Origin of the sequence: Nocardioides sp. YIM 152315 (genome assembly GCF_029210375.1) — a bacterium.
Lineage (GTDB): Bacteria > Actinomycetota > Actinomycetes > Propionibacteriales > Nocardioidaceae > Nocardioides.
On the sequence record NZ_JARGER010000007.1, the window covers coordinates 1 to 57,043 of the forward strand.

Genomic DNA, 57,043 nt, shown 5'->3' on the forward strand with positions numbered 1-57,043 from the left:
AAGCCGCCGCAGGGAATCCTTGACGGCGGGGGACGCGCGTCCATCATGGCGCCGCCGGGAGGACGCCAACAATCGCTGTCGCCGGAGCACCGCGCGCGGCTCGACGTACCCGACCACCCTCGGGTGGTTGCGAGACAGGCGCCAGGGCGCCTTCCTCAACCACCGGTGGCACCGGTGCTGGCGCGCCACCGACCGGATTCAGCCCGCGTCCGCGCGTTCGTCGTCGAACGCGACCTGGAGGGTGCCGAGGCACATCTCGTCGGTGCTGCCCTCCGCCCAGATCACGTAGCGCTCGTCCTGGCCCGCGAACGCGGGGAGCCGGTCGCGCAGCCACTGCTGGTGGGTGCAGGTGACCTTCACCTGGTCGAACGTGTCGAGGTGGACCGGTTGCTCGAGCTGCCGGGTGCCCTGGTTGTCGAAGTCCCAGATCGGGATGTCCAGGATCGTCCGGGCCTCGGGCGTGCCCGGGTTGGTCTCGATGCTGATCGTGCGGCCGAGCAGGTGCATGTGGCCGGCGACGCCGAGGACGGTCATGCCGCGGTTGATGTAGCGAGTGCACGTCGACGTGCGTGACGGCTTCGCCTCGGTGCCGCACAGCAGGTGCAGCAGGCTGTTGGTGTTGCCGGCGGTGCCGAAGCGCTCCATCACGTCGGCGACCGCCGCGTCCCGGTCGCACAGCGGCGAGTCGTCGTGGCCCGGGCGGCAGGGCAGCTCCACCGGCGAGGGCAGCAGGAACGTGTGCAGCGGCGTCAGGTGCCGCGAGGACGGCATCCAGCGCAGCTGGGCGCTGGAGACGTCGGGCTCGGCGCCCTTGAGCAGGTTGTAGTGCACCTGCATGACGATGCGGGAGCCCGCCCTGAGGCGGGCGCCGTACCCGTCGCGGACCTTGGTCTCGTCGCCGCCGGGCGCCCAGGCGGCCAGCCAGGAGGCGTCGTTGACGTTCTGGAACTCCCCCTGCAGGCCGGTGCCGCCGAAGCAGGTCCAGCCCGGGTCACCGGAGGCGGCGTCCTTCGCCTCGGCCTCGGCGACCTGCTGGGGCGTGACCCGGAAGAGGATCACGTGGTGCACGACCCGCGGGTTGCCCGGCAGCACGTGACTGCCGGTCAGCCAGACGTCCTTGTCGAGGTGGGGGTCGAGCAGGAAGCAGCGGTAGTCGTCGGTGCCCGACCCGCTGGGTGCCGACGGCGTGTACTGCTCGGGCATCGTCAGCGTCATCCGTCGCTCGCCCTTGCGCAGCGGGAGCAGCTTCCCGGCCGGCACGGCGGCGAGCTTGTCGGCCTCCACCTCCGGGGGGTCCGGCGGGTTCAGGATCTCGGTCGGCGAGCCCGTACGACGGTCCGCGCCCTCCTCGACGCACGCCGTGAGCGACAGCGCGAGCGCGACGAGCAGCGCCGGGACGAGGAGGCGCCTCATCCCGGCGGCCAGGTCATCGGGCGTCCCGCCAGCAGGTGCAGGTGGGTGTGGAACACGGTCTGCCCGACCCCCTCGCCGGTGTTGTAGACGAGGCGGTAGTCGTCGTGGCCCTCGGCGGTCGCGACCGCGGCGGCGGCCGTGACGAGCTCCGCGGACGCCTGCGGATCGCCTGCGGCCAGGTCGGCGGCGTTCGCGAAGTGCGCCTTCGGCACGACCAGCACGTGCGTGGGCGCCTGCGGGTTGATGTCGCGGAACGCCACGGTGCGCTCGGTGGTGTGCACGATGTCGCCCGGGATCTCTCCCGCGACGATCTTGCAGAACAGGCAGTCGTCCACTGGTCCTCCACGGTTCTGTTGGCCAGAGCGTAAACCGGATCGCTCCGTCGAGCGTCCCACTAGCGTGACGACCGTGACGGACCGGCCGCCCGCCTGGACGGCGGACGAGGCGCTGGAGCTGCTCTACGCCGCGCACTGGCGCCGGCTGGTGCGGCTCTCGGTGCTGCTCGTACGCGACCAGGGGGTCGCCGAGGAGGTCGTCCAGGACGCGTTCGTCGCCGTGCACGGCCGGTGGGGCAGGCTGCGCGATCCGGAGCGCGCGCTCGCCTACCTTCGGCAGAGCGTCGTCAACCGCTCGCGTTCGGCCCTGCGGCACCGGGCGGTCGTGGAGCGGCACGCGGCCCGTCGTACGCCGGCCGTCGACGAGCCGGGCTCCGACCAGGCCACCCTCGCGACCGACCGCCGGGAGACCGTGCTCGACGCGCTGCGTGCACTCCCCCAGCGGCAGCGCGAGGTGCTCGCGCTGCGCTACTACCTCGACCTCTCCGAGGGCGAGATCTCCGACACCCTCGGCATCAGCCGCGGCGCCGTGAAGAGCCACGCGTCCCGCGGCGTGGCCGCGCTCCGCTCCCTGCTGGGGTCCCTGCTCGAGGAGGACCAGTGAACCTCGCCGACCTGCTCCACGACGCGGTCGAGGACGTCGAGCCCGTCGACCGCCTCGACGATCTCCGAGCGCGTACGTCGAGCCCGGCCCACGCCGCGCGGCCCTGGTGGTGGGCGGCGGGCGGCGTCGTCGTCGCGACCGCCGCCACGGTGGCCGCGTTCGCCGTCGTCGGCGGTGGACCCGAGTCGACGGGTCCGGCTGGTCACGACCACCACGGCGCGCATGCTCAGCAGACGATGCTGGTGGCGGCGTACTTCGTCGGCGACACACCCGCCGGGCCGCGGCTCTTCCGGGAGTTCGACGAAGTGCCGTCGGGCGACGCACTGGAGGCGGCGCTCGAGCGGATCCAGCGGCCGCCGAGCGACCCGGACTACCGCACCTCGTGGACCGCGACGTCGTTCGGAGCGGTCGAGGTGCACGACGACGTCATCCACGTCGAGCTCGGCGACGCCGTCCTCGACGACGACCTCGCCGTGCAGCAGGTGGTGTACACGCTGCAGGCCGCGGCCGGCGAGCGGCTGCCCGTGCAGCTGGCGGACGCGTCCTACGTCGCGGCGCCCCAGCTCGACGTGCTGGGCCTGGTGAGCATCAGCGACCCGGCCGAGGGCACGGCGTACCAGCACGACACGGTGATGGTCGCGAACGGGCGCGCGAGCTCGTTCGAGGCCACCGTCCCGTGGGAGCTGCGCGGCGAGGACGGCGAGGTCGTGAGGCAGGGCTTCGCGACCGCCGACGGCTGGCAGGACCGGCTCCACCCGTGGCGGGCGCGGGTGGACCTCGCCGACCTGCTGCCCGGCTTCTACACGTTCGTCGCGACCACGGCGGACCCGGCCGGCGGCGCCGAGGAGAGCCTGCTCACCACCGACACGCGCACGATCATCGTCCGATAGTCGAGGAGGACCGGAATGATGGAGATCATGTCGCGCACCCGGCTGGCCGCCCTGCTGTCCCTCCCCGCGCTCGCGCTCGCCACCCTCAGCGCCTGCGGCGACGACGACGGCGACCCGACGCCGGCCGACGCCACCGTCTCGGAGGCGACCGACGAGCCCACGACGACGACGGACGAGCCGTCGGAGCCCGCGTCGGAGGAGCCGGAGACCACCACGGTGCCGGCGTACTTCGTCGGCGACACCCCGCAGGGGCCGCGGCTCTACCGCGAGTTCCGCGAGGTCGGCGCCGGCGACCCGGCCGTCGAGGCGCTGAAGCTGGTGACCGCCGGCGACGCGCTCGACCCCGACTACTCGACGCTCTATCCCGGCGACGGCAGCTTTGCGAGCGTCGACATCGGCGAGGACATGATCACCGTCGGGCTGGCCGACCGGTCGTGGACCGTCGCTCCCGACGGCATGTCCCAGGCCGAGGCGCGGCTGGCCACGCAGCAGATGGTCTACACCGTGCAGGGCATCGCCCAGGAGCGGCTGCCGGTCTCGATCACGCTCGACGGCCAGCCGGCCGACCTCTTCGGGCTGGCCGGCGAGGTGAGCAACGACCCCGAGATCGACGTACGCGCCCTGGTGAACGTGACCACCCCGGCCGAGGGCGCCACCGTGAGCGGCACCTTCACCGCCGACGGCGTCTCGAGCTCCTTCGAGGCCACCACGCCCTGGGAGATCCGCAAGGGCGGGGCCGACGGCGAGGTCGTGAAGAAGGGCTTCGCGACGGCCGAGGGCTGGATGGACAAGCTCTACCCGTGGCAGAGCGAGGTCGACGTCTCCGGCCTGGCACCGGGCGACTACACCTTCGTCGCGCTCACCGACGACCCGTCGGGCGGTGAGGGCGGCGGACCGATGGTCGACACGAAGTCGATCACGGTCCAGTGAGGCTGACGCGGCGGCGGCTCAACCGCACGCTGCTGCGTCGCCAGCACCTGCTCGAGCGCACCGCGCTCTCGGCCGCGGACGTCGCCGACCACCTGATCGGGCTCCAGGCGCAGGAGCCGGTGCCGCCGTACCTCTCCCTCGCCGCGCGGGTCGCCGACTTCGACCCGTACGCCGTCTCCCGCGGGCTCGACGACGGGAGCTGGGTCCGCCTCGGCTCCCTGCGCGGCACCCTGCACGTGCACACCGCCGCCGATGCCCTCGCGGTGCGCCCGTGGCTGCAGCCGGCGCTCGAGCAGCAGATGCGTGGTCGGGTGCCGGCCTCAGGCGAGGAGGTCGCCGAGGTCACGCACGAGCTGCTCGCCGACGGCCCGGTCGAGCACCGGGAGCTGGGCGAGCGGCTGGCCGCCCGGCTGCCGGGCAGGCCGGCGGACCTGACCGTAGTCGCCCGCACGATCGTGCCGCTCGTCCAGCTCCCGCCGCGCGGCACGTGGCACGGCAGCGGCGGGATCGTGTGGGACCACCTCGAACGTCGCACGGGCGGCACCCTCGTCGAGCCGGACACCGAGGCGATGGTGCGGCGCTACCTGCGCGCCTTCGGACCGGCGACGTCGGCGGACCTCAGCGTGTGGTCGACGGTGACGCGGTTGCGGCCGGTGCTGACGCGGATGCCCGACCTGGTGCGGCACGAGGACGTGGACGGCAAGGTCCTCTTCGACGTGGCCGACGGCCCGATCGAGGACGAGGAGACGCCCGCGCCGGTGCGGCTGCTCGGCACCTACGACAACTCCTGGCTCTCGCACGCGGCTCGCGACCGGGTCACCGAGGCGGGCACCCGGGGCAACTGGATGGGCGCCAACGGCGGCGTCGCGATGACGATCTTCGTCGACGGCTGGCTGTCGGGCCTCTGGCGGATCGCGGACGGACGGGTGCGGATCGTCGACCTCTTCCGCGACCTCACCCCCGCCGAGCGCTCCGAGCTCGACGACGAGATCGCCCGGGTCGAGTCGCTCCTCCGACGCTGACCCGCCCGGAACTTTCGGGCGGGTCAGCGCCAACGGGGGGTGCGAGAGAGGATCGCGGCGGCGGCGGCGACGCCGGCGGTCGAGGTCCGCAGCACCTCGGCGCCGAGCCGCACCGACACGGCCCCGGCGCCGACGAAGACGCCGACCTCGTCGTCGGTGAGGCCGCCCTCGGGGCCGACGACCACGACGACGCGACCCGAGGTCGGCACGGGGACCGCCGCCAACGGTGTCGCGGCCTCCTCGTGGAGCACGACCGCCAGCGCGGCGTCGGCGACCAGGTCGGCGACCGCGGCGGTCGTCGTCATCTCGGTGACCTCCGGGAACCACGGGCGCCGGGCCTGCTTGGCGGCCTCGCGCGCGGTGGCGCGCCACTTCGCCAGCGACTTCGACGCGCGCTCGCCCTTCCAGACCGCGACGCTGCGCGAGGCCGCCCACGGCACGACGCGGGCGACGCCGACCTCGGTCAGCACCTCGACGGCGAGCTCGCCGCGGTCGCCCTTCGGGATCGCCTGCACGACCACGACCTCGGGCGTCGCCGGCTCGTGGACGTCGACGGACTCGACCGTAAGCGTGAAGACCCGCTTGCCGGTCGACGCGACCGGTCCCCGCGCGGCGACACCGGCGCCGTCGGTGAGCACGACCTGCTCGCCGACGCGCAGGCGGCGTACGGCGACGGCATGGTGGGCCTCGTCGCCCTCGACGGTCACCAGGTCGCCGACGCCGACGCCCGCCAGCGTCGGGACGAGATGGACCGGGAGCGACATCGGGTCCGACCCGTCGTCAGTGCGCGTTGAACGCGTCGCGGAGCCGGCCGAACACCGACCTGTTGCCGGGGCGCACCTGACCCGACGGCTTCTCCTCGTCGCGTATCGCGGCCAGCTCGCGCAGGAGCTCCTCCTGCCGCGGGTCGAGATCGGTCGGCGTGTCCACGACGACCGTGACGACCAGGTCGCCGCGACCGCCGCGCAGGCCGGGTACGCCGCGGCCGCGGAGCACCTGCTCGGCGCCGGACTGCGTGCCGGGCCGGATGTCGAGCTCGATGCTGGTCTCGACCTCGGTCTCCGCCTCGTCGGTGACGACGTCCGCCTCGAGCGTGGGCAGCGTGATCGCGGTGCCGAGCGCCGCCGCCGTCATCGGCAGGGTGACCGTCGTGTGCAGGTCGTTGCCGTGCCGCGTGAAGACGTCGTGCGGGGCGACGTGGATCTCGACGTACAGGTCGCCGGCCGGGCCGCCGCCCGGCCCGACCTCGCCCTCGCCGGAGAGCTGCACGCGGGTGCCGGTGTCGACGCCGGCCGGGATCTTGACGGTCAGGGTGCGGCGGGCGCGGACCCGTCCGTCGCCTGAGCACTCACGGCAGGGGTCGGGGATGATCGTGCCGAAGCCGCGGCACGCCGCGCACGGACGCAGCGTCCGGATCTCGCCGAGGAAGGACCGCTGCACGTGGGCGACCTCGCCCTGGCCGTGGCAGGTCTCGCACGGCACCGCATGCGTGCCTGGTGCCGCACCCTCGCCGTGGCAGGTCGAGCAGCGCACCGCCGTGTCGACCTTCAGCTCGCGCGAGACGCCGAACGCCGCCTCCGCGAGGTCGATCTCGAGCCGGATCAGCGCGTCCTGGCCGCGACGCTGCCGCGTGCGCGGGCCCCGACCGCCGGCGCCGGTCGCGGCGCCGCCGAAGAAGGCGTCCATGATGTCGGTGAACGAGAAGCCCGGGCCCTGGCCGAAGCCTCCGGCGCCGACGAACGGGTCGCCGCCGCGGTCGTACGCCGCGCGCTTCTGCGGGTCGGACAGCACCTCGTAGGCGCGCGAGATGTCCTTGAACCGCTCCTGGGACTCCGGGTCGGGGTTGACGTCGGGGTGGTACTGGCGCGCCAGCCGACGGTAGGCCTTCTTGACGGCGTCGGCGTCCGCGTCGCGGTCGACACCGAGAAGCTCGTACAGGTCCTGACTCAAGGGTGTTCCTTCTGGGTTGCTGCGGGGTTCGTGGGGCTTCAGGCCTCGTCGAGGATCCGCGACACGTAGCGGGCCACGGCACGCACGGCGGCGATGCTGCCCGGGTAGTCCATGCGGGTGGGTCCGACGATGCCGAGTCGGGCGAACGCCTCCTCGCCGGGGCCGTAGCACGCGGCGACGACGCTGGTCGAGGCGAGCTGCTGGTAGGGGCCCTCGTGTCCGATGCGCACGGTGATCGGCTCGCCGGTGGAGGCCTCGCCGAGGAGCTTGAGCAGCACGACGTGCTCCTCGAGCGCCTCGAGCAGCGGGCGTACGGCGGAGTCGAAGCTGTCGCCGTAGCGGGCCAGGTTGGCGGCGCCGCCGACCGCGATGCGCTCGTCGGAGCGGTGGTCGGACATGGCCTCCAGCAGCGTCTCGACGACGACCTGGGTCGCCGACGACACCGGTCCGTCGGCGACGAGCTCTGCGAGCGCGGCCACGGCCTCGGCGATCAGCTGGCCGGTGGCGGCCCGGTTGACCGCGGACCGCAGGTCGGAGAGGGCTTCGTCGTCGAGGTCCATGCCGAGCTCGACGACGCGCTGCTCGACGCGGCCGGTGCTGAGGATCAGCACCAGCAGCAGCCGGTTGGGCGCGAGCGCGACCAGCTCGACGTGCCGGACCGTGGAGCGCGACAGCGTCGGGTACTGCACGATCGCGACCTGACGGGTCAGCTGCGAGAGCAGACGCACCGACCGCTGGACGACGTCGTCGAGGTCGACCGCCCCGTCGAGGATCGTGGTGATCGCGCGCTTCTCGGCGGTGCTCATCGGCTTGACCGTGGTGAGCCGGTCGACGAAGAGCCGGTAGCCCTTGTCGGTGGGGACCCGGCCGGCGCTGGTGTGCGGCTGGGTGATGTAGCCCTCGTCCTCGAGGGCGGCCATGTCGTTGCGCACCGTGGCGGGCGAGACCCCGAGACCGTGCCGCTCGACGAGAGCCTTGGAGCCGACCGGCTCCTCGGTCGTGACGTAGTCCTCGACGATCGCGCGCAGCACGGCCAGCCTGCGCTCCTCCTGCACCGTCCGCCTCCTCGTCGTCGCCTGCGCCGCTCCTTGGCACTCTGCCGGCCGGAGTGCCAAGGGTACCCGGCCGCCGGCGTGCCCACATCGCGGAAGCGCCGGTGCGGTGAGCCCGAGGTAGCAGTAGGTTAGGCTTACCTAAGTCCAACCCCCGTCAGGAAGGAGCCCCGGTGACCACGACCGAGCATCCCACCCCCGACCTCGACGCGCGCCTGGTCGCCAACGACGCGCGGAGCATCCTCGCGTGCCCCGCGAGCGTCAGCCTCGTGATCGAGGGCGAGGAGCACGCGGTGGCCGACGACGACCAGCTCGGGCTCACCGACCACCGCGGCACCCCGACCTTCCTGTGCCCGGCCGACTCCGCCGTCGCCCGCGCGGCCGCGGCCGGAGGCAGCGCGCTGCTCACCGTGACCAGCGGCCTCGGGCCGCGCGGCGGCCGCGAGCGGGGCGACACCCTGACGCTGGCGGGCCGCCTGGAGCGCACCGGGTTCGAGCGCTGCGACTGCTGCGACGAGCTGCGCCACGTGGTCGCGCTGGACCTGAACTTCGTGCTGCTGGCGCGGCCGACCGCGGAGCCCGGCGTACCCGTCAAGCAGGTGCGCGTGCCGGTGGAGGCCTATCGCAGCCGCGACCACCACCTCAACCGCGGCCACCTCCAGCGGTCGGTCGAGCACGCCAACGACTGTCACCAGGTGGAGCTGCGCCAGGCGGTCGCGCTCGGCACCGGCACCGCGCCGGCCGACCTCCTCGGAGTCCGCATCGCCCGGCTCACGCCCACCGACGTGACGATGCAGTGGGTCGACACCAGCGGGGCCCACGAGCGCGCGATCGCCTTCCCGCGCTGCGCGCGGGACCTCACCGAGCTGGGCGAGATGCTGCGCCGGGGCCTGCACGCCGGGATCTGCTGAGCCCCTAACCTGACCGGGTGGGCTTCACCGAGATCGCGGACCGGATCTGGGTCGCGCGCTACGACTGGTTCGACGTCAACGTCACGCTGGTGGGCGGCGACCGGGGTCTCCTCGTCGTCGACACCCACGCCTCCGAGTCGGCCGCGCGTGGGGTCGTCGACGACGTACGCCGTCTCGTCGCCGGCCGCTCCGCACGAACCGTGGTCGGGGTGGTCAACACCCACGAGCACTTCGACCACACCTTCGGCAACGGCGTCTTCCGGCACGAGTACGGCGAGATCCCGATCCACGCCCACGAGGTCGCGGCGGAGCGCACCGTCGTTGCCGGCGAGCGGATCAAGGACCTCTACGACACCGAGCCCCACGACCCCCACCGCGACGAGGTGCAGCGCACCACGATCGTGCCGGCCGACCGCACCTTCTCGTCGGCGATCGCGCTCGACCTCGGCGACCGGATGGTCGAGCTCGTGCACCCGGGTCGCGGCCACACGGGCGGCGACCTCGTGGTGCGGGTGCCCGACGCCGACGTGCTGCTGGCCGGCGACCTGGTCGAGGAGTCGGCGATGCGCCACGGGGTCCCGGGGTTCGGTGCGGACTGCTACCCGCTGGACTGGCCGCTGAGCCTCGACATCGTGCTCGGGCTGACCGGCGCCGCCAGCGTGGTCGTGCCCGGTCACGGCGCGCCGGTCGGACGCGACTTCGTCGAGGAGCAGCGCAACGCGATCGGCATCGTCGCGGAGACGATCCGCGACCTGGCGACCCGCGGCGTCCCGGTCGCCCAGGCGCTCGAGGCCGCCGAGTGGCCCTACCCACGCGACGAGCTCGGCCACGCCGTACGCCGTGGCTACGAGCAGGTGCCCCGCAGCCAGCGGCGGCTGCCGCTGGTCTGATTCCGGGCCGAGCGGGTACGTCCTCGACATGAGCAACCACGAGGACGAGCCCGGCATCACCGACGAGGACCTGCCCGAGGAGCTCCAGCCGACCGACGACAACCCGTTGGCCCAGCCGCTCGACGAGGACGAGGCGAAGTCCGCCGACGAGCTGGACATGCACGGCGGCAAGGGACCCGAGGAGACCCCCGAGGAGTCCGCGAAACGTGACGATGACGACGTCGCGACCGACGCGGGCTGACGGCGCGGCACCGCGGCACTGTCGGTGGCCCCGCCTAGCGTGAGGCGGGTGACCCCGGCAGACCGCTACGGCAGTGACGTTCTCTCCACCGACTGGCGCGCACCCAAGCGCGGACGCGCCGTCGAGGCGCCCGCGCAGATCGGCGCGGTCGTCGAGGAGGTCACCACCGACTGGGTCGGCGAGATCGTCGCCGTCGACCGCGATCTGCACACGGTGACCCTGGAGGACCGGCGCCACAAGCGACGCACCTTTCCTCTCGGTCCCGGCTTCCTGCTCGAGGGGCGGCCGGTGATCCTGACCGCGCCGGCCCGGCAGGCCGCGCCCGCCCCGCCGACCCACACGGCCTCGGGCTCGATCGCCGTGCACGACGCGAGGGCCCGGGTCGCGCGGGCCAGCCGGATCTTCGTCGAGGGCCGCCACGACGCCGAGCTCGTCGAGAAGGTCTGGGGCGACGACCTGCGCATCGAGGGAGTCGCGGTCGAGTACCTCGGCGGCGTCGACGACCTAGCCGCCGAGCTCCGCGACTTCCGTCCGGGTCCCGACCGCAGGGTCGGCGTGCTGGTCGACCACCTGGTGCCCGGCTCGAAGGAGAGCCGGATCGCGCAGGGCATCGCCAGGTCGCCGATCGGCGAGCACGTGCTCATCGTCGGACACCCCTTCATCGACATCTGGGCCGCGGTCAAGCCCGACCGGATCGGGCTCCAGCGGTGGCCCGACGTGCCGCGCCACATCGAGTGGAAGAAGGGCGTGTGCCAGCAGCTCGGCTGGCCCCACCGCGACCAGGCCGACACCGCCCGCGCGTGGAAGCAGATCCTCGGTCGGGTCTCCTCCTACCAGGACCTCGACCCCGCGCTGCTCGGCCGCGTCGAGGAGCTGATCGACTTCGTCACCGCCAGCTCGGACTGAGCCTGCGAAGGACGAGCGTCAGGCGGGGAGGTTGAGGAGGCTCGGCTCGGTCAGGGGCGCAACGGGTAGCCGTTCACGTCCTTGCTGTCCGTCGCGAGGATGATGATGCCGTCGATCAGGCCCCACAGCGACGCGAGGCCGCAGGTGAGGACCGTCGCGACGATCTGCCACACGCCGATCTTGGTGTCGCCGATATAGAAGCGGCCGATCCCGAAGCCGCCGAGGAAGATCTGGAGCAGGCCGGCGACCAGCTTCTGCTTGTCGGAGTAGGGCAGGCCGGTCTTGGGGTCCACGCCGTACGGCGCCTGCGGGCTCGCGCCCCAGGGGCCGGCCGGGTAGCCCTGCTGGGGATAGCCCGGTGCGTAGCCCGGCTGCGGGGGCGGCGCGCCGTACGGCGGGGGCGCGGGCTGGTCCTGCGGCGGCGGGGTCTGGTCCTGGTCGTCGGGGCCCTGGGTCATGCCGTCACCCTAGTGGCGCCCCGGCCTACGGAAGCAGGTCCCGCACCACGGCATCGGCGAGCAGCCGGCCCTGCCGGGTCGGCACCAGTCGCTCCGCGTGCCGGGTCAGCAGTCCCTCGTCGATGAGCCGGGCGACGGCCGACCGGCCGGTCTCGTCGAGGACCTGCACCGGCAGCCCGTCGCGCAGGCGCACCTCGAGCAGCACCCGCTCGACGCGGCGGCTCTCGCCGTCGAGGACCTCGCGGGCGTGGGCCGGGCTCGCGCCGCGGGCGATCCGGTCGGCGTACGCCGCGGGGTGCTTGACGTTCCACCACCGCACGCCGCCCACGTGGGAGTGGGCGCCGGGGCCGACGCCCCACCAGTCGCCGCCGGTCCAGTAGAGGAGGTTGTGGCGACAGCGGCTGGCCTCGTCCATGGCCCAATTGGAGACCTCGTACCACTCGAGCCCCGCCGCCGCCAGCCGCTCGTCGACCAGGAGGTACTTGTCGGCGAGATCGTCCTCGTCGGGCATCGGCAGCTCGCCGCGCTTGACCCGACGGGCCAGGGCGGTGCCCTCCTCGACGATCAGCGAGTAAGCCGACACGTGGTCGGGCCGACAGGCGAGCGCGGCCTCGACGCTGGTCTCCCAGTCGGCCAGCGACTCCCCCGGCGTGCCGTAGATGAGGTCGAGGCTGATGCTCCCCCCGTCGGCAGGGGCGAATCCGGCCGCCCGCGCCCACTCGACCACCGCGGGCACGCGGAGCGGGTCGTGGGTGCGCTCGAGCACCTTCAGCACGTGGTCGATCGCGGACTGCATGCCGAAGGAGACCCGGTTGAACCCGACGCCGCGCAGCTCCTCGAGGTCCCACGACGCGACGCTGTCGGGGTTGGCCTCGGTGGTGACCTCGACGTCCTCGGCCAGCCCGAACTCCCCCGCGATCGACGCGACGATCGCGCCGAGGTCGGCCGGGCTCAGCAGCGTCGGCGTCCCGCCGCCGAAGAAGATCGTGCTCACCGGCACGTCGGCGTCGCCCAGCACCCGGCGCGCCCGGCGCACCTCGGCGATCGCGGCCTCGGCGTACGTCGCTCGGCTCGCACCCGGCGCCCCGCCGACCGGCCCGAGCTCCTCGGCCGTGTAGGTGTTGAAGTCGCAGTAGCCGCAGCGGACCGTGCAGAACGGCACGTGGACGTAGATCCCGAACGGACGCTCGCCGAGCCCCTCGAGCGCGCTCGCCGGCAGTGCCCCGTCCTCGGGCACCGGGTCACCCGCGGGCAAGACTGACGGCACCCCCCCATCCTCCCACCCCGTTGAATCGGGAGTTCTCGACGGTCGAGTCGGGACTTCTGACCAATGGTCTGTCCAGAACTCCCGACTCAACTGTCGGAAAGTCCCGACTCAACGTCAGACGGGGAGGTTGAGGGAGATCGCGTAGCCGTCGTCGACCGACCCGCTGACCTTGGCCATCTGGAGCGAGTGGCCGTCGGAGAAGACCATGTCGCCGTCGAGGCTGACCGACGCGAGGTTGGCGACCGAGGCCTCGTAGCCCGACGTGGCGTAGACGGTCTCGCAGACGTCCTGCGGCAGGGCGAGCTGGGAGGTGCGCAGCTTGTGGGCGTACGTCGTGGCGTCGGCCAGGGACTGGTAGACCTCGAAGTGCATGTGCGGCCAGCGGCCGTCGTAGCAGGCCGGGAAGATGCTGGTGAAGGTCACCCGGCCGGAGGCGTCGGTCTCCTGGACGCCGCGCAGGTAGTTCTCGTCCTTGATCTCGTCGTCGTACATCGAGTAGCGGCCCTCGCGGTCGCAGTGCCACAGGTAGACCGCGGCTCCGGAGAGCGCGGCGACGTCGTCGCCGTCGAGGTCGTAGACCTTCAGCCGGATGGTCACCGGCACGCCCACGGCGACCCCGGACGCGGAGCCGAACGACGTCGTGAGGTTGCTGCGCACGACGCCGGACTCGGTGAGCACGTTGACGCCGTTGGACCCGTCGCCGGGATAGGGGCCGGCCGTCTCCTCGGGGATCTCACCCTCGGCGACTTCGACCGACGACTCGGCACCGCCGCCCGGGCCGCCACCCGGCGGCGGTTGCGGCTGCGTCGCCGTGGACGCCGGCTCGTCGCTGCCGCACCCCACGGCGACGGCCGCGATGCCGGCGGCGCCGAGGACGCCGAGAAGGCCGCGGCGGCCCAGGATCCGCGGGAGGTCGTGGCAGAGCCCGAGGTCGTGTTCGTCTGTCATGGCACCATCTGAGCGCGGCTTGCTGTGCGTGCCCTGTGCGGCGTCAGTGGAAGTCGCGTGAGCGGTGCCGAGCCCGCAGCGCCCGCCCGGCCGACGGGTGCACCTCCTCGAGCGGGGCGAGCCGGTCGGCGACCAGGTTGGTGACCCCGTCCTGCCGCTCCAGCACCCCACGGATCACCATGCCCCCCGAGCTCGCGGCGACCTGCCGGTGACGCCGCCACAGCCCGACCGTGCAGATCACGTTGAGCATCCCGGTCTCGTCCTCGAGGTTGAGGAAGGTGACGCCGCCGGCGGTGCCCGGCCGCTGTCGGTGGGTGATCAGCCCGGCGACGTGGATCCGGCGGCCGGGCTCGGCGGTCGCGGTGTCGGCGACCGACCTGATCCCCGCCGCGCGCAGGGCCTCGCGCAGCAGCCCGACCGGGTGGTCGTCGGGCGTGATCCCGGTGGCCCACAGATCGGCCATCGTCGTCTCGACGACGTCCATGTCGGGCAGCATCGGGGCCTGCGCGGTCACCCGCACCCCGGGCAGGTGCTCCTCACCCTCGGTCCAGCCGGCGTTCCACAGCGCCTGCCTGCGGGTCGTCCCGAACGCCTCGTCGAACACCCCCGCCGTCGCCAGCGCCTCCAGCTGCCGGGCGTCCAGACCCGCGCGCCGGGACAGGTCGGCCTGGTCGGTGAACGGCCGCTCCGCCCGCGCCGCCACGATCCGCTCGGCCACGGCCGTACCGATGCCGCGCACCGAGTCGAGACCCAGGCGCACGGCGTATGCCGTGTCGCGCCGGTGCGCGGGCGTCGGGTCGGGCGTGCCCGGCACCCAGTCGGTGCGCTCGCCGTCGTGTCGGCAGGAGTCGAGTCCCGTCGGTCCGCTCCCATGCTGGGCAGAGACCTCCAGGTCGGCCTGCGCACCGGAGCGCGCCAGATCGGGACGCCGCACCTCGACGCCGTGCCGTCGTGCGTCGTGGACCAGCGACTGCGGTGAGTAGAACCCCATCGGCTGGTTGCGCAGCAGCGCCGCCAGGAACGCGCCCGGGTAGTGCAGCTTGCACCACGAGCTCGCGTAGACGAGCTTGGCGAAGGAGAGCGCGTGGCTCTCGGCGAAGCCGAAGTTCGCGAAGGACAGGATCTTCAGGTAGATCGCGTCGGCCTCGTCGCCCACCAGTCCCTTGTCCTCCATGCCGGCGTAGAGCTTCTCCTTGATCGACTCGATCCGCTCGACGCCGCGCTTGGACCCCATCGCCCGGCGCAACAGGTCGGCCTCGTCGCGCGAGCAGTCGCCGAGCACCCGCGCCATGTCCATCAGCTGCTCCTGGAAGAGGGGCACTCCGAGCGTCCGCGCGAGCACCGGCTTCAGGGACTCGTGGGCGTAGGACACCTCCTCGCGTCCGGTCGCGCGGCGTACGTAGGGGTGCACGGCCCCGCCCTGGATCGGGCCGGGCCGGATCAGCGCGATCTCGATCGCGAGGTCGTAGAACGCGCGTGGCTGCAGCCGCGGCAGCGTGCCGATCTGCGCGCGGCTCTCGACCTGGAACACCCCGACCGAGTCGGCACGGCACAGCATGTCGTAGACCGCGGGCTCCTCCTTGGGGATCGTCTCGAGCTCCCAGCGCTCACCCAGGTGCTCCTCGACGATGCGCATCATGTGGTCGAGCGCGCCGAGCATGCCGAGCCCGAGGAGGTCGAACTTCACCAGCCCCATGAACTCGCAGGCGTCCTTGTCCCACTGCAGCACCGTGCGCTTCTCCATCCGCGCGCGCTCGATCGGCACCACCTCGCCGATCGGGCGCTCGGTGAGCACCATGCCGCCGGAGTGGATGCCGAGGTGGCGGGGTGCCCCGAGGAACTGGTTGGCGAGGTCCACCACCGGAGCGGGCACGCCGTGCTCGCCGTCCGCGGCGACCTGGGTCCAGCTGGTGATCTGCTTGGACCACGCGTCCTGCTGGCCCGGTGAGTGACCCAGCGCCTTGGCAGCGTCGCGGACCGCCATCTTGGGGCGGTAGCCGACGACGTTCGCGACCTGCGCGGCGTTGTGGCGGCCGTAGCGGTCGTAGACCCACTGGATCACCTCCTCGCGGCGGTCGGAGTCGAAGTCGACGTCGATGTCGGGCTCCTCGTCGCGATGCTCGGAGATGAACCGTTCGAAGGGCAGCCGATAGAAGACCGGGTCGATCGCGGTGATGCCGAGCGCGTAGCAGACCGCCGAGCTTGCCGCCGATCCCCTGCCCTGGCAGAGGATCCGCTGCGACCGCGCGAACTCCACGATGTCGTGGACGATCACGAAGTAACCGGCGAAGTCCTTCTCCTCGATCACCTTCAGCTCGTGGTCGACCTTGGCCCGCGCCTCCTCCTCGAGGTCGGTGCCGGCGTAGCGCTGCGCGAAGCCGCGCTCGGTCAGCTCCCTCAGCCAGCTGATCTGGGTGTGGCCGGGAGGGACGGACTTGGGCAGCCGGGGCGTCGCCTTCTGCAGGTCGAACGCCACCTGGTCGGCGAGCTCGACCGACCGCTCGACCGCACCCGGGTAGCGGGCGAACCGCCGCGCCATCTCCTCCCCCGACCGCAGGCAGGCACCGCCGGACGCCGGCAGCCAGCCGTCCATCTCGGCCAGGCTGCGCCGCGCCCGCACCGCCGCCATCGCGCCGGCAAGCCGGTGCCGGTCGGGGGTGGCGTGGTGGACGTTGTTGGTCGCCACCACCGGCAGTCCGCGCTCCACGGCGATCGCCGCGAGCAGGTCGTTGTGCCGGCTGTCGGTCGGGTGACCGTGGTCGGTCAGCTCCACCACGACGTGGTCGCGACCGAAGAGTCCGACGAGCCGGTCGAGCTCCGCGGCGGCGTACGCCGGGCCGTGCGACGTCAAGGCCTGCCGGACCGCGCCCTTGCGGCAGCCGGTGAGCACCAGCCAGTGCCCGTCTGCTCGCTCGGCGAGCTCGCGCTCGTCGTAGAGAGGGCGCCCCTTCTCGTCCCCGCGCAGCTGCGCGTCGGTGATCGCCCCCGCCAGGCGGTGGTAGCCCTCCACGCCGCGGGCGAGCACCAGCAGGTGGCTGCCCTCGGGGTCGGGAGCGCCGTTCTGCGGCCTGGTCAGCCCGAGCGAGAGCTCGGAGCCGTAGATGGTGTCGATGCCGCCGTGCAGCTGCGCGGTCTCCGCGAAGAGCGGCGCCCCGTAGAACCCGTCGTGGTCGGTGAGCGCCAGCGCGTGCAGGCCGAGGCGGAGCGCCTCCAGCACCAGGTGGTCGGGGCCGCTCGCGCCGTCGAGGAAGCTGAAGTTGGAGTGGCAGTGCAGCTCGGCGTACGGCGTGACCGGTCCGGTCGGTCGCTCCACCTCGACCAACTCGTTCTTGCGCTTGCGCTGCGAGATCGGCGCCTCGGGGTCCTGGGGCGTGGTGGTGCGGCCGGAGAGCCGCTTCTCCAGCTCGCCCCAGGAGATATTCGGGTTGCTCCAGCCCATCTATCGGCCCATCAGTCGTACGCGGCTTCCGTCCACCAGGTGCCGGGGCTCTCCCAGGTCATCAGCCAGGCGCGACCGTCGACGCCGACCACCTGGAAGCGCGCCACGCGCCGACCGCCGGGCTCCCACCACAGCTCCTCGACCGGCCACGGGCCGGCCCAGGCGGCGACCGGCATCCAATCGCCGGGCTCCGGGCGGAAGCGCGCCGGCTCACCGAGCACCGCGCCTCGCGCGTCGACCGAGACCGGGCGGCCACCGGTGCCGACGACCTCGGCAGGCCACGGCGTCGCCAGCACCCGGGAGGGAGCGGGAGGCGGGATCGAGCCCGGCCACGGGTGGGCGGCGGGCCTCAGCCCGGTCGGCTTCTCGCCCCACGGCACCAGCGCCTGACGCTCGCGCGGGGCACGACCGCCCTGGAGCACCGGCTGGACGACCGCCTCGTGGCCGAGCATCCCCTGCACCCGGGCGATGCCGCGCTGCACCCGCTCGTCGGTGCCGCCCCACAGCCCGTCGGCGTGCACCGCGTCGGGCACGACCGTCACGGGCGTGAACAGCACCCGGCTCACCGGGGCGCGGACCTCGCCGGCCTTGAACCCCCCTTGGAGCTGCCAGTGCAGCCGGTCGACCAGGTCGGCGGCGGTGAACCAGCGCGGGTGCAGCCAGTGGCGTGACGACACGACGTCGTCCGAGCCCTCGACGTAGGCGTCGATGCGCACCTCCGTGCACACCAGCTGCTGGGCGGCCAGCCCGGCGACGACCCGGTCGGCGGTCTGACGGGCGCTGAACGTGATCGTCTCGGCGTTGTCGAGCGGCGGCTCGAAGTCGACGTGACGGGCGAGCTCGGGTGGTGGCGTGCGGGTGGAGAGGGGTACGGCGCCCGCGCCGCCCACGACCCGGTGCACCCACGCGACCCGCGGACCGAACCGGTCGCGGACCGCGGCCGCCGGCAGGTCGGCCAGCTCGCCGAGCGTGCGCAGGCCGAGGCGGCGCAACAGGCTGACCGCGTCCCCACCGTCGGCAGCGTCGTCGATCGACTCCACCGGCAGCTCGCGCAGGAACGGCACCGACTCTCCCGGCGCGATCACGCGGCAGTCCTGCGAGGACGCCTGCCGGGCGGCCTGCTCGGCGGTGAACAGCTCGTCGGCGACGCCCAGCCGCGGGTCCCAGACCCCGAGCTCGACCAGGCGCTCGGCGAGCAGCGCCGCCGCGGCCGTCTCGCCGCCCCGGACCCGCCGTGGCGAGCGCAGCGCCGCGAGCCCGGGACGCAGCGGCGCGACCCCCGGGTGCTGCTCCTCGACCGCGGCGAGCACCGTCTCGAAGGTCCGGGAGTCCCGCTCCGGCGTGGCCCGGTAGACCTTCAGCTCCGGGCAGCGCGACTGCGCGTCGCGGCGCCGCATGCCACGGCGTACGCCGAAGGAGCGGGCGGCCGCGTTGCCCGACTGCACCAGGTTGGCGTGGAAGACCGCCGCCGGGAGATGGCTGGGCAGCCCCTCGTCGGCCAGTGCGGCGACCACCGGCCAGTCCGGGCACCAGACGACCATCACGCGCACCTCAGGCAACTCCCTCCACGGGAGCGGCGACCGGGACGGCCCGCTCGGGGCGGTAGGTCTGGTCCTCGCCCGGGAGCCACAGCGCCCCGCGCCTCGGCGGCGCCGAGCCGCGATGGGCCTCGACGACGAGGCGCCGGGAGCTGAGGTGGCCGTCGCCCTGCCCGACCCCGCGCCACGACGGCTCGCGGGTGGTCAGCCGCACCTCGCAGCGCGGCCACTCCCCCCACGCCACCAGCGCGGCGCCACGCTTGCGGAGCCGGGCGGCGAGCTTCTCGGCGGCCTGGGGAGCCACCCGGCCGGTGGTCCGGACGAGCACGACTGCCGCGACGTCGACCAGGGCGGCGGTGACCTCCAGCCACTGGTCACCGGGGTCGGGCACCAGCACGGTGCGACCGAGGTCGACCCCGAGCGCCGCGGCCGCCTCGGCCCCGAAGTCGGCGACCCCCACCGCCGCGCACCAGCCGCCCGACCGCGACGGGCCGGCCAGCAGCGCCAGCGCCAGCGTCGCGCTGTCGACGGAGTACGCCGCGCCCGCCCGCAGCTGGACCAGGCCGGCCAGGGCGGGGTGGGTCTCGAGCGGCATCGACGGCGGCGTACTCTCCTGCAGCCGCGAGATGCGAGTGCGGAGCTGCTGGATCTGGTCCACCGCCTGGGCGGCGGCCCCGGGGGTGTCGATGCGTGGAGCCACGCTCCATCATCGAACATCTGTTCGAACTGGTCAACAACGGGTTCGTTGCTTCCTCCGCCGTCGCCTCAGTGGTCACATCCGCCACACGGCTCGGGCAATGCCGGCGCTTCTCGGGTGTTGCAACAGCCGAGAAACGCCTGGATACCCGGTGCACCGGGTATCCCGGCAAACGCCGCGCCGACTCAGGCGTAGAACGAGTCGATCAGCGCCCGGTTGCGCTCCTCGACGACGTTGCGCTTGACCTTCATCGACGGGGTGAGCTCACCGGACTCGATCGTGAGGTCGTGGTCGAGGATCTGCCACTTCTTGACGGTCTCCCAGCGGTTGAGCTTGCCGTTGAGCTCCTCGACGTACCCCCCGATCATCTTCTGCACCGCGTCGGACCGCACGATGTCGGTGTAGGTCGCGCCGGTCCTGCCGTTCTCCTCGGCCCAGGCCGCCATCGCGTCGGGGTCGAGGGTGATCAGCGCGGAGACGAAGTTGCGCTCGCTGCCGAAGACCAGGAACTGGCTGACGTAGGGGCAGATCGCCTTGAACTTCGACTCGAGCGCGGGCGGCGCGACGTACTTGCCGCCGGAGGTCTTGAAGAGGTCCTTGATCCGGCCGGTGATCGTGAGGAAGCCGTCGGCGTCGAGGCTGCCCTTGTCGCCGGTGTGCAGCCAGCCGTCGTCGGTCAGCGTCCTCGCGGTCTCCTCGGGGAGGTTGTGGTAGCCGGCCATGATGTGCGGGCCGCGCAGCATCACCTCGTCGTTCTCGCCGATCCTGACCTCGGCGCCCGGCAGCGCGGGACCGACCGTGCCCATCTTGTAGTCGTCGGGGTGGTTGACGGTGGCCCCCGCGGCGTTCTCGGTCATGCCGTAGCCCTCGAGGATGAGGATGCCGGCCGCGTGGAACCACGCGCCGATCTCGGGGTTGAGCGCCGCCGAGCCCGAGATGAAGAAGCGCACCCGGCCGCCGAAGCGCTCGCGCACCTTGCTAAACACCAGCTTGTCGAAGAGGCCGTGCTGGAGGTTGAGCAGGAACGGCACCGACCTGCCCTGCCGCTCGAGCTCGTCGACCTTCAGCCCGACCTCGAAGGCCTTCTTGAAGATCTTCTCCTTCGCGCCGCCCTCGGCCGCCTGCATGGTGACGATGCGGGCGTAGGCCTTCTCGAAGATGCGGGGCGCGGCCCCCATGAACGTCGGCTTCACGACGCCCAGGTTGTCCACGATCCTGTCGACGCGGCCGTCGATCGCGGTCGCGAAGCCGCAGGCGAGCTGCGCGGAGAGCAGCACCTTGCCGAAGGAGTGGGCCATCGGCAGCCACAGGAACTGCAGGTCGTCCTCGTGGAGGATGTCCTGCACCTGGATCGCGGTGCCCTCGTAGACCCACGACCTGTGCAGCAGTCGGACGCCCTTGGGACGACCAGTGGTGCCGGAGGTGTAGATCAGGGTCGCGAGCTGGTCGGGCGCGATCGACTTCGCCGTCTCCTCGACGATGCCGGGGTGCTCCGCGAGGTGGGCGTCGCCCAGCTTCGCGAGGTCGTCGAGGCCGATGACCCAGTCGTTCGCGGGGTCGCCGTCGGTCTTGCCCTCGAACGTGACGACCTTGCCGACGTGCGGCAGCTCGGCCTTGTTGGCCGTGAGCTTGGCGACCTGCTCGTCGTCCTCGGCGAACACGACGCGGCACTCGGCGTCCGCGAGGATGTACGTCGTGTCCTCGGCGTTGGTCGTCGGGTAGACGGTCGTCGTCGCACCGGCGGCGCACATGACCGCCAAGTCGGCGAGGATCCACTCGTAGCGGGTGGCGGAGGCGATGCCGACGCGCTGCTCGGACTCGATGCCGAGCGCGAGCAGGCCGGCGGCGAGCCGCTCGACGATGTCGCCCGCCTGACGCCAGGTGACGGACTCCCAGGTCTCCCCCCGGGGGAAGCGGAAGGCCTCGTGGTCGGCGGACGCGGCGACGCGGTCGAGGAACTGGACCGCGAAGTTCTGGCTTATGTGGTCGATCCAGCCGGGATCGATCGGGGTGTCGCTGGGGGTGGCGCTGGCCTGGGCGGTCATCTCACTCCTGCGGTGCTGCCGAGAACGGGCATTGGAGAAATGGTTGCCGAGTAACCTAGATCACTTTGCAACTCACCGGTAGCAAGAGTGAGTTTCCTCGCCCGACCAGCACGCCGGTCCGTCAGTCCTGCACCGACTTCGCGACGGTCACGCACCTCGTCAGGTACTCGTCGGTCGGCGTGACGCGCCGGGCGTCGGATCGGTCCTGGAGCCGCCACAGGGCGTTGCAGAGCATCCGGAGGACCACGACGTCGCGCGCCCGGCGCTCGTCGAGCCCGGCCACGTCGACCAGCGTGTGGAACCGCAGCCGGAGGCCGTCGCGGACTCCCCGCGGCGCCGACGCGAGCTCGTCCCAGCGGTTCCAGAGCATCGGCGCGACCTCGTAGTGGGGGTCACCGCTCAACGGCTTCGGGTCGATGGCCAGCCACGGCTCCCGATCGCCCGCCAGCACGTTCTCGTAGTGGAGGTCGGTGTGGATCAGCCGGCCGTCGGTGGCGTCGTCGGCGGCGAGGGCGCGGCCGATCGCGACCGCCTGCTCCACCAGCCGCCGCGGCAGCGGCGCGTCCCTCGGCAGCGCTGCGAGCTCCGCCGACCACCGTCGCACGCACGACGACAGCGCCCTCAACTGGGGTGGGGCGGGCACGTGGAGTCGCTCGTACAGACCGGCCACGACCTCGCACGCCTCGACGTCCCACAGCGGGGAGAGGTCCTCGCGGTGCAGCCGCTCGAGCAGCAGGGCGAACCGGCGCGGGTCGGCCCGCAGCAGCTGCACCGCGCCCCGGCCGTGCCAGTGCTGGAGCGCGAGATGCTCGTGCTCGGCCTCCCAGTGCGGCCAGCCGACCTTGAGCACCGCGGGCCGGCCCGACGCCGTGCGCACCGGTACGACGACCGCGCAATGCCCGTGACCCGGATCGCCGTCCACGACCAGCTCCCACTCCGCGATCAGGTCGCGCAGCAGGCCGGGGAGCCGGTCGAGCCAGCCGGCGAAGTCCGGCCCCCGCGCGGCGTACGCCAGGAAGGTCTCGGGGAGCGTGATCGACACGTCCCCATCCCACCAGACCGTCCATCGCTTGCCGATCCGGAAAGTGATGGGATAGCTTTCCATTGTGGAAAGTGAAGACATCCGAAGGACACTGCGCGAGGCGGACCGCGCCGAGGCGGCACCGTGGACGGACTACCCGCCCACCCCGCGGTGGTACCCGGCGGCGGTGGGCGTGTGGGCGGCACTCATCACGCTCGCCTTCACCGAGCTGGACGATCCGGTCCGGCTGCCGGCCGTGCTCGCCCTGGTTGCGGTCGAGCTCGGGTTCCTGCGCTGGTACGTGCGCTACCGCAACGGCGTGATGCCGACCGGCCGGGCGCCGCGCGAGTTCCGCCGCGCGATCCTCGGCTTCGTGGCCGGCGCGGCGATCATCGTCCTCGGCGTGGGCGCCCTCGTGAGCGCTGTCGACGCCTGGGCGGGTGCCGCGTTCGCGCTGGTGGTGGTCCCGGGGGCCATCGCCTGGTACGAGCGGGCGTACGCCGACGCGGCCCGCCGCGCCCGCAAGCGGCTGTCGTGAGCGGCACCTCCGCTCTCGACGGCCTCGACCCGGCCCTGTCCGCCCCCAAGCGGCTGGCCGCGATGGCGCTGCTGAGCCGCGCCTCGGGCGCCGACTTCGCGGTGCTACGCGACCACCTCGGGGTGAGCGAGTCCGACCTCTCCAAGCAGATGTCCGCTCTCGTCGCCGTCGGCTACGTCGCGGTCCGCAAGAGCGGTCGGGGACGGGGCAGCGTCACGACGTACCAGGCGACGCGGGAGGGCAAGAAGGCCTACGCCCGCCACCGGACGGCGCTCGAGGCGATCCTCGAGGGCACGGTCACGACCTGAGGGCCATCACTTCTTGGGCTTCTCGGAGGGCTGCGTGGTGGACAGGGCAGCGACGAAGGCCTCCGGCGGCACCTCGACGGTGCCGATGTTCTTCATCCGCTTCTTGCCGGCCTTCTGCTTCTCGAGCAGCTTCCGCTTGCGGGTGATGTCACCGCCGTAGCACTTGGCGAGCACGTCCTTGCGGATCGCTCGGATGTTCTCCCGGGCGATCACGCGGGCACCGATGGCGGCCTGGATCGGCACCTCGAACTGCTGCCGCGGGATCAGCTCCTTGAGCTTGCCGGCCATCATCACGCCGTACGAGTAGGCGGCCTCGCGGTGCACGATGGCCGAGAACGCATCGACGGGCTCGCCCTGGAGGAGGACGTCGACCTTGACCAGGTCGGCCGCCTGCTCGCCCGAGCGCTCGTAGTCGAGCGAGGCGTAGCCCTTGGTGCGCGACTTCAGCTGGTCGAAGAAGTCGAAGACGATCTCGCCCATCGGCAGCGTGTAGCGCATCTCGACCCGGTCCTCGGACAGGTAGTCCATGCCCTGGAGCGAGCCCCGCTTGGCCTGGCAGAGCTCCATGATCGTGCCGATGAAGTCGCTCGGACTCAGGATCGTCGCCTTGACGACGGGCTCGCGGACCTCGGCAATCTTGCCGTCGGGGAACTCGCTCGGGTTGGTCACCTCGACCTCGGAGCCGTCCTCCATCAGCACGCTGTAGACGACGTTCGGCGCCGTCGAGATCAGGTCGAGGCCGAACTCGCGCTCGAGGCGGTCACGGGTGATCTCCATGTGCAGCAGCCCGAGGAAGCCGCAGCGGAAGCCGAAGCCCAGCGCGCCCGAGGTCTCCGGCTCGTAGGTGAGCGCGGCGTCGTTGAGCTGGAGCTTCTCCAGCGCCTCCCGCAGGTCGCCGAACTGGTCGCCGTCGATCGGGTAGAGGCCGGCATAGACCATCGGGTTCGGGTGCTTGTAGCCACCGAGGGCCTCGGTCGCGCCGTGGTGCTGGGTGGTGACGGTGTCACCGACCCGGGACTGGCGGACGTCCTTCACACCGGTGATCAGGTAGCCGACCTCGCCGACGCCGACCTCGCCCGCCTTGACCTGCTCGGGGCTGATCACGCCGAGCTCGAGCAGCTCGTGGGTGGCGCCGGTCGACATCATCTTGATGCGGTCGCGGTGGGTGAGCGTGCCGTCGATCACCCGGACGTAGGTGACCACGCCGCGGTAGGTGTCGTAGACGGAGTCGAAGATCAGCGCGCGGGCCGGCCGGTCGGCCGCACCGACCGGCGCCGGGGTCTGCTTGACGATCTCATTGAGCAGCGCCTCGACGCCGAGGCCGGTCTTCGCGCTGACCTGGAGCACCTCGCTCGGGTCGCAGCCGACCAGGCCGGCCAGCTCCGCGGCGTACTTCTCGGGGTTGGCGCTCGGCAGGTCGATCTTGTTGAGCACCGGGATGATGTGCAGGTCAGCGCCCATGGCGAGGTAGAGGTTGGCGAGCGTCTGCGCCTCGATGCCCTGGGCGGCGTCGACGAGCAGGATCGCGGCCTCGCAGGCCTCGAGGGAGCGGGACACCTCGTAGGTGAAGTCGACGTGGCCGGGGGTGTCGATCATGTTGAGCACGTACGTGCCGGGCTCGGCGTCCTGCTCGTTGCCGGCCGGGACCGTCCACGGCATCCGGACCGCCTGGCTCTTGATCGTGATGCCGCGCTCGCGCTCGATGTCCATCCGGTCGAGGTACTGCGCCCGGGCGCTGCGCTCGTCGACCACGCCGGTCAGCTGCAGCATGCGGTCGGCCAGCGTCGACTTGCCGTGGTCGATGTGCGCGATGATGCAGAAGTTGCGGATGACGGCCGGGTCGGTGTGGCCCGGCTGGGGCGCGCGTGGGTCAGACATGGCGCTCCATTGTCACCCGCGCGGGGTTGCCGTGACCAATCGGTTGCCGGCGTCCCGATCGGTGGTCGCTGCGGGCGTGCGCGAGGATGACGGGATGACCACCGCGCGCCACCCCACGACCATCCCGCACGGGCGCACGGCCCGGCGGCTGGAGTGGCCGCACCTGCCGCCGCACGTCCGAGCGCTCGTCGAGAGACAGTGCGGGTCCCCGGTGGCCGAGGCGGTGTCGCAGGACGCCGGCTTCACGCCCGGCTTCGCCTCGGTGCTGACCTGCGACGACGGCAGCCGACACTTCGTCAAGGCCGCGTCGACGCGGGCCCAGCGCATGTTCGCGGAGGCCTACCGCGAGGAGGCCCGCAAGCTCGTCGCGCTGCCGGAGGGCGCGCCGGCGCCGCGACTGAGGTGGCTCCACGACGCCGACGACTGGGTGGTGCTCGGCATCGAGCACGTCGACGCGCACCAGCCCTCCCGACCGTGGGGTCAGGCCGACCTCGACGCCTGCCTGGCGATGACGGACCGGATGGCCGAGGTGCTCACGCCGGCGCCGGCCGGGCTCGACGCGTCGACCTTCGTGGCCGACTTCGTCGACTGGCCGGCGTACTGGGACGAACTGCGGGAGGCCCCTCCCGACCTTCGGGGTCTTCGCGAGCACCTCGACGGGGCCGCGGCGCTCGCCGGGCGGTACGCCGAGGTCGCCGACGGCGACACGCTCGTGCACACCGACATCCGCGACGACAACCTGATGCTGGCCGCCGACGGCCGCGTGCTGCTGTGCGACTGGAACTGGCCGGTCGTCGGCGCCGCCTGGCTGGACACCCTCTTCCTGATGATCGGTCCGCGCGGCGACGGCCTCGACGTCGAGAAGGCGCTTGCCGCACACCCCCTGACCCGGGACGTGCCGGCCGAGGCGGTCGACGCCGTGCTCGCCCTCGTCACCGGCTACTTCCTCCGGTCCGCGGCCCAGCCGGTGCCGTCGTCCTCGCCGTACATCCGCGACGCCCAGCGCTGGCAGGGCGAGGTGTGCTGGCGCTGGCTGTCCGAGCGGCGGGGCTGGGATTTGGGGGCCTCATCGGGCCGCTGCTAGCCTTGACCGTCGCGTGTCCGGCGGGATGCCCGCTGACCGCGCCCCAGACGAACCGACCGATCGCACCCCATCACGAAGGCGTACCAAGTGGCGAACATCAAGTCCCAGATCAAGCGGAACAAGCAGAACGAGAAGCGGCACGAGCGCAATAAGGCCGTCAAGACCAGCCTGAAGACCGCCGTCCGCAAGTTCCGCGAGGCCGCCGAGGCCGGAGACAAGGACACCGCGGTCAAGCTCGGTCAGGACGCCGCCCGCAAGCTCGACAAGGCCGCCTCCAAGGGCGTCATCCACAAGAACCAGGCCGCGAACCGCAAGTCCGCGATCGCCAAGAAGGCCGCCTCCCTCTGATCCACGCTGACCCGCCCGAAACTTTCGGGCGGCTGGATCGGTCGTCACGCTGACCCGCCCGAAAGTTTCGGGCGGGTCAGCGTCATTTCAGCGAGGATCGCGGAGGCCGGTGACGGTGAGGACCAGGCGCTCGAGGGTGTACGACGAGTCGCTGGCGGCGCCCTTGATGTCGGCGTCGGCCTGGGCGATCGCCCGGATCGCGCGGGCGATGCCGCCGTCGGACCAGCCCCGGGACTGGTCGCGGATCGTGCGCAGCTTCCACGGCGGGACGCCGACCTCGCGGGCCAGGTCGGCGTCGCGCATGCCGCGCGGTGCGGCTTTGTAGCGGGCCACTCCGCGCGCTCCCCCGGCGAACGCCGAGGTCACCAGCACCGGCGCGGTCCCGCCGTCGAGCGCCCAGCGCAACTCCTCCAGGGCCACCGTGCGCCGACCCCAGAACGCCGCGTCGGCGACCGCGAAGGACTTGGCCTCGGCGCGTCCGCCGAAGTAGCGCTTCACCACGTCGACCGAGAGCGTCTGGCCGTGGAAGTCGCTCGCGAGCTGGTCGGCCGCCGCCGCGAGGGAGCGCAGGTCCTGGCCGACCGCCTGGACCAGCAGGTCGGCGGCCTCCTGCTCGAGCGTGGCGCCGTGACCGCGGATCTCGTTGGCCACGAACGAGGGGTACTCCGACGGTCGCAGCTCGGCCACCTTCACCTCGACGACCGGGTCGAGCCTGCGCAGCTTGGTGAGCACGCCCGAGCCCTTGGCGCCACCGCCGTGCACCAGCACCAGCGCGACGTCGTCGACCGGTGCCGCGGCGTACCCGAGCAGGCCCGCGACCGACTCCTCGGGCAGGTCCTCCAGCGCCCGCACGACGACACATCGGGTCGAGGAGAAGAGCGACGGCGCCGCGAGCTCCCCCAGCGTCGCCATGGTCAGGTCCGACCCGCGGGTCTCTGCCAGCTCGGCGTCGGCGTCGTGCAGCCGCACGGCGTCGCGCACCGTCGTGACCGTGCGCTCTCGCAGGAACTCCTCCTTGCCGGTCACCAGGGTGACGCGGCCGAGGACGTCCGCCGCGCGGGGCTTCGAGGAACCTGCCATGGTGCGGACAGCCTGCCACAGGCAGGGGACACTCCAGGCGGCTACCCGGCGGAGGTGACCGTGGCCAGGTCGCTGCCGTCGGTGACCACGGCGACGTCGCCGTCGCGATCGGTGCGGAGCACCCGGGTGCCGGCCGCCGCGAGGGGCTCGAGGGCGGCGGGAGCGGGATGGCCGTAGACGTTGTCGGCTCCGACGGAGACCAGCGCCACCCGGGCTCCGAGGGAGAGCAGCCACGGCTCGTCCTGGTAGCGGCTGCCGTGGTGCGGCACCTTGAGGACGTCGATGCGCAGGTCGGGCAGTGCGCGGGCCAGCCGCGCCTGGCCCTCCGGCTCGACGTCGCCGGTGAGGAGCATCCGCACCCCGCGGACCTCCGCGAGCAGCACCACGCTCGCGTCGTTCGCCGTGCTGCCGTCACCCGGTCCGACCGAGGGCGCGTCCGCCGGCGGCCACAGAACCTGGAGCGTCGCGTCGCCGACGGTCGTGGTGGCGCCGTGGCGCACCGGCTGCGGCACCAGGCTCGCCTCGCTCGCGACGGCCGCCACCTCCCGCACGCCCTCCGGCGGGTCGAGCAGCCGGGTCGTGACGATCGCCGCGACCGGTCGCCCGTCGACCACCCCCGAGAGCCCGTCGACGTGGTCGGCGTGGAAGTGCGTGAGCACCACCAGCGGCACGGCCTCGACGCCGAGGCGGTCCAGGCAGTGGTCGGCGGCAACCGGGTCGGGGCCGGCGTCGACCACGACGGCGGCGCCGGCTCCCGCGTTGACGACCAGCGCGTCGCCCTGGCCGACGTCGCAGGCGACCAGCACCCAACCGGGCGGCGGCCAGCCCGGCGTCGGGGGTCGGACGGCGACGACGAGAGCCAGCAGCAGGCAGCACCCCATGCCGGTGGCCGGATGCCGGAGCAGCACCGGCCCGACGACCGCGACCAGGACGACGAGCGCCGTGAGCGCCGCCAGTGCGAGGGGGCCGCTCCCCCACTCCAGCGCCGCCGCCGGCAACGCCGCCGCGTGCGTGGCCACCAGCACGATCCAGGAGACGCACCAGCCGGCGAGGGTGCCCAGCAACCGACCGCCGGCGGGCCAGGCCAGGCCGACGAGCCCGCCGCCGAGGCCGAGCACGGTCGCCGGACCGACCGCCGGCGCCACCAGGAGGTTGGCGGCGACCGCCACCAGGCTGACCTGGCCGGACAACCCGGCCACCACCGGCGTGCAGGCCAGCTGCGCCGCCGCCGGCACCGACACGGCCTCGGCCACCCAGCGAGGGGTCCAGCGAGCCAGCGCGTCGCGCCAGACCGGCGCCAGCAGCACGATGCCGGCGGTGGCGAGCACCGACAGCGCGAAGCCCGGCTGCACGGCCAGCCCGGGCTGCACGAGCAGCAGCACCACCACGGCGACGCCCAGCGCCCGGGCGCCGCGTCGTCGACCGTCGGTCCCCATCGCGAACAACGCCACGGTGCCCATCACGGCGGCCCGGAGCACGCTCGGCTCGGTGCGGGCGAGCAGCACGAAGCCGACGATCCCGACCGCACCGACTGCGAGGAGCCCCCGCCCCCGGACACCCGCCCAGCGTGCCAGCACCAGCAGGAACCCGACCACCAGCGTCAGGTTGGTGCCCGAGACCGCCAGCAGATGGGTCAGGCCCGCGGTCCGGAAGTCGGCCGCGAGCCCCTCGTCCAACCCGGCGTCGTCGCCGTCGACCAGTGCCGGCACCAGGTCCCGCTCGTCGGCGGGCCGGTGCGCGACGGAGGCGCGGATCGACCGCCGGACCGCGGCGGCGCCGCGCCACCAGACGTCGGGCGGGGCCACGACGTCGGGCGGACCCCGCGCCGCCAGGACTCCGGCCAGGTCGTGGTCGTCGGCCGGCCCGAGTCGGCCGGAGACCCGCACCCGTGCCCCGAGCGGGACGTCGAGCCAGTCGGTGTCGCCGATCACGAGGACCGGCGTGGCGACGGCGTACGACGAGCCGCGACCGGTCACCTCGCGGACCTCCACCCTGGTGAGCACCGCCTCGCCGTAGCGACCGGCGACCGGACGCGGGTCCGACACCAGCGTGCCGACGATCCCGACCGCTGCGCGGTCGGCGGCGAGCGCATGGACCGGGCCGAGCGCGACCTGGTCGAGCCGCAGCAGCGTCACGGTCCCCGTCGCGAGGAGCACGAGCAGCGCACCCCCGGCCGTGCGGGCGACGGAGCGGCCGCCCCGTCGGCGCAGCACCGCCCAGCCGAGCAGGGTGACCGAGATGGTGGCCGGGAGCAGCCACCACCCCGTCCACCGGGAGAGACCCGCGCCGGCCCATGCCGCGGCGGCCAGGGCCAGCATCCGCAGGTCGGGTCCGGCGGGCCGGGCGTCGTCGGCATCGCCGCCCACCTCACACCGTCACGTGCGGGGCCAGCTGGGCGAGGGTCGCGTCACCGATGCCGTCCACCTCGAGCAGCTCGTCGACCGCCGTGAACCCGCCGTGCTCGCTGCGCCACGACAAGATCGCCTCCGCGGTCACCGGCCCGACCTCGGGGAGCGACTCCAACTCGGCCTGGGTAGCCGTGTTGAGGTCGACCAGGACGCCACCGGGACCCCCGGACGGTGGAGCCACCACCGGCGCGCTCGTCGGCCGACCCACCACGACCTGCTCGCCGTCGACCAGCACCCGCGCCAGGTTGAGGGAGGACAGGTCGACGCCCGACCGCGCGCCTCCGGCGGCCTCGACTGCGTCGACCACCCGCGCACCGGCGTCGAGCACGACGATCCCCCGCTTGCGGACCTTGCCGGTGACGTCGACGGTGACGCTCGCCGCCCCGTCCGCGACCCCGTCACCGGCCGCGTCACCGGCCCCGTCACCGGTCCCGCCCGCGCCCGCGGAGGCGCCGGCGGCCACCGGGGCGTCGGGTGACGAGGAGGCGGCGGTCGCGTCGGCGAGCGGTGCCGCCGACGACGAGAGGGGACCCGGCGCCTCCAGCCGCTCCGGGTCGCCGCGGACCACCCACCATGCCGTGACCGCGAGGCCGATGGCGACGAGCAGGGCGATCACGAGCAGCTGCGACGGCCCGAGGGAGATCCGGCCCCGCAGCGCCTCCGGCGCGAGGCGGGGGCTCTCCCGTCGGCGCCGCGCGGCGTGACGTCCCGGCACCGGGACCAGCGGCGCAGGCGGCGGCTCGGGAGCCGGCTCGGGAGTCGGGTCGGGCACCGCCCGCAGTGGGCGGATGCGCGTGTGCCCCTCGAGCCAGGGGTCGTCCTCCGCCGGTGGCGGCGCCGGACGGGCGGCGGCGAGCTCGGCGGTCAGCAGCTCCAGCCGCCGCGAGGCGGCCTGGTCGGCGCGGGGTCGCAGTGAGGCCATGGCGCGACGCTAGGCAGCGGTGCCGACCACCGGCGCCGCCGTCGGGCACCGCTGTGGAAGACCCTGTCGCAGCCGTGCCTGTGCACGATTCCCGGGCTCACCGCCGGCCCGGATCCGGCCTCAGCCACCCGGGCAGCGGGGCGCGACGCAGACGGCGATCATCCCCGGACCGACGTGCGCGCCGAGCACGGCACCGAGCTCGCCGCACCAGACCTCGCGTCCCTCGAGGTTCGCCGCGAGTCGGTCGCCGAGGCGCTCGGTGAGCTGGCCGGCCCGTTCCGGGTTGGCGAGGTGCGCGACGCAGACGTCCACCGCCTCGTCCCGCGCCCGCTGCACGGCCAGCTCCTCGAGCCGGCCGAGGGCGCGGGCCGACGTACGGACCCGCTCGAGCGAGCCGACCCTGCCGTCCTCGATGTGCAGCAGCGGCTTGACCGCCAGCGCGCCTCCGAGCAGCGCCGCGGCGGCGCCGATCCGCCCGCCGCGGCGCAGGTACTCCAGCGTGTCGACGTAGAAGAGCGACGACGACGCGGCCGCACGCGCGCGCGCCGCCGCAGCGGCGTCGTCCGCGCCGCCACCACCGTCGACCGCGTCGGCCGCCGCCAGCGCGGCGAAGCCGGTGGCGAAGCCGACCTGCCGCGTGTCGACCGGTACGACGCGCACGGACGCGTCGCGCGCGGCGAGCTGCGCCGACTCGAAGGTGCCGCTCATGTCGCCGGAGAGGTGGACCGACACGATCTCGGTCGCCCCATCGCGGGCCGCCCGCTCGTAGACGTCGAGCAGCGCGGCCGGTCCGGGTCGCGACGTGCTGACCGGCTTCCAGTCCTTCAGGGCGGCCGCCACCAGCTCCGGTGTGGCACCGCCCGGACCCTCGTCGAGGGCCTCCGCGCCGATCACCACCTGCAGCGGCACGACGACGATGCCCCGCTCGACCGCCACGTCCTCCGGGAGGCTGGCGGTCGAGTCGGTGACGATCGTGACCGGCATGCGGGAGAGAGTAGTGCCCTCCCGAATTCACCGGCCGGGGCGTGACGGGGGCGACCAGCGAAGCTAGGTTCCCCGCATGTCCCCCTCGAGAGTCGTCTTCTCCGCATCGACGCCGCTCGACCCGCCGTCCGACGACGGCCCGCTGCGCTGGTCCGACGTCCGGGGATACGGGCGGCGGCTCGTGCGGCGCTTCGTGGCCCAGGCGCGCGCCGCGGAGCAGCCCACCTTCCGCACGATGATCGGCAGCCATTTCGGCATCGCGGTCGACGACCTCGCGGTGAGCGCCGAGACCTGGCCGGCGTACGAGCACGTCAACGTGCAGGCCGCGCTCGACGTGTGGCTGGCCCGTCCCGCGACGACCCACGAGGTCCTGGGGCTCGCCGACTACCGGCACCGCGGGTCCTTCGGGCTCGCGGACCTGCTCGGACAGGACGACCCGCGCGTCTTCCACGGACCTCGACCGGGCAACGTGACGCGGACCAGCCTGCCGATCGGACCCGACGGGGCGACCCGGGAGTGCCTGCGCGCGGCCGTGCTGCTGGTGAGCGACGGCGACGACCGGCTCGCGATCCTCTTCCGCGGTCCCGACCCCGAGAGCGACCTCGGCGGCGTGGCCGTCGAGGTGGTCGCAACGCGGGACGGGCTCGCGGGCGCCGTCACGGCGCGCCTGCGCGAGCTCGCGCTCGAGCTCAACGTCCACCGCGGCCAGGTGGTCTCCTTCGGGCACAGCATGTTCGGCGAGCGCGCCTCGCTCCTCCGCTTCCACCCGCGCCGGCCGATGGCGGCGGGCGATCTCATCCTGCCCGAGGCCACGTTCGCCGACATCCGACGGCAGGTGGTCGGCGTGGCACGGTCCAGCGAGCGGCTCCGGGCCGCGGGGCAGCACCTCAAGCGCGGGCTGCTCTACGGTCCGCCCGGCGTCGGCAAGACCCACACCGTGCGCTACCTCGTGGGCGAGCTCGGCGAGACCACGATCATCGAGCTGACCGGCGAGACCCTCGGTGCGATCCGGGAGGCGTGCTCCATCGCGCGCAGCCTGCAGCCGGCGATGATCGTCGTCGAGGACGTGGACCTGATCGCCCAGGAGCGCGACCGGTACGGCGGGGAGACCCCGCTGCTCTTCACCCTGCTCAACGAGATGGACGGGCTGGCCGAGGACGCCGACGTGGTGTTCCTGCTGACGACCAACCGGGCCGACCTGCTCGAGCCCGCGCTCGCCGCGCGCCCGGGCCGCGTCGACCAGGCGGTGTACGTCGACCTGCCGAGCCGCGACGACCGGCGCCGCCTCGTCGAGCTGTACGTCGGCGGGCTGGACGTCGACCTCAGCCGCATCGACGACGTCCTGGATCGCACCGACGGGGTGACGGCCTCCTTCCTCAAGGAGCTGCTGCGGCGCGCGGCCGTCATCGCCGCCGAGCGGCAGCCGGATGCCGAGCTCGTCGTCAGCGCCGACGACGTGGACGCCTCGCTCGCGGAGCTCCTCGACACCCGCAACCAGATGACGCGGTCGGTGCTGGGCTACCGGTCGGAGTGACCGGAGTCAGACCACCACGTTGACCAGCTTCGGTGCGCGCACGATCACCTTGCGCACCGGGCGCCCGTCGATCGCCTTCACCACGGCCGGGTCGACCAGCGCCAGCTGCTCCAGGTCGGCCTCGGAGACGTCCGGGGCGACCTCCAGCCGGGCCCTGACCTTGCCCTGGATCTGGACGACGGCGGTGACCGACTCCTCGACCAGCAGGGCGGGGTCGACGGCCGGCCAGCCGGCGCGCGCGACCGTCGGCCGGTGGCCCAGCCGCTCCCACATCTCCTCGGCGGTGAACGGCGCGACCAGCGACAGCATGATCGCCACGGCCTCGGCGGCCTCGCGCACCGCGGGGTCCGCGGGGCCGCAGCCGGAGTCGATGGCCTTGCGGGTGGCGTTCACCAGTTCCATGACCCGGGCGACCATGACGTTGAACCGGTAGGACTCGACCAGCTCGGCCGCGTCGTGGACGGCGTGTGCCGTCGCCCGGCGCAGGGCGACGTCACCGCCCTCGGGCGCGGTGCCGGGCTCCGAGGTGACGTCGCCCGACAGCCGCCACGCGCGCTGCAGGAAGCGCAACGAGCCGGCCGGCGACATGTCGGCCCAGTCGATGTCGTCCTCCGGCGGGCCGGCGAAGACCAGCGTCAGGCGTACGGCGTCGACCCCGTAGGCCGCTAGTTGCTCCCCCAGACTGACGCCGTTGCCCAGCGACTTGCTCATCTTGCGGCCCTGGTTGATGACGATGCCCTGGTTGAGCTGCGACGCGAACGGCTCACCGACGTCCAGCATCCCCATGTCCCGCAGCACCTTGGTGAAGAAGCGCGCGTACAGCAGGTGCAGCACGGCGTGCTCGACGCCGCCGACGTAGATGTCGGCCGGCATCCAGGCCTTCGCCTTCTCGACGTCGAAGGGCCCGTCGGTGTAGTTCGGCGAGCAGTAGCGCAGGAAGTACCACGACGAGTCGACGAAGGTGTCCATCGTGTCGCTGTCGCGCTTCGCGGGCCCGCCGCACGTGGGGCACTCGACGTCGACCCACTCCGACGCCGCGGCCAGCGGCGAGACACCCTTCGGCTTCAGGTCGGCGCCCCGCAGCTCGGGCAGCTCCAGCGGCAGCTGTTCGTACGGCACGGCGACCTCGCCGTCCTTCTCGCAGTGGATGATCGGGATCGGCACGCCCCAGTAGCGCTGGCGGCTCAGCAGCCAGTCGCGCAGCCGGAAGTTGACCGCGCCCTGGCCGCTCCCCTGCTGCTCCAGGAAGTCGATCGTGGCGCGCTTCGCGTCGGCGACCGCCAGCCCGTTGATGTCCAGGGGCGCATCGACGCCGGGCGCCGGGGAGTTGATGGCCGGCCCCTCGCCGTTGTAGGCCTCGCCGTCGTACCCCTCGGGCGTCTGGGTGGTCCGGACGATCTCCAGACCCATCACCGTGGCGAACTCCCAGTCGCGCTGGTCGCCGCCGGGCACGCCCATGACCGCGCCGGTGCCGTAGTCGGCCAGCACGTAGTCGGTCGCCCAGACCGGGATCTGCGCGCCGGTGACCGGGTTGGTCGCCGTGACCCCCAGGTCGACGCCGGTCTTGGGCCGATCGGTGGAGAGCCGCTCGATCTCGGTCTCCTTGCGGATCTCCTCGCGGTAGGCCTCGAAGGCGGCGCGCTGACCGTCGGTCACCAGCTCCGCGGCCAGCGCGGAGTCGACGGCGACGACCATGAACGTCGTGCCGAAGATCGTGTCCGGGCGCGTGGTGTAGACGGTGATCGGCTCGTCGCGGCCCGAGACGGCGAAGTCGACGTGCGCCCCCTCGGAGCGGCCGATCCAGTTGCGCTGCGCCGTGACCACCCGCGCCGGCCAGGTCGGCTCCAGCCGGTCCAGCTCGCTCAGCAGCTCCTCGGCGTACTCGGTGATCTTGAAGTACCACTGCGTCAGCTCGCGCTTGGTGACCTCGGCGCCGCAGCGCTCGCAGCGGCCGTCGACGACCTGCTCGTTGGCCAGCACCGTCTGGTCGTTGGGACACCAGTTGACCGGCGACGACTTGCGGTAGGCCAGCCCGCGCTCGCGGAACTTCAGGAACAGCCACTGGGTCCAGCGGTAGTACTCGGGGTCGGAGGTGTGCAGCCGGCGCGACCAGTCGAAGGAGATGCCGTAGCGCTTGAACGACTCGTACTGCGTCTCGATGTTCGCGTAGGTGTACGTCGCGGGGTGCTCGTCGTTGCGGATCGCGGCGTTCTCGGCGGGCAGGCCGAAGGAGTCCCAGCCCATGGGGTTCAGGACCTCGTAGCCGCGCTGCCACCAGTAGCGCGCGATCACGTCGTGGAGCGCCGTCACCTCGGCGTGGCCCATGTGCAGGTCGCCGCTGGGGTAGGGGAACATCGTCAGCGCGTACTTCTTCTCCCGCGCCGAGTCGTCGTCGGCGCGGAAGGGCTGCAGCTCGTCCCAGACGGGCAGCCACTTCTCCTGGACCGCCTCGACGTCGTAGGACTCGGGCTGGGTCTCCTGCTCGCTCATCTCTTCTCTCTCACGCTCGGTCGGACTCTGCTGATCCCGGGCACAAAAAAGCCCCTCGGGCACGAGGGGCAGCCGCGTCGATGGGTGCGCGTCGACGCGGCTAGGTAAGGAGCAGGGTCCTCCACATGGGCTCAGGATACCTCTGCGTCGTCGGCTGGCTACAGTCGCCGCCATGACCGTCAACGACCTCTTCCGACTGGACGGCAGGGTGGCGATCGTCACCGGTGCCTCGAGCGGCCTCGGCGTCGCGTTCGCGCGGGGACTCGCCGAGGCCGGCGCCGACCTGGTGCTCGGCGCCCGCCGCGTCGACCGCCTCGCGGACACGGCGAGGCTCGTCGAGGCCGCCGGCCGGCGCGCCCTCACCGTCGAGACCGACGTGACCGACCCGGAGTCGTGCACGAACCTCGTCGCGCTCGCGATGGAGGAGCTCGGCCGGGTCGACGTCCTGGTCAACAACGCCGGAGTCGGTACGGCGGTGCCGGCGACCCGCGAGACGCCCGAGGAGTTCCGGGGCGTGATCGACGTGAACCTCAACGGCTGCTTCTGGATGGCGCAGGCCTGCGGCCGGGTGATGCAGCCGGGCTCGAGCATCGTCAACATCAGCTCGGTGCTGGGTCTCACGACCGCGGGGCTCCCCCAGGCGGCGTACGCCTCCTCGAAGGCCGGCCTGATCGGCCTCACGCGCGACCTGGCGCAGCAGTGGACCGGCCGCAAGGGCATCCGGGTCAACGCGATCGCGCCGGGCTTCTTCGCCTCCGAGATGACCGACCAGTACCCGCCCGGCTACCTCGACTCCCAGCAGCAGCGCATCCCCGCCGGCCGCAAGGGCGACCCCGCGGAACTGGCCGCGGCCGTGGTCTTCCTGGCCTCCGACGCGGGCGGCTACGTCACCGGTCAGACGATCGCGGTCGACGGCGGGATGACGATCGCCTGATGGCGGGCCCGCGGGTGGTCGTGGTCGGCGCGGGCTTCGGCGGTCTCGGCGTCGCGCACGCGTTGCGCGAGGCCGGGATCGGCGACGTGACCGTCCTGGAGCGGGCGGACGACGTCGGCGGGGTGTGGCGCGAGAACACCTACCCCGGCGCCGCCTGCGACGTCCCGTCGCCGCTCTACTCGTGGTCGTGGGCGACCAACCCGACCTGGTCGCGCCGGTACTCGCCGCAGCCCGAGATCCTCGACTACATCCACCGGGTCGCCGGCGAGGGCGGTCTGCTCGACCTGGTGCGCACGGGCACCACGGTCACCGGGCTCGAGTACGCCGACGACCGGTGGCGGGTGTCGACCGACCGCGGTGACCTCGACGCCGACCTGGTCGTGGTCGCGACGGGGCAGCTGTCCAACCCGGTCGTGCCGCGGATCCCCGGCGCGGAGACCTTCGCCGGGCCGGCCTTCCACTCGGCCCGCTGGCGCCACGACCTCGACCTCGAGGGCAAGCGGGTCGCCGTGGTCGGCACCGGCGCGAGCGCGATCCAGTTCGTGCCCGGGATCGTGGACCGCGTCGGGTCGATGGCGGTGTTCCAGCGGTCCGCGCCGTACGTCGTGCCGAAGCCGGACCGCGCGTTCACCGCCACCCACCACCGGCTCTTCCGGTCCTACCCGGGGATCCCCGCCGGCGAGCGGCGGTTCTGGTTCTGGTTCACCGAGGGGTTCAACGGCGCGCTCGTGGGCTCCTCCCCCGCCGCGCGTCCGCTGATGGCCTACGCCCGGGCCCGGTGGTGGCTCCAGCTGCACCGCCAGGTCCGCGACGCCGGGCTCCGGCGCCGGCTGGTGCCCGATCACCCGATCGGCTGCAAGCGGATCCTCTTCTCCAACGACTGGTACCCCGCACTCGCGCGCGACCACGTCGACGTGGTCACCGCCGAGATCTCGCGGATCGAGCCCCACGGCGTGCGGACCGCCGACGGCCGCCTCCACCAGGCGGACGTGCTGATCTGGGGCACCGGCTTCGCGGCCACGGACTTCCTCGGCGGCCTCGACGTGCGCGGCGCCGAGGGCGTCTCGCTCGCGGACGTGTGGGCCGACGGGGCGCGGGCGCACCTCGGCATGACCGTGCCGGGCTTCCCGAACCTGTTCCGCGTCTACGGCCCCAACACCAACCTCGGCGGCAGCTCGATCATCGGCATGCTGGAGGCCCAGGCGACGTGGATCGCGCAGGTCGCCCGCCGGGTCCGCGACGGCCGGGCCCACCGGGTCGCGGTGCGCCGCGACGTCTGGGACGCGTACGACGCGGAGATGCGCACACGGCTCGCCGCGACCGTCTGGTCGGGCTGCGACAGCTGGTACCGCGACGGGCAGCGGATCACCACCAACTGGCCCGGCCTGGTCGCCGAGTACCGGGACCGCACCGCCACGGTCGACTGGTCGGAGCTCGAGGAGCTCAGCGAGACGGCTCCCAGGAGCGGACGGCCACCCACCGGACCGTGACCGCCGCGGCGGCGAGGTAGAGCACCACGGAGCAGGCCGCCATCGCGTGCAGGCCGCTCAGGAAGCGGGCGGCGTGCGTCGGTGCTCCCGCCACGGCTCCGTAGACCGCGATGCCGATCGCGCCGGCGGCCTGGCGGGCCGTGTTGTTGGCGCCGGAGGCGAGCCCGCTCCGCTCCGGAGGCACGGCGCGCAGGGCCGCCGTCACGATCGCCGGCGTGAGCACGCCGAGCCCGATCCCCCAGAGCAGCAGCGCCGGGAGCAGCACGACGTACGGCGTCGAGGCGTCGGCCGGCAGGAGCAGCGCGAAGCCCCCGGCCGCGACGCCCAGCCCGACCGCAGCGGGGACCCGCGGCCCCACCCGCCCGACGACCCGGCCCACCCCGGCGGCCATCAGCGTGAGCGGCAGGAAGAGCGGCAGCAGCGCGACGCCGGCGGCCAGCGCGGAGCGGTGCTGGACGGTCTGGAGGTAGAGCGTCACCAGGAAGAGCATCCCGAGCGTGGCCAGGTTCATCGTCCCGGCGACCCCGTTCGCGGCCACGAACGCACGCTCGCGCAGCAGGGCCGGCGGCAGCATCGGGTCGGGCGACCGGCGCTCGACGGCCAGCAGCGCGCACGTCGCCCCGATCGCGACGACGCCGCCGAGCGCGGCGGTCGCCGCACGACCGCCGCCGGCCGCGACGACCGCCAGCACCGCGCCGGCGAGGGCCACGGCTCCGGCCACCGCCCCGGGGACGTCGACCCGGCGCCCGGTGTCGCGCCGTCCCGGCGGCACCGCGACCGTCACGGCCGCTGCGGCGGCCACCACGATCGGGACGTTCACGAGGAAGACCAGTCGCCACGAGGCGGCCTGCACCAGGACCCCGCCGAGCAGCGGACCTGCCGGCAGTGCGGCGCTGCCGACGGCCGCCCAGATGCCCACCGCGCGGGCCTGCTCCGCCTTCCCGGGGATCGCGTCACCCAGCAGGGCGAGGGTCCCGGGGAGGAGCAGCGCCGCGCCGATCCCCTGGGCCACGCGGCCACCGACGAGCACCGCGGTCGAGGGCGCCAGGCCGCACCCGAGCGAGGCGAGGCCGAACGTCGCGAGCCCGACCAGCACGATCCGTCGGTGACCCACGACGTCGCCCGCCGTGCCGGCCGCGAGCAGCAGCGCGGCCAGCGCGACGGCGTACCCGTCCACGACCCACTGCAGCCCGGCGACGCCGGCGCCGAGGTCGTGCCCGATCGACGGGAGCGCGACATTGACGACGGTGACGTCGAGCAGGACCACGAAGTAGCCCGAGCAGAGGGCCGGCAGCACCAGCCGGGTGGCAGGAGGTCGCGGGGCCATGCCGCCCACCGTGCCACCTGCCGGGGACGTCAGGCGGGGCCGCCCCCGGCGACGTTGACCATCCAGCCCACGCCGTACCTGTCCGTGAGGTCGCCGAACGAATCGCCCCACGGCGCCTTCTCGAGCGGCACGTGGACGGTGCCGCCGTCGGCGAGCGCGTCGAACCAGCGCCGCAAGGTGGCCTCGTCGTCGCCGCTCAGCGAGATGCGGCCGTTCGAGAAGTCGCCCTCCATGTGGGCCGGGACGTCGGAGCCCATCAGCTGCACGGAGTCGGAGACGCCCAGGGACGAGTGCATCACGTTGTCGGCCTCGGACGCGGTGATGCCCATCTGCTCGAAGCCGCCCATGTCGCCGTACGTCGTCACGTCGAGCTGCCCGCCGAGGACGGACTGGTAGAAGGTCATCGCCTCGCGCGCCTGGCCGCGGAAGCTCAGGTAGGGATTCAGCTGGGTGCTCATGTCGCTCTCCTCCATCGGGGTCGGTGCAGGTCTCGACCGCCGATCGGCTCCGAACTCATCGCCGTCGGCCGGGACGAGCCCACCCGTTCCGGGGTGGTGCCGACCACCCCCACCCGTGGCTACCTTCCGCTCATGACCAGGCGGCGTACGCCGACGTCCGGGCGCTCGGGGACTCGAGGGGTGGCGGCCACCCTCGCCCTCGGCACGGTGCTGCTCTGCGGGTGCGGCGAGGCCCGCGTCGACGCCGCGGACGACCTGTGCGTGCAGTACGACCAGCTCGTCGAGAAGGCCGACTCGCTCCAGGAGATCGATCCCGACACGGCCACGGTCGGCGAGGTCCGCGACCAGGTCGAGGAGGTCCAGGACCAGCTCGACGCGCTGCAGGCGGTCGCGGAGGGTCAGCTGGACACGCTGATCTCGACGCTCCGGACCGCGGTCGGAGACCTGGTGGCCGCTGCCAGCGACGCCGGCCAGGAGGCGCTCGACGTGGCCCGGCCGCTGATCGAGGACACCGTCGACGACGTGAGGGAGGCGTGGGCGACGCTCGAGCAGGCCGCCGACGTCAAGTGCGGGGAGGCGTGATGAGTGCAGATGACGTGAAGTTCGTGGTCGAGGCGGTCGTCGTCCTCGGCTGCATCGTGATGGGCACCCGCGCCGGTGGTGTCGGCGTCGGACTCTGGGGTGGTCTCGGCACCGCCGTCCTCGTCTTCGGGTTCGGGGAGGCCCCGGGCGAGCCGCCGGCCGCCGCGATGGCGATCATCCTGGCCGTCGTCACGGCGGCGGCGATGATGCAGGCCGCCGGGGGCATCGACTGGATGGTCGCGATGGCCGCCCGGGTGATCGAGAAGCGGCCTCACCAGATCACGCTGATCGCGCCGCTGACCGCGTTCGTCTTCTCGATCGGCGCCGGGACGAGCAACATCATCTACCCGTTGCTCCCGGTCATCTACGACGTCTCCTACCGCAACCACATCCGGCCCGCGCGGCCGCTGACGGTCACCGTCGTGCAGTCCGGCATGGCGCTCGCCGCGTCGCCGGTCTCGGCGGCGATGGCCGCGATGCTCACGCTGACCGACGTCACGCCGTACGACCTCGGCCTGACGGAGATCCTCGCGATCACGCTGCCGGCCTGCGTCGTCGGCATCGTCGTCACCTCGCTCGTGGTGAACCGGATGTGGAAGGACCTCGACGACGACCCCGAGGTCCAGGCGAGGATCGCCGCCGGAGAGCTCGCGGCGCCCGGCGTGACGTTCGCCGCCGCACCCGCCCCGGTCCCCGCGGGCGCGGCGGCGGACACACCGTCGCCGCCCAGCGGGTCGGCCGGCGCCGGCGCTGACGTGACCGCCTCGGCCGGTCTCACCTACACCGCCGCGGGACGCAACTCCGCCCTGGCGTTCTTCGCCGGCGTCGTGATGATCGTGATCCTCGGGCTCTTCCCCGACCTGCGGCCGGCGTTCGAGGTCGAGGGCGAGGGCAGCGTGTCGATCGACATGACCACGACGATCGTGATGGTCATGTTCGCCGTGGGCGTCGCCATCCTCTTCCTCGGCCGGCCGAACGTCGCCGAGGTGCCCGACCAGTCGGTGTTCAAGGCCGGCATGATCTCCGCGATCGCGCTCTTCGGGATCGCATGGCTGACCGCGACGTTCATCTCGGCCCACCAGGAGCAGATCATCGACACCATCGGGAGCTGGGTCACCGACGTGAAGGTGCTCTTCGCCCTGGCCGTCTTCCTCGTCGCGGCGCTGACGACGAGCCAGTCCACCGCGACCCGGACCATCGTGCCGATCGGACTGGCCGCCGGGCTGTCGCCCGGACTCGTCACCGGCATGTGGGCCGGCGCCCTCAGCGGCGTCTACACGCTGCCCGCCAACGGCACGCAGATCGCGGCCGCCAACTTCGACCTCAGCGGGACCACGAAGCTCGGCAACAAGCTGCTCGACCACAGCTTCTTCGTCCCGATGCTGATCATGACCGTCGTGACCGTCGCCGTCGGCGCCGTGATCGGCTCGGTCTTCTTCTAGCCGGTCTGCCAGGGAGGACACATGGAGCTCCAGGACATCGAGAAGAAGGCGGCGGCGATGATGCCGTCGCTGATCGACCAGCTCGAGCGGCTGGTCGCCGTGCCGTCGGTGGCGTTCCCCGGCTATCCCGCCGAGCCCGTGCACGAGATGGCGCGGACCACCCTCGACCTCTTCCGCGAGGCCGGCTTCCGCGACGCGCGGCTGATGGAGGTCCCGTCCGGCTACCCCCCGATCTACGCCGAGCACCCCGGACCCGAGGGGTCTCCGGTCGTCATGCTCTACGCGCACTACGACGTGCAGCCGGCACCCGCGGACCAGGGATGGACGTCGGACCCGTGGACGGCCACCCGCAAGGACGACGGCCGGGTCTACGGTCGCGGCGCCGCGGACGACAAGGGCGGCCTGGTCGCGCACCTCGGCACGATGCGCGTCTTCGACGGCTGGCCCCCGTGCACCGTCAAGCTGATCCTCGAGGGGATGGAGGAGACCGAGAGCAACCTCGAGGCGTTCGTCGAGGCACATCCGGAGCTCTTCCAGTGCGACGTCTTCATCGTCTGCGACATGGGCAACCTCGCCGTCGGCGAGCCCGTGCTCACCACGGCGCTGCGCGGCGACGTCGCGTGCGTGGTCACCGTCCGCACGCTCCAGCACCCCCTGCACTCGGGAGTCTTCGGCGGTCCCGCGCCCGACGCGATGATGGCGCTCGCCCGCCTGCTGGCCACGCTGCACGACGACGCCGGCAACGTGGCCGTCGCCGGCGTCTCGAGCGGCGAGTGGACCGGCGCGGACCTGAGCGCCGCGGACTTCGAGGCGAGCGCCGACCTCGTCGAGGGGGTCCGCCTCTCGGGCACGGGCAGCATCGGCACGCAGCTGTGGTCGCGGCCGTCGGTCTCGGCGATCGGCGTCGACATGACGAACATCGCCGGGTCGTCCAACGTCCTCGTGCCGGAGGCGCGGGCCAAGCTCTCGATGCGGATCGTCCCGGGCTCCGACCCGGTCCGCGAGCTCGACGCGCTGGTCGCGCACCTCGAGTCGCACGCGCCGTACGGCGCCCAGGTGGAGGTGCAGCGCACCAAGCAGGCGCCACCCTTCCGGTGCGCCACCGACGGCCCCGGGTACGACGCGGCCCGGACCGCCCTCGCCGAGGCGTACGGCAAGCCGGCGGCCGAGGCCGGGTCGGGCGGTTCGATCCCGCTGCTGCGCACCCTCCAGCAGGCGTGCCCCGGCGCGGAGTTCATCCTGTGGGGTCCCGAGGACGTGGCGAAGTCCCGGATCCACGCGTCCGACGAGAGCGTGGACCCAAGCGAGATCGAGAAGATGGTCGTCGCCCAGTCGCGGCTGCTGGTCCACCTCGCCGCGAGCGCGGACGCTCGATGACCGGCGGGCGCCGGAGCGGCGTACTCCTCGCGACCTGCATCTCCACGCTGGTCGTCAACGCGAACACCTCCGCGGTCGCCATCCTGCTGCCGGCGATCAGCGACGACACCGGCATGTCGGTCAACACCCTGCAGTGGGCGGTCACGGGCTACTCGCTGGTGGGCGCGGCGGTGATCATCACCTCGGGCTCGCTCGGCGACGTCTTCGGTCGCAAGAGGGTCTTCCAGGCCGGCCTGCTGCTCTTCGTCGCCTCCTGCGTCCTCATCGCGCTCGCCGGATCGGGCGAGATGGTCATCGCCGGCCGGATGGTCCAGGGCGCGTCGGGGGCCACGATCCTGGCGTGCGGCATGAGCCTGCTCACGGTCGCCTACAGCGGCCAGGAGCAGGTGCGCGCGGTCACGCTGTGGGGTGCCGCGGCAGCGGTCGGCGCCGCGGCCGGACCGCTCGTCGGCGGCGTGCTGGTCGACACGACCGGATGGCAGGGTCTCTTCTGGATCGACGCCGCGATCGCCGCGGCCTGCATGGTGCTCACGTTCGCGACCGTCGGCGAGTCCCGGGACGCGGACCGGCCACGATCCGTGGACTACGTCGGCACCGTGCTGGTGGCCCTCACCCTCGGCCCGCTGATCCTCGCGCTCAGCAAGGGCAGCGACTGGGGCTGGGTCTCGGTCGCCACGATCGGGTGCGTGGTCGTGGCGCTCGCCGCGGGCTTCGGCTTCGTCCGGGTGGAGCGCCGCGTGGCTCTCCCCCTCCTCGACCTCGCCCTGCTGCGCAACCGGGTGCTCGTGGGCTCGACGATCGCGATCCTCATCGGCGCGGGCACGATCAACGCGCTCATGTACGTCCTCAGCCTCTACTTCCAGGACCCGACCACCTTGGACTTCAGCCCGCTCGAGGCGGGCGTCGCGACGCTGCCGGCCACCGTCGGCCTGGTGATCTCGGCGCCGCTGGTGCCACGTCTCGCCGCGAGGATCGGTGGCCGCGAGGTCGTCGGCATCGGCTTCCTGCTGACGGCGGTCGGGTTCGCCTGGATCGGGCTCGTGGACTCGTCGTGGCAGTACGCCGCCTTCTTCATCCCCCTCGTCGCAGCCGCCGTCGGCATGGGTCTCTCCAACGGTCCCGCGTCGGCTGCGGCGACCGCGGCCGTCCCCGCCAACCAGGTCGGCGAGGCGTCGGGCGTGTCCAACATGGCGCGGTACGTCGGCGCGGCGGTCGCGACGGCGCTGGCCGCGACCCTCTACAGCACGGTGACGGCCGACCGCGTCGCCGACGGGGAGGACACCGCGGCCGCGCTCGCGGCGGGACTCGGCACGACCGCCTGGGTGATGGCGGCACTCAGCCTCGCCGGCGTGGTGATGGCCGTCGTCATGGGCCGGCACCGCACCCCGCGCGGCACGCTCGCCGACTCGGCCGCGGCCGCCGCGTCGAGCAGCCACACGCTCCCGACGTCCGCCACGGCCGCGCCCGAGCTCGCCGACAGGTGACGTCGAGACCGGCGTCAGCCGACCGCCTGCGCCTTCGCCCAGCGGTAGTCCGCCTTGCCCGACGGCGAGCGCTGCACGCTCGGCACCCGGACGATCGCCTTGGGCAGCTTGTAGCGGGCGATGTGCCGGCCGGCCTCGGCCAGCAGCTCCTCGTCGCTGACCTCGACGCCGTCCTCGAGCTGCACGACCGCCACGACCTCGTGGCCCCACCGTGCGGAGGGGCGGCCGGCCACCACCACGTCGCGCACCGCGCCGTGTGCGGCCACCGCCCGCTCGACCTCCTCGGCGAAGATCTTCTCGCCGCCGGAGTTGATCGTGACGCTGTCTCGGCCGAGCAGCCGGATCCGGCCGTCCTCGAGCACGCTGGCCCGGTCTCCGGGCACCGACCAGCGCTCGCCGTCGACGACCGGAAACGTGCGGGCCGACTTCTGCGGGTCCCCGAGGTAGCCGAGCGGGACGTACCCGCGCCGGGCCAGCCAGCCGCCGGACTCCCCCGGCTCGAGCTGCCGGGTGAGCAGGTCGTCGAGCACCCCGGTGTCGGGCCGCGGCGTGAAGAGCATGGCCTCGTCCTCGAGGCCCTTCATCGTCAGCTGGCTCATCTGCAGGCCCGACTCCGAGGAGCCGGCGGAGTCCAGCACCATCACGTGCGGCAGCGCCGCGAAGATCCGGTCGCGCACCGACGGCGTGAGCGCGGCTCCGCCGTTGCCGAAGCTGACCAGGCCGGAGAGGTCGTAGCTGCCGCGCTCGACCTCCTCGATGATCGGCTTCGCGATCGCGTCGCCGACCGTCACGATGTTGAGCACGCGCTCCCGGGCGGCGACCTCGAGAGCGTTGCCGGCGTCGAGGCCGTGCACGTCGTCGGGGATGACGATCTTGCCGCCCGAGGTGATGCCGTGGAAGGTCGACCACTGGGCCGCGCCGTGCATGAAGGGCGGGATCATCAGCATCGCCAGGCCGCCGTTCGCGTTGCGGGCCGCCTCGGCGATCGCGTCGTACGACGGGTAGGGGTCGGTCTCGCCGAACGGCGTGCCGCCCATCGTGGAGACGTAGATGTCGTGCTGCTTCCACAGCACGCCCTTCGGCATGCCGGTGGTGCCGCCGGTGTAGAGGAGGTAGAGGTCCTCACCACCGGGCGTCGGCATGCCACCGGGCGGCTCGGGAGCCGCGAGCGCCTCGTCGTACCAGACGGCGCCGGGCAGCAGGTCGTGGCCGGACTCGTCGGGCACCTGCACGAGCACGGTCAGCTCGGGCAGCTGACGGCGCACGGCCGCGACGACCGGAGCGAACTCGGCGTGGAAGACCAGGCCCCTGGTGTCCGCGTCCCGGAGGAGGTAGGCGAGCTCCTCGGCGACGTAGCGGTAGTTGACGTTGAACGCCGCGACCCGGGCGCGGAAGGCGCCGAGCATGGCCTCGAGGTACTCGTTGCCGTTGCGGAGGTAGATGCCGACGTGGTCCTGACCGGACTCGTGGTTGGCGAGCCCGGAGCGCTCGGCGCGGATCCCCAGCCCGCGGCCGGCGAAGAACCGGGCCAGTCCGTCGATCCGCGCGTCCATCTCGGCGTACGTCACGCGCCGATCGCGCCAGACCAGGACCTCCTGGTCGGGTACGGCACCGGCGACGGTCCCGAACACCGTCGCGAGGTTGAAACCGTCGGGACCGGGACCGGGCATCGTCGACCGCCTCGCGCTAGAACAGGTTCCTGTTCCGCGCGATGCTAGCGCAGGACGGGGCGAGGCAGGCTCGCGTTCGCGACTCGGTTCTCGCTGTCGATCATCCAGGCCAGCTGCTCGAGGCGCTCGATGATCGCGTGCAGGATGTCGGCGGTCGTCGGGTCCTCGGCGTCCACGTCGTCGTGGATGCGGCGGGCGGTCCCGGCCACGGCGTACAGGCTCGCGGCGACGAGGTCGACGGCCTGCGCCGTGTTGACCTCGCCCGTCGGGAGGTCCGGGAGGCTGGACTGCGCGGCGACGGTGGCCGCCCGGCCGTCGGGCGTCACGTAGACCGCGCGCATCCGCTCGGCCACCTGGTCGGAGAACTCGCGGGCCGCGTCGACGACCTCGTCGAGCGCCAGGTGGAGGTCGCGGAAGTTGAGGCCGACGACGTTCCAGTGGGCCTGCTTGCCGACGAGGTGGAGGTCGATGAGGTCCACCGAGAGCTGCTGGAGATGGGTGGCCAGCTGCTCGGACGCGGTGAACGGCGGCTTGGCGATGTGGGTGCTCCGGTCTGAGTGCAGCATGTCGGTCACGAGACCGCTCCTTCCGTCGGGGACGGCACCAGCCAACCACCGTTTCTTGAACAATTCCAGAAAGGTGAGCCTTGCCTGAGCCCGCAACCACCCCGCCCGGGGTGGTGCGACGCCACCCACCGCGATCCGACCATCGAGCCACCCCTCAGGAGGAGGCGCCGGCATGGGCTCGGAATCGCAGTACGACATCGACTACTCGACCCGGGGCACTGTCGCCGACCTCGGCGCCACCTTCGCCGCGGTGCTCCTGGCCGTCTCGTCCGGGATGAACGTCCTCCAGGGCCTGTCGGCGATCGTGAACGACGACCTCTACGCCGCGGGCAGCGAGTACCTCTACGAGCTCGACATGACCGTCTGGGGCTCGATCCACCTCGTCCTCGGCATCGTCGGCATCGCGGTCGGCATCGGCATCGTCGTGCGGGCGTCGTGGGCCCAGGTGGCCGGCATGATCGTGGCCGGCCTCGCGATCCTCACCAACTTCGCGTTCCTCCCCCACTACCCGCTGTGGTCGATCGTGATCATCGCGTTCAACGGCTTCGTGATCTGGGCGCTCACGGTCCAGCTGCGGGGCTACGACTACTGACGCAGCGACGCTGCGAGACGCAGGAGGCGGCTCGACGACGGTCAGCCGGCCAGCAGCTTCGCCTTCTGCGCCTCGAACTCCGCGTCGGTCAGGATGCCCTGGTCGCGCAGCGCTCCCAGCTTCTGGAGCTGCTCGATCAGGTCGTCCGAGCTCGACGTCGTCGATGCGGCCGGCGCGGCCGGGGCCGCCTGCGGGGCGGCGTACGCCGGTTGCTGGTACCGCTGCTGCTCGTAGTACTGGTGCTCGTACTGCTGCTGCTCCTGCGCCGCCCAGCGGCCCGCCTGGCGTCGCGACACCCGGTTCGAGACCGCGGTCGCGGTGCCGGCGACGACGGCCGTGCGGGCCATGCCTCCGATGAGTCCCATCTCGGTTCCTCTCCTGGTCGGTTCCGGTCAGGCGTTCGCCGACTCGAGCGCGTCGAGCGCGGCGGCGACGTCGGCGGCCGGGATCCGGCCGCTGGCGACGACCTCGGCGCCGGCCTCCCGCATCGCGGAGACGAACGGTCCGGCCCAGGTGTTCTCGTAGACGAGGAGCGCCACCGCGTTGCCGGGCTCGACGAGCGCGGCGCTCTGGGCGATGTCGTCGTCGTCGAGCAGCCCCGACCGGACGCCCTCGAAGACCGCGAGGTCGAGCTCGCCGTCACCGTCCATGTCGGCGATCGCCATCGCCGCGACGCTGCCGTCCGCGCCGACCGTGGCCACGACGAGGTCCAGGATCCGGATGATCCCGCGGTCGGTCAGGTCGATCAGCGCGTCCAGGCCACGACCCTGGAGCCTCGCGCCGGGCAGCTCCACTGCCAGGTAGTCGATGGGTCCTACGTCGAGCTGGGGCATCGGGTCCTCCTCGGGAGATTCCGTGGTCGGGGACCCCACGCTCACACGCGTCTGGGTGGTTGGACCCCACCCCGGCAGGGGTGAGGTCCAACCACCCGCGCCGTCACGACGATCGGCACGAGGCGGGCCCGCGCCTCACGAGCGGAGGGACAGATGAGCGACGACACCCGGCTCGCTCCGGCGCCTGCCGTCGACCCTGTCTCCGCTCCTGCGGACGTGGTCGCGGCCGGCCTCGGGGTCGAACCGGCACGGGGGCTCTCCGCCGACGAGGCGCGGGCCCGGCTCTCGACGTACGGCCGCAACGAGCTCGCGGGCGGCGCGAAGGAGCCGGGCTGGCGCGCGTTCCTGCGGCAGTACGAGGACTTCATGCAGCTGGTGCTGCTCGCCGCCGCGCTCGTCAACCAGCTGGTCACCGGCGAGGCCGGCACGACCGTCGTGCTCGCCGGCCTGACGGTCCTCAACGCGGTCATCGGCCTGCGTCAGGAGGCGAAGGCCGAGGAGAGCGTCCAGGCGCTCTCCCAGATGATGAGGACGATCGCGCGGGTACGCCGCGACGGCCGCGCCGTCGAGGTGGACGCCGCCGAGCTGGTCCCGGGCGACGTGGTGCTGGTCGAGGCCGGGAACCTGGTGCCCGCCGACGGACGGATCGTGCTCGCAGCGACCCTGGAGATCGAGGAGGCGGCGCTCACCGGCGAGAGCCTGCCCGTCGGCAAGACCGCCGATCCCGTCGAGGGCACCGACATCCCGCTCGGGGACCGGATCTGCATGGCCTACATGAACACCTCGGTGACGCGCGGTCGCGGCGAGATGGTCGTGACCGCGACCGGCATGGGCACCGAGATCGGCCACATCGCCGACATGCTCGCGCACACCGAGACCGGCAAGACGCCGTTGCAGAAGCAGCTGGACTCGCTGTCGAAGATCATCGCCACCATCGCGGCCGTCGCGCTCGTGCTGGTCGTGCTGCTGGGCCTGGCGCAGGGCCAGTCCTTCGACACGCTCTTCATCACCGGCGTCGCGCTCGCCGTCGCCGCGATCCCCACCGGGCTGCCGGCCGTCGTCACCGCGCTGCTGTCGATGGGCACGCGCGAGATCGCGCGTCGCAACGCGATCGTCAAGCGGCTGCCCGCCGTCGAGACGCTCGGGTCGACCTCGGCGATCTGCTCCGACAAGACCGGCACGCTGACGCTCAACAAGATGACGGCTCGTCAGCTCGTGGTCCCGGGGCGCAACCGCTACACGGTCACCGGCGAGGGCTACAGCACCGTCGGGGAGATCAACCACGTCGGCGGCCAGCGCCACGACCTCGACCCGTACCTGCTCCCGATGGTGCTGTGCGCCGATGCGGTGCTCGACGGCGAACGACTCATCGGCGATCCCACCGAGGGCGCCCTGATCGTGCTCGGCGCGAAGGGCGGGCTGAACATCGCCGAGACGCGGGCCGCGCTCCCGCGGATCGCCGAGGTGCCCTTCGACTCCGACTACAAGTTCATGGCGACCTTCCACCAGATGACCGGCGAGGACGGCCGCGAGGTGGTGCGCTGCTACGTCAAGGGCGCGCCGGACGTGCTCATCGCCCGCTCCACCGCGCTCCGGCACCCGGACGGGACGATCGTGCCGATCACCGAGGACAACCGCCACCTGGCGCTCGAGGCCAACGACGCCATCGCGAACGCCGGCGAGCGGGTCATGGTCGTCGCCCGGCGCGACCTCCCGCCCGGCACCGTGCGGCCCGGGGCCGACCTCGTCGGCGAGGTGCGGGACCTGGTCCTGCTCGCCATGGTGGGCATCGTGGACCCGCCCCGGCCCGAGGCGAGGGCCGCGATCGCCGAGTGTCACGATGCCGGCATCCGGGTGCGGATGATCACCGGCGACCACGCGACGACGGCCGCCGCGATCGCGGCCGAGCTCGGCATCGAGGGGCGAGCCGTCACCGGCACCGAGTTCGCGGCGATGAGCGACGAGCGCCTCCGCGCCGAGATCGACGGGATCGGCGTCGTGGCCCGGGTCGCGCCCGAGGACAAGGTCCGCCTCGTGCGCCTCCTCAAGGAGAAGGGCAACGTCGTCGCGATGACCGGCGACGGGGTCAACGACGCTCCTGCCCTCAAGAACGCCGACATCGGCGTCGCCATGGGCATCACCGGCACCGAGGTCTCCAAGGAGGCCGCGGTGATGATCCTGACCGACGACAACTTCGCGACGATCGTCGGGGCCGTGTCCTACGGGCGCACGCTCTACGACAACCTGTTGAAGTACCTCCGGTTCCAGATGTCGACGCTGGTCGCGTACGTCGCGATCTTCATCGGCGCCGGCATCTTCTCCATCGCCGACGGCGTCCCGCTCGACCCGTTCCAGATCCTGTGGCTCAACTTCGCCGTCGACGTCCCCATCGCCATCGCCCTCGGGTTCGACCAGCCCGCCCACGGGCTGATGACCCGGCCGCCGCGGCCGGTGGGGGCGCCGGTGCTCTCGCGCGGCAACTGGATCCGGTTGTGCGTGCAGGGTGCGGTGATGACGGTCGGGGCGCTGACGGCGTACCAGATCGGCGACTACCAGGGCGACGCCGTGCTCGCCGCGACGATGCTGCTCACCACGCTCTCGCTCTTCCACCTCGCCGCCGCCCTGCTCTGCCGCGACCAGGTCCACACGGTCTTCGACCGCGACGCCCTCCCCGGCGTGCTCCAGCTGCGTCGGTACGCCGTGGCGCTGGTGGCGATCGTCGCGGTGACCGGGCTCGACTTCCTCCAGCGCATCTTCGACACCACGGGCCTCGACCTCGGTCAGTGGTGCACCTGCCTCGGCCTGGCGGCCTCGCTCGTCGTCGTCGAGGAGCTCGTCAAGCTGGTCGTGCGCCGCACGACCGAGGACACGGCGTGAGCTGCGCCCGATGAGCACGCTCCCCACGTACGACGCCGAGCAGCTCGCCGAGCTGCTCACGCTCCTTCCCGATGTCGACGCCGTCGAGCTCAAGCTGACCGTCTCGGAGCACGACCGCGCGTGGGTGCTGGGCGCCCTCGGGATCGACCCGCTCGACGCCGTGGTCCGGCAGGTGGCGTTCGTCGACACCCCCGACCTGCGGCTCTCGGCTGCCGGGCTGGTGGTGCGGGTCCGCCGGACGCAGCACAAGCCCGGCGACGCCACCGTGAAGCTGCGCCCGATGCTGCCGGGCGACGTGCCGGAGGGTCTGCGCGACCTGCCGGGCTTCAAGGTCGAGGTGGACGCCTCACCGGCCGGGTTCACCTGCTCCTGCTCGCTCACGGTCGAGGTGCCGGACCGGAGGGTCCAAGGCGTGCTCGCGGGTGATCGCCGGATCGCGGAGGTGCTGTCCGGCGACCAACGAGCGCTGCTCGGGGCACGCCTGCCCGAGGAGGTCGGGCTCGAGGACCTGCGGGTCCTCGGGCCGGTCGCGCTGCTCAAGGCCAGGTTCCAGCCTGACGACTACCCCCGGCGCATGGTCGCCGAGCTGTGGTTCCTTCCCGACGGGTCACGGCTGCTGGAGCTCTCCGCGAAGTGCAGCCCCGTCGAGGCGTTCCAGGCGGCCGCCGAGACGAAGGTCCTCCTGGCGGGCAAGGGCGTCGACCTCGACGCACCGCAGGAGGCGAAGACCCGCACTACCCTTGCCACACTCGCGGCATCGATCGAGAAGGAGTAGGTCATGACGACGTTCACGGTCTGGAAGTTCGACGAGCCGGACGGCGCCTATCGGGCCGAGGCCGCGCTCAAGACCGCCGCCGGCGACGACCTCGTGACCATCGTCGACCACGCGGTCATCAGCTGGCCCGCAGACACCGACAAGCCGACGCTGCGTCACGAGCACGACAGCCGGAAGCACGGGGCCGCGTGGGGCGCGCTGTGGGGCATCCTCGGCGGCGCCCTCTTCGCGATCCCGGTCGCGGGAGCCGTGCTGGGCGCCGGCATCGGCGCGCTGGCGAGAGCCACCGACGGCACGGGCATCACGAAGGGCGACCTGGAGCGGATCCGCACCGAGGTCACGCCGGGCACGTCCGCGCTGTTCCTCGTCACCGACGACGCGGACCTCGACCGGCTCGGCGAGCGGTTCCACGGCCGCGACAGCCGGCTGATCACGACCAACCTCACCGACGCGGAGCGATCCACGTTGCTGGAGACGTTCGGTGGTGGCTGAGCCCGCGACGACCCGTCGCGACCGCCTGGGGCTGTTCCGCGGTGGCGAGGGGGCGATCACCGGCACCGTCGTGTGCGCGGCGGCGATCGCCGTGGGCACCGACCACAGCGAGACCATCGGTGAGCTCAGCCTCGTCATCCTCGGCACGATCGCGGTCTACTGGATCGCCCATCTCCACGCGGTGACGATCGGCAGCTCACTGACGCACCGGCACCACCCCGTCGCCGCCCTGCGGCGCGCGTTCCGCGAGACGCTGCCGATCGCCGGCGCCTCCGTCGTACCCCTGGGGGTGCTGCTCGTCGCCTCGGTGCTCGGCGCGGGTCTCCGCAACGCCGCGTGGATCGCGATGGTCGCGACCATCGCGCTGCTGACGCTCTACAGCTGGGTCGCCGGCGTGCGCGGCGGACTCGACATCCCGGGCAGGATCGCGAGCGCCGTGGCCGGCGCCCTGGTCGGCCTGCTGGTCGCGCTGCTCAAGGTGGGGCTGCACTGACCGGCGACGCCTCACCCGCTCCGGGGTGGTCTCGGGCTACCCCGGTGGCTGGCACGATCCGGGGACCGACCGCCACCCGCAGGAAGGTGAGACCCATGCCGGACCCGCCGCGGCGGGAGGGAGAGCCGGACCTCGACCTGCTCGAGTACGTCCTGGTCTCGGCGCACGACGTCGACGCACTCGCGCCCGTGGCCCGCGCCGTGGAGCAGCTGGTGCACACCGGGTCGATCCGGCTCCTCGACGCGGTCGTCCTGGTCCGCGTCGACGGCTCGGCACGGGTCGACGCGGGGTCTCCTGCCGACCACCAGCCGCTCTCGGGGCTGACGGCCGTCGCCGACGGCGGCGTGCTCCTGAGCACGCACGACGTCGAGCTCGCCTCGGTCACGCTGGCCTCGGACGAGATCGCGCTGCTGGTGCTGGTCGAGGACACCTGGGCGGGAGCACTCTCCGACGCCGCCCGGGCGGGCGGTGCCCGGCTGACCGCCGGCGAGCGGATCGCCCGGGACCGCGTGCTGGCGTCACTCGGCCGCGCGGGCGCCACCGACCTCATCGTCCGGAGTCCGGGGTCGACGCCCCTGATCGACCAGGTGGCCCAGGTGCGCCAGCTCGCGCGACTCGTCGAGCGGGGGCTGCTGTCGCTCGACCGGTACGAGGTTCAGCGGCGGCGGGTGCTCGACGGCTGACCCCTGCGGCGCAGGCTGGTCAGTGCGCGCGCGACCTCGGCCGCCTCGGCGCGCGACGTGCAGCCGAGCTTGCGATAGATCACCTTGAGGTGGAACTTCAGGGTGTTGATCGAGATGAAGAGCTCGTCGGCGATCTCGCGGAGCGTCAACCGACTGGGCAACATCCGCAGCACCTCGAGCTCGCGCTCGGTGAGCTCCTCCACGAGACCCGAGGTCTCCGCGTGCGCCGCCGGTGGCTGGCCGGCGCGACGAAGCCGGTCCAGCCAGTGCTGGGGCACGCGCCCCGCGAGCCGCTCGATCCGGTCGAGGATCTCCGGCCCGTCGGCCGCCACCGTCTGGACGAGACCGTGGCTCGCGGCCACCCCGGCCGCCTCGAGCAGGTGCTCCTGCGCCTCCCGCGGTGCAACGCTCGCGCGGCTCTGCAGCAGGGCCGCGACGACGCGGTGGCGCGGGCACCGGGGCTCGACCGTCTTCAGCTCGACGGCGGCGAGTCCCGCGTCGCCGGTCGCGAGGTGCAGGCGTGCTGCGACGGCGCCCGTCCAGAAGGTGTCGACCACCTGACCGGACCACGCCCGTGCCCCCTCGACGTCGCCGGCGGCCAGGCTCAGCGAGACGCCGCACCGTCCCAGCCAGGTGCGGGCGCCGGGCCCGGGCATCTCCGTGTCGACCATCTCCGTGGCCCGACCGAAGCTCCGCTCCGCGGCCTCGAGGTCGCCGGCGGCGAGCCGCGCCTCGGTCAGCTCCAGGAGGGCCAGCAGCTGGCAGTGCGACGCCGGCTCGACGCTCCCCTCGCAGACCTCGAGCAGCAGGGGCATGGCGGTCGCGACGTCCCCGAGCTCGCGGCGGGCGACCGCCTCCGCCGTGAGTGCCTCGTTGCGCAGGACCGTCATGCTGGCGTGTGCCTCGACCTGGCGCGCGCCGGCCACCAGGCGGAGCGCGTCGGCGGGGCGACCGGCCAGGGCCTCGGCCAACGAGCGGCTGCCTTCGAACGCGAGCCGCCGCTCGGGCACGACACTGAGTGCCCGGACGACCTCGCGGACCTCGTGGCTCGAGTCGTCCCAGCGCTCGGAGAGCGCGATGTCGCGCGCGATCATGTTCCACGCGAACTGACCGAGCGGGTCGAGCCACCACGAGTCGCCGAGGCTCTCGAGCGCCGAGCGGGCCAGCGACGCCCCGTCGACCCAGTGACCCTGGAGCGTCGCCGCGATGGACTCCAGGACCTCCAACCGCGCGCCCAGCACGGGATCCACGTCGAGGTCGTCGCGCACCAGCCGGCGGAGTCCCTCGACGAGGGCGACGAAGCGGCGGCGATCCACCAGCAGGTGGCACCACGCGTACTCCAGCATCGCGTCGATCCCGTCGGCGACGACCGCGTCGGGGAGGGCCGTCACCGTGCGCAGGATCGTGCTCTCGTGGCCGCCATCGTACAGCGCCGGCGCCTGGGCGGCGAGCAGGCGGAGGGTCTCGCGCGGACGATCGGCACGCAGCCAGTGCTCGAGCGCCGAGACGGTCTGCCCGTGCGCCTCGCGCCAGCCGGCCGCCCACGCGTGGAGCTGACGCAGTCGATCGGGCGAACGCTCGGCGAGCACGCCGAGCAGCACCTCGCGGACCAGCGCGTGCATCTCGAACCCGGAGGGCTCGGTCCGCGACACGAAGAGGCCGCGCTGCTCGGCGAGCGTGAGGAGATCCGCGGCGTCGACACGGCCGGCCAGGATCCGGGCCAGGTCCGGCTCGATGTGCTGCACGACGGTCGTCGCGATCAGGACGTCCACCATGTCCTCGGGCTCGTTGGCGAGCACCTCGTGCCAGACGTAGTCCTCGAGATGGAGGCGCTCGTCGAAGCGTCTCGGCAGGTACCGCTCACCTTGCGCCTCCGACGACCGCGCCGCCAGGGCCGCGAGCTGGATGCTCGCCGCCCAGCCGCCCGCCCGCGCCGCGACCTCCGCCGCGACGTCGGGTCTGAGCGTCGGCGCGAGCCTGGCGAGCATCGCGGTCGCCTCGTCATGGGAGAACCGCAGCTCCGGGAAGTGGACCTCGCCGAGATGGCCGCCCGCTCGCAGCCTGTCGACCGGCAGTCGCGGGGACCGTCGGCTGGCGATCACCACGTGCAGCCACGTGGGCAGGTGCTGGACGAACAACGACAGGGAGGACCCGACCACGTCGACCTCGTCCACCAGGTGCAGGTCGTCGATCACGAGCACCTTCGCGTCGTACTCCCGGGCCCCGAGGTCGTCGAGCAGCGCGCCGACCGCCTCGAGGAGCTGGCCCGGGCGCTGCAACCCGTCCACGGCCGACGCGGCAGATCCCGGCGCCACACCCTCGAGCGCGGCGAGGACGCCACGCCACAGCTGGACCGGATCCCGGTCGTCCGCGTCGAGGGACAGCCACGCGACGGGGAGGGCGGTCTCGGCCGACCAGCTGCGCAGCAGCGACGTCTTCCCCGAGCCCGCGGGCGCCACCACCAGCGTGAGCGGCGCCGCGACCGCCACTTCGAGGAGCGCGTGGAGGCGAGGTCGGGGCAGGAGGTACGACGGGCTGACGGCCGGGTGCAGCTTCGCCCGGAAGACCGCCGATCGCAGGTCGGCGCTGAGCGGGTTGACCGCGGCGGCCGCGCCGGGCGCGCGCTCGTCGTCCGCAGGCACCACGACCACCCCCTCCGACCTCGCGAAACCGGGCCTTTCAGCCTTGCACCGGCGCCTCGCTCCGCTCCTCCCCCGAAACAGGCGAAGGGCCCACGTCGTCCGACGTGGGCCCTTCGCTGGCCTCGAGCCCGGGGGCGGTCAGGCCAGGTCGAAGCGGTCGTTCTCCATGACCTTGACCCAGGCCGCCACGAAGTC

The 57,043-nt window shown here is 72.9% G+C and carries 52 protein-coding genes (1 of these 52 cut by a window edge); 25 read left to right on the forward strand and 27 right to left on the reverse strand.

What is annotated here, in order from left to right; genetic code table 11:
* Nucleotides 1-198: 198 nt before the first annotated feature.
* Both PZ894_RS00665 and PZ894_RS00670 read right to left on the reverse strand, forming a co-directional pair.
* The gene (locus tag PZ894_RS00665; protein ID WP_275741427.1) at nt 199-1,413 is read right to left on the reverse strand and encodes a hypothetical protein; all 1,215 of its coding nucleotides are present in this window, start codon (nt 1,411-1,413) and stop codon (nt 199-201) included.
* On the reverse strand, nt 1,410-1,748 hold the full coding sequence (locus PZ894_RS00670) for an HIT domain-containing protein (protein WP_275741429.1): 339 nt from the start codon (nt 1,746-1,748) through the stop codon (nt 1,410-1,412). The genes PZ894_RS00665 and PZ894_RS00670 overlap by 4 nt, the downstream gene beginning before the upstream one ends.
* A gap of 73 nt (nt 1,749-1,821) precedes the next feature.
* On the opposite strand from PZ894_RS00670, the gene PZ894_RS00675 reads away from it, so the two are divergent.
* From PZ894_RS00675 to PZ894_RS00690, 4 genes are read left to right on the forward strand one after another with little or no spacing between them, the layout of a single operon-like run.
* On the forward strand, nt 1,822-2,352 hold the full coding sequence (locus PZ894_RS00675) for a SigE family RNA polymerase sigma factor (protein WP_275741432.1): 531 nt from the start codon (nt 1,822-1,824) through the stop codon (nt 2,350-2,352).
* A complete protein-coding gene (locus PZ894_RS00680; RefSeq protein ID WP_275741435.1) occupies nt 2,349-3,242 on the forward strand; it encodes a Gmad2 immunoglobulin-like domain-containing protein in 894 nt (297 codons plus the stop codon). The genes PZ894_RS00675 and PZ894_RS00680 overlap by 4 nt, the downstream gene beginning before the upstream one ends.
* Before the next feature lie 15 nt (nt 3,243-3,257).
* Nucleotides 3,258-4,172, forward strand: coding sequence for a Gmad2 immunoglobulin-like domain-containing protein (locus PZ894_RS00685; RefSeq protein WP_275741437.1), 915 nt, complete (start codon nt 3,258-3,260; stop codon nt 4,170-4,172).
* Nucleotides 4,169-5,194: a winged helix DNA-binding domain-containing protein gene (locus PZ894_RS00690; RefSeq protein WP_275741439.1), complete on the forward strand. Its 1,026-nt coding sequence runs from the start codon at nt 4,169-4,171 to the stop codon at nt 5,192-5,194. Before PZ894_RS00685 ends, PZ894_RS00690 begins: the two co-directional genes overlap by 4 nt.
* 23 nt (nt 5,195-5,217) lie before the next feature.
* Here the strand turns inward: PZ894_RS00690 and PZ894_RS00695 are convergent, their stop codons facing one another.
* From PZ894_RS00695 to hrcA, 3 genes are read right to left on the reverse strand one after another with little or no spacing between them, the layout of a single operon-like run.
* Nucleotides 5,218-5,958 (reverse strand): 16S rRNA (uracil(1498)-N(3))-methyltransferase, encoded by a 741-nt coding sequence (locus PZ894_RS00695; RefSeq protein ID WP_275741441.1) that lies wholly within the window; start codon nt 5,956-5,958, stop codon nt 5,218-5,220.
* A gap of 16 nt (nt 5,959-5,974) precedes the next feature.
* Nucleotides 5,975-7,144: a molecular chaperone DnaJ gene (gene dnaJ, locus PZ894_RS00700; RefSeq protein WP_275741443.1), complete on the reverse strand. Its 1,170-nt coding sequence runs from the start codon at nt 7,142-7,144 to the stop codon at nt 5,975-5,977.
* Nucleotides 7,145-7,182: 38 nt separating this feature from the next.
* The gene (gene hrcA / locus PZ894_RS00705) at nt 7,183-8,199 is read right to left on the reverse strand and encodes a heat-inducible transcriptional repressor HrcA (protein ID WP_275741445.1); all 1,017 of its coding nucleotides are present in this window, start codon (nt 8,197-8,199) and stop codon (nt 7,183-7,185) included.
* A gap of 170 nt (nt 8,200-8,369) precedes the next feature.
* Between hrcA and PZ894_RS00710 the strand changes: the two genes are divergently transcribed.
* The 4 genes from PZ894_RS00710 to PZ894_RS00725 are packed head-to-tail and all read left to right on the forward strand — an operon-like array spanning nt 8,370 to nt 11,144.
* Nucleotides 8,370-9,107: a hypothetical protein gene (locus PZ894_RS00710; RefSeq protein WP_275741447.1), complete on the forward strand. Its 738-nt coding sequence runs from the start codon at nt 8,370-8,372 to the stop codon at nt 9,105-9,107.
* A 17-nt stretch (nt 9,108-9,124) separates the two neighbouring features.
* A complete protein-coding gene (locus PZ894_RS00715; protein ID WP_275741449.1) occupies nt 9,125-9,997 on the forward strand; it encodes an MBL fold metallo-hydrolase in 873 nt (290 codons plus the stop codon).
* A 28-nt stretch (nt 9,998-10,025) separates the two neighbouring features.
* Nucleotides 10,026-10,238, forward strand: coding sequence for a hypothetical protein (locus tag PZ894_RS00720; protein ID WP_275741451.1), 213 nt, complete (start codon nt 10,026-10,028; stop codon nt 10,236-10,238).
* Nucleotides 10,239-10,277: 39 nt separating this feature from the next.
* Entirely contained in the window at nt 10,278-11,144 is an 867-nt protein-coding gene (locus PZ894_RS00725) for a DUF3097 domain-containing protein (RefSeq protein WP_275741453.1), read from the forward strand.
* A 50-nt stretch (nt 11,145-11,194) separates the two neighbouring features.
* Here the strand turns inward: PZ894_RS00725 and PZ894_RS00730 are convergent, their stop codons facing one another.
* The 8 genes from PZ894_RS00730 to PZ894_RS00765 form a co-directional block, all read right to left on the reverse strand.
* Complete coding sequence (locus PZ894_RS00730) at nt 11,195-11,602, reverse strand: TM2 domain-containing protein (protein ID WP_275741455.1); 408 nt, start codon at nt 11,600-11,602, stop codon at nt 11,195-11,197.
* Nucleotides 11,603-11,627: 25 nt separating this feature from the next.
* Nucleotides 11,628-12,869: a radical SAM family heme chaperone HemW gene (gene hemW, locus PZ894_RS00735; protein ID WP_275741457.1), complete on the reverse strand. Its 1,242-nt coding sequence runs from the start codon at nt 12,867-12,869 to the stop codon at nt 11,628-11,630.
* A gap of 114 nt (nt 12,870-12,983) precedes the next feature.
* Nucleotides 12,984-13,817 carry a 3,4-dioxygenase subunit beta gene (locus PZ894_RS00740; RefSeq protein ID WP_275741459.1) on the reverse strand — a complete coding sequence of 278 codons (834 nt, stop codon included), beginning with the start codon at nt 13,815-13,817 and terminating at the stop codon, nt 12,984-12,986.
* A gap of 43 nt (nt 13,818-13,860) precedes the next feature.
* Nucleotides 13,861-17,256: an error-prone DNA polymerase gene (locus PZ894_RS00745; protein WP_275741461.1), complete on the reverse strand. Its 3,396-nt coding sequence runs from the start codon at nt 17,254-17,256 to the stop codon at nt 13,861-13,863.
* 11 nt (nt 17,257-17,267) lie between these two features.
* Nucleotides 17,268-18,797, reverse strand: a complete 1,530-nt coding sequence (locus tag PZ894_RS00750; protein ID WP_275741463.1) for a DNA polymerase Y family protein — start codon at nt 18,795-18,797, stop codon at nt 17,268-17,270.
* 10 nt (nt 18,798-18,807) lie between these two features.
* Nucleotides 18,808-19,494 carry a hypothetical protein gene (locus tag PZ894_RS00755; protein WP_275741465.1) on the reverse strand — a complete coding sequence of 229 codons (687 nt, stop codon included), beginning with the start codon at nt 19,492-19,494 and terminating at the stop codon, nt 18,808-18,810.
* 182 nt (nt 19,495-19,676) lie between these two features.
* A complete protein-coding gene (locus PZ894_RS00760) occupies nt 19,677-21,536 on the reverse strand; it encodes an AMP-binding protein (protein WP_275741468.1) in 1,860 nt (619 codons plus the stop codon).
* A gap of 121 nt (nt 21,537-21,657) precedes the next feature.
* On the reverse strand, nt 21,658-22,641 hold the full coding sequence (locus PZ894_RS00765) for an aminoglycoside phosphotransferase family protein (protein ID WP_275741470.1): 984 nt from the start codon (nt 22,639-22,641) through the stop codon (nt 21,658-21,660).
* Between the two features lies 1 nt (nt 22,642).
* Between PZ894_RS00765 and PZ894_RS00770 the strand changes: the two genes are divergently transcribed.
* Complete coding sequence (locus tag PZ894_RS00770; RefSeq protein WP_275741472.1) at nt 22,643-23,095, forward strand: hypothetical protein; 453 nt, start codon at nt 22,643-22,645, stop codon at nt 23,093-23,095.
* Nucleotides 23,092-23,403 carry a transcriptional regulator gene (locus PZ894_RS00775; RefSeq protein WP_275741474.1) on the forward strand — a complete coding sequence of 104 codons (312 nt, stop codon included), beginning with the start codon at nt 23,092-23,094 and terminating at the stop codon, nt 23,401-23,403. The genes PZ894_RS00770 and PZ894_RS00775 overlap by 4 nt, the downstream gene beginning before the upstream one ends.
* Before the next feature lie 6 nt (nt 23,404-23,409).
* Here PZ894_RS00775 and lepA read toward each other — a convergent pair whose 3' ends face one another.
* A complete protein-coding gene (gene lepA, locus PZ894_RS00780; RefSeq protein ID WP_275741476.1) occupies nt 23,410-25,281 on the reverse strand; it encodes a translation elongation factor 4 in 1,872 nt (623 codons plus the stop codon).
* A gap of 94 nt (nt 25,282-25,375) precedes the next feature.
* Here lepA and PZ894_RS00785 point away from each other — a divergent pair, with 94 nt between their 5' ends.
* Nucleotides 25,376-26,365, forward strand: a complete 990-nt coding sequence (locus PZ894_RS00785) for a hypothetical protein (RefSeq protein WP_275741478.1) — start codon at nt 25,376-25,378, stop codon at nt 26,363-26,365.
* 87 nt (nt 26,366-26,452) lie between these two features.
* The gene (rpsT, locus tag PZ894_RS00790; RefSeq protein ID WP_275741480.1) at nt 26,453-26,713 is read left to right on the forward strand and encodes a 30S ribosomal protein S20; all 261 of its coding nucleotides are present in this window, start codon (nt 26,453-26,455) and stop codon (nt 26,711-26,713) included.
* Between the two features lie 87 nt (nt 26,714-26,800).
* Here rpsT and holA read toward each other — a convergent pair whose 3' ends face one another.
* From holA to PZ894_RS00810, 4 genes are all read right to left on the reverse strand, one after another.
* Nucleotides 26,801-27,793, reverse strand: a complete 993-nt coding sequence (holA, locus tag PZ894_RS00795) for a DNA polymerase III subunit delta (RefSeq protein WP_275741482.1) — start codon at nt 27,791-27,793, stop codon at nt 26,801-26,803.
* A gap of 41 nt (nt 27,794-27,834) precedes the next feature.
* Entirely contained in the window at nt 27,835-30,159 is a 2,325-nt protein-coding gene (locus tag PZ894_RS00800; protein WP_275741484.1) for a ComEC/Rec2 family competence protein, read from the reverse strand.
* A 1-nt stretch (nt 30,160) separates the two neighbouring features.
* Nucleotides 30,161-31,123, reverse strand: a complete 963-nt coding sequence (locus PZ894_RS00805; protein ID WP_275741486.1) for a helix-hairpin-helix domain-containing protein — start codon at nt 31,121-31,123, stop codon at nt 30,161-30,163.
* A gap of 120 nt (nt 31,124-31,243) precedes the next feature.
* Nucleotides 31,244-32,107, reverse strand: coding sequence for a DegV family protein (locus PZ894_RS00810; protein WP_275741488.1), 864 nt, complete (start codon nt 32,105-32,107; stop codon nt 31,244-31,246).
* Nucleotides 32,108-32,183: 76 nt separating this feature from the next.
* On the opposite strand from PZ894_RS00810, the gene PZ894_RS00815 reads away from it, so the two are divergent.
* Nucleotides 32,184-33,641: an AAA family ATPase gene (locus PZ894_RS00815; RefSeq protein WP_275741490.1), complete on the forward strand. Its 1,458-nt coding sequence runs from the start codon at nt 32,184-32,186 to the stop codon at nt 33,639-33,641.
* 6 nt (nt 33,642-33,647) lie between these two features.
* On the opposite strand, the gene leuS is transcribed toward PZ894_RS00815, so the two are convergent.
* On the reverse strand, nt 33,648-36,131 hold the full coding sequence (leuS, locus tag PZ894_RS00820) for a leucine--tRNA ligase (RefSeq protein ID WP_275741492.1): 2,484 nt from the start codon (nt 36,129-36,131) through the stop codon (nt 33,648-33,650).
* Between the two features lie 172 nt (nt 36,132-36,303).
* On the opposite strand from leuS, the gene PZ894_RS00825 reads away from it, so the two are divergent.
* Nucleotides 36,304-37,065: a 3-oxoacyl-ACP reductase family protein gene (locus PZ894_RS00825; RefSeq protein WP_275741494.1), complete on the forward strand. Its 762-nt coding sequence runs from the start codon at nt 36,304-36,306 to the stop codon at nt 37,063-37,065.
* The gene (locus PZ894_RS00830) at nt 37,065-38,555 is read left to right on the forward strand and encodes an NAD(P)/FAD-dependent oxidoreductase (protein ID WP_275741496.1); all 1,491 of its coding nucleotides are present in this window, start codon (nt 37,065-37,067) and stop codon (nt 38,553-38,555) included. The genes PZ894_RS00825 and PZ894_RS00830 overlap by 1 nt, the downstream gene beginning before the upstream one ends.
* On the opposite strand, the gene PZ894_RS00835 is transcribed toward PZ894_RS00830, so the two are convergent.
* Together PZ894_RS00835 and PZ894_RS00840 are read right to left on the reverse strand one after the other, a co-directional pair.
* Nucleotides 38,509-39,882 (reverse strand): MFS transporter, encoded by a 1,374-nt coding sequence (locus PZ894_RS00835; RefSeq protein ID WP_275741498.1) that lies wholly within the window; start codon nt 39,880-39,882, stop codon nt 38,509-38,511. The two genes, PZ894_RS00830 and PZ894_RS00835, sit on opposite strands and share 47 nt — an antisense overlap.
* Nucleotides 39,883-39,911: 29 nt before the next feature.
* The gene (locus PZ894_RS00840; protein ID WP_275741500.1) at nt 39,912-40,340 is read right to left on the reverse strand and encodes a VOC family protein; all 429 of its coding nucleotides are present in this window, start codon (nt 40,338-40,340) and stop codon (nt 39,912-39,914) included.
* Between the two features lie 132 nt (nt 40,341-40,472).
* Between PZ894_RS00840 and PZ894_RS00845 the strand changes: the two genes are divergently transcribed.
* The 4 genes from PZ894_RS00845 to PZ894_RS00860 are packed head-to-tail and all read left to right on the forward strand — an operon-like array spanning nt 40,473 to nt 45,225.
* On the forward strand, nt 40,473-40,922 hold the full coding sequence (locus PZ894_RS00845; protein WP_275741502.1) for a hypothetical protein: 450 nt from the start codon (nt 40,473-40,475) through the stop codon (nt 40,920-40,922).
* Complete coding sequence (locus PZ894_RS00850) at nt 40,922-42,364, forward strand: anaerobic C4-dicarboxylate transporter family protein (protein WP_275741504.1); 1,443 nt, start codon at nt 40,922-40,924, stop codon at nt 42,362-42,364. The genes PZ894_RS00845 and PZ894_RS00850 overlap by 1 nt, the downstream gene beginning before the upstream one ends.
* 21 nt (nt 42,365-42,385) lie before the next feature.
* Nucleotides 42,386-43,741: a M20/M25/M40 family metallo-hydrolase gene (locus tag PZ894_RS00855; RefSeq protein ID WP_275741506.1), complete on the forward strand. Its 1,356-nt coding sequence runs from the start codon at nt 42,386-42,388 to the stop codon at nt 43,739-43,741.
* Entirely contained in the window at nt 43,738-45,225 is a 1,488-nt protein-coding gene (locus PZ894_RS00860; protein WP_275741509.1) for an MFS transporter, read from the forward strand. Before PZ894_RS00855 ends, PZ894_RS00860 begins: the two co-directional genes overlap by 4 nt.
* Nucleotides 45,226-45,239: 14 nt before the next feature.
* Here PZ894_RS00860 and PZ894_RS00865 read toward each other — a convergent pair whose 3' ends face one another.
* Entirely contained in the window at nt 45,240-46,895 is a 1,656-nt protein-coding gene (locus tag PZ894_RS00865) for an acyl-CoA synthetase (RefSeq protein WP_275741511.1), read from the reverse strand.
* A gap of 44 nt (nt 46,896-46,939) precedes the next feature.
* Complete coding sequence (locus PZ894_RS00870) at nt 46,940-47,461, reverse strand: DNA starvation/stationary phase protection protein (protein WP_275741608.1); 522 nt, start codon at nt 47,459-47,461, stop codon at nt 46,940-46,942.
* Nucleotides 47,462-47,633: 172 nt separating this feature from the next.
* On the opposite strand from PZ894_RS00870, the gene PZ894_RS00875 reads away from it, so the two are divergent.
* Complete coding sequence (locus PZ894_RS00875) at nt 47,634-48,053, forward strand: hypothetical protein (RefSeq protein ID WP_275741513.1); 420 nt, start codon at nt 47,634-47,636, stop codon at nt 48,051-48,053.
* Between the two features lie 41 nt (nt 48,054-48,094).
* Here the strand turns inward: PZ894_RS00875 and PZ894_RS00880 are convergent, their stop codons facing one another.
* The gene (locus tag PZ894_RS00880) at nt 48,095-48,418 is read right to left on the reverse strand and encodes an SHOCT domain-containing protein (protein ID WP_275741515.1); all 324 of its coding nucleotides are present in this window, start codon (nt 48,416-48,418) and stop codon (nt 48,095-48,097) included.
* 27 nt (nt 48,419-48,445) lie between these two features.
* Nucleotides 48,446-48,886 (reverse strand): DUF6325 family protein, encoded by a 441-nt coding sequence (locus PZ894_RS00885; RefSeq protein ID WP_275741517.1) that lies wholly within the window; start codon nt 48,884-48,886, stop codon nt 48,446-48,448.
* A 153-nt stretch (nt 48,887-49,039) separates the two neighbouring features.
* Between PZ894_RS00885 and PZ894_RS00890 the strand changes: the two genes are divergently transcribed.
* From PZ894_RS00890 to PZ894_RS00910, 5 genes are all read left to right on the forward strand, one after another.
* Nucleotides 49,040-51,763, forward strand: coding sequence for a cation-translocating P-type ATPase (locus PZ894_RS00890; RefSeq protein WP_275741520.1), 2,724 nt, complete (start codon nt 49,040-49,042; stop codon nt 51,761-51,763).
* Between the two features lie 10 nt (nt 51,764-51,773).
* Nucleotides 51,774-52,538: a hypothetical protein gene (locus tag PZ894_RS00895; protein ID WP_275741523.1), complete on the forward strand. Its 765-nt coding sequence runs from the start codon at nt 51,774-51,776 to the stop codon at nt 52,536-52,538.
* A 3-nt stretch (nt 52,539-52,541) separates the two neighbouring features.
* Nucleotides 52,542-53,030 (forward strand): DUF1269 domain-containing protein, encoded by a 489-nt coding sequence (locus tag PZ894_RS00900; protein ID WP_275741525.1) that lies wholly within the window; start codon nt 52,542-52,544, stop codon nt 53,028-53,030.
* A complete protein-coding gene (locus PZ894_RS00905; protein WP_275741527.1) occupies nt 53,023-53,523 on the forward strand; it encodes a hypothetical protein in 501 nt (166 codons plus the stop codon). Before PZ894_RS00900 ends, PZ894_RS00905 begins: the two co-directional genes overlap by 8 nt.
* A 95-nt stretch (nt 53,524-53,618) precedes the next feature.
* Nucleotides 53,619-54,206: a hypothetical protein gene (locus PZ894_RS00910; protein WP_275741530.1), complete on the forward strand. Its 588-nt coding sequence runs from the start codon at nt 53,619-53,621 to the stop codon at nt 54,204-54,206.
* Here the strand turns inward: PZ894_RS00910 and PZ894_RS00915 are convergent.
* Both PZ894_RS00915 and katG read right to left on the reverse strand, forming a co-directional pair.
* Nucleotides 54,179-56,848: a LuxR C-terminal-related transcriptional regulator gene (locus PZ894_RS00915; protein WP_275741532.1), complete on the reverse strand. Its 2,670-nt coding sequence runs from the start codon at nt 56,846-56,848 to the stop codon at nt 54,179-54,181. The two genes, PZ894_RS00910 and PZ894_RS00915, sit on opposite strands and share 28 nt — an antisense overlap.
* Before the next feature lie 138 nt (nt 56,849-56,986).
* Nucleotides 56,987-57,043, reverse strand: partial view of a catalase/peroxidase HPI gene (katG, locus tag PZ894_RS00920; RefSeq protein ID WP_275741534.1) — the 3' portion only. It continues 2,211 nt past the right edge of the window; only the last 57 of its 2,268 coding nucleotides appear in the window; the start codon falls outside the window, past its right edge — the gene reads right to left on this strand; it ends in the stop codon at nt 56,987-56,989.

Coding starts and splice junctions, on each gene's coding strand:
- PZ894_RS00740 (WP_275741459.1), bottom strand. CDS start 13,817: ATGACAGACGAACACGACCTCGGGCTCTGCCACGACCTCCCGCGGATC.
- PZ894_RS00745 (WP_275741461.1), bottom strand. CDS start 17,256: ATGGGCTGGAGCAACCCGAATATCTCCTGGGGCGAGCTGGAGAAGCGG.
- PZ894_RS00875 (WP_275741513.1), top strand. CDS start 47,634: ATGGGCTCGGAATCGCAGTACGACATCGACTACTCGACCCGGGGCACT.
- PZ894_RS00805 (WP_275741486.1), bottom strand. CDS start 31,123: ATGGCCTCACTGCGACCCCGCGCCGACCAGGCCGCCTCGCGGCGGCTG.
- PZ894_RS00865 (WP_275741511.1), bottom strand. CDS start 46,895: ATGCCCGGTCCCGGTCCCGACGGTTTCAACCTCGCGACGGTGTTCGGG.
- PZ894_RS00785 (WP_275741478.1), top strand. CDS start 25,376: ATGACCACCGCGCGCCACCCCACGACCATCCCGCACGGGCGCACGGCC.
- PZ894_RS00760 (WP_275741468.1), bottom strand. CDS start 21,536: ATGACCGCCCAGGCCAGCGCCACCCCCAGCGACACCCCGATCGATCCC.
- lepA (WP_275741476.1), bottom strand. CDS start 25,281: ATGTCTGACCCACGCGCGCCCCAGCCGGGCCACACCGACCCGGCCGTC.
- PZ894_RS00665 (WP_275741427.1), bottom strand. CDS start 1,413: ATGAGGCGCCTCCTCGTCCCGGCGCTGCTCGTCGCGCTCGCGCTGTCG.
- PZ894_RS00900 (WP_275741525.1), top strand. CDS start 52,542: ATGACGACGTTCACGGTCTGGAAGTTCGACGAGCCGGACGGCGCCTAT.
- PZ894_RS00910 (WP_275741530.1), top strand. CDS start 53,619: ATGCCGGACCCGCCGCGGCGGGAGGGAGAGCCGGACCTCGACCTGCTC.
- PZ894_RS00750 (WP_275741463.1), bottom strand. CDS start 18,797: ATGGTCGTCTGGTGCCCGGACTGGCCGGTGGTCGCCGCACTGGCCGAC.
- PZ894_RS00730 (WP_275741455.1), bottom strand. CDS start 11,602: ATGACCCAGGGCCCCGACGACCAGGACCAGACCCCGCCGCCGCAGGAC.
- PZ894_RS00835 (WP_275741498.1), bottom strand. CDS start 39,882: ATGGCCCCGCGACCTCCTGCCACCCGGCTGGTGCTGCCGGCCCTCTGC.
- PZ894_RS00720 (WP_275741451.1), top strand. CDS start 10,026: ATGAGCAACCACGAGGACGAGCCCGGCATCACCGACGAGGACCTGCCC.
- PZ894_RS00885 (WP_275741517.1), bottom strand. CDS start 48,886: ATGCCCCAGCTCGACGTAGGACCCATCGACTACCTGGCAGTGGAGCTG.
- PZ894_RS00860 (WP_275741509.1), top strand. CDS start 43,738: ATGACCGGCGGGCGCCGGAGCGGCGTACTCCTCGCGACCTGCATCTCC.
- PZ894_RS00815 (WP_275741490.1), top strand. CDS start 32,184: ATGTCCCCCTCGAGAGTCGTCTTCTCCGCATCGACGCCGCTCGACCCG.
- PZ894_RS00830 (WP_275741496.1), top strand. CDS start 37,065: ATGGCGGGCCCGCGGGTGGTCGTGGTCGGCGCGGGCTTCGGCGGTCTC.
- PZ894_RS00895 (WP_275741523.1), top strand. CDS start 51,774: ATGAGCACGCTCCCCACGTACGACGCCGAGCAGCTCGCCGAGCTGCTC.
- holA (WP_275741482.1), bottom strand. CDS start 27,793: ATGGCAGGTTCCTCGAAGCCCCGCGCGGCGGACGTCCTCGGCCGCGTC.
- leuS (WP_275741492.1), bottom strand. CDS start 36,131: ATGAGCGAGCAGGAGACCCAGCCCGAGTCCTACGACGTCGAGGCGGTC.
- PZ894_RS00870 (WP_275741608.1), bottom strand. CDS start 47,461: ATGCTGCACTCAGACCGGAGCACCCACATCGCCAAGCCGCCGTTCACC.
- PZ894_RS00695 (WP_275741441.1), bottom strand. CDS start 5,958: ATGTCGCTCCCGGTCCATCTCGTCCCGACGCTGGCGGGCGTCGGCGTC.
- PZ894_RS00855 (WP_275741506.1), top strand. CDS start 42,386: ATGGAGCTCCAGGACATCGAGAAGAAGGCGGCGGCGATGATGCCGTCG.
- PZ894_RS00850 (WP_275741504.1), top strand. CDS start 40,922: ATGAGTGCAGATGACGTGAAGTTCGTGGTCGAGGCGGTCGTCGTCCTC.
- PZ894_RS00845 (WP_275741502.1), top strand. CDS start 40,473: ATGACCAGGCGGCGTACGCCGACGTCCGGGCGCTCGGGGACTCGAGGG.
- PZ894_RS00765 (WP_275741470.1), bottom strand. CDS start 22,641: ATGGAAAGCTATCCCATCACTTTCCGGATCGGCAAGCGATGGACGGTC.
- PZ894_RS00840 (WP_275741500.1), bottom strand. CDS start 40,340: ATGAGCACCCAGCTGAATCCCTACCTGAGCTTCCGCGGCCAGGCGCGC.
- PZ894_RS00810 (WP_275741488.1), bottom strand. CDS start 32,107: ATGCCGGTCACGATCGTCACCGACTCGACCGCCAGCCTCCCGGAGGAC.
- PZ894_RS00890 (WP_275741520.1), top strand. CDS start 49,040: ATGAGCGACGACACCCGGCTCGCTCCGGCGCCTGCCGTCGACCCTGTC.
- PZ894_RS00685 (WP_275741437.1), top strand. CDS start 3,258: ATGATGGAGATCATGTCGCGCACCCGGCTGGCCGCCCTGCTGTCCCTC.
- PZ894_RS00880 (WP_275741515.1), bottom strand. CDS start 48,418: ATGGGACTCATCGGAGGCATGGCCCGCACGGCCGTCGTCGCCGGCACC.
- PZ894_RS00825 (WP_275741494.1), top strand. CDS start 36,304: ATGACCGTCAACGACCTCTTCCGACTGGACGGCAGGGTGGCGATCGTC.